The organism is Streptomyces sp. NPDC059080 (genome assembly GCF_042739975.1).
In the GTDB taxonomy this organism is placed as follows: Bacteria; Actinomycetota; Actinomycetes; order Streptomycetales; family Streptomycetaceae; genus Streptomyces; species Streptomyces benahoarensis.
Genome location: NZ_JBHYGX010000006.1, coordinates 212,241 through 268,922 on the forward strand (window position 1 = coordinate 212,241; position 56,682 = coordinate 268,922).

General features: G+C 72.0%; 49 protein-coding genes (1 of these 49 cut by a window edge). 32 read left to right on the plus strand and 17 right to left on the minus strand.

Features of this window, described 5'->3' with window-relative positions; all coding sequences use genetic code 11:
* Nucleotides 1-227: 227 nt before the first annotated feature.
* Nucleotides 228-1,328, plus strand: coding sequence for a hypothetical protein (locus tag ACFWWQ_RS07225; protein WP_384591484.1), 1,101 nt, complete (start codon nucleotides 228-230; stop codon nucleotides 1,326-1,328).
* A gap of 175 nt (nucleotides 1,329-1,503) precedes the next feature.
* Here ACFWWQ_RS07225 and ACFWWQ_RS07230 read toward each other — a convergent pair whose 3' ends face one another.
* A complete protein-coding gene (locus tag ACFWWQ_RS07230; protein ID WP_384591487.1) occupies nucleotides 1,504-2,256 on the minus strand; it encodes a PIG-L deacetylase family protein in 753 nt (250 codons plus the stop codon).
* A 170-nt stretch (nucleotides 2,257-2,426) separates the two neighbouring features.
* On the opposite strand from ACFWWQ_RS07230, the gene ACFWWQ_RS07235 reads away from it, so the two are divergent.
* The 6 genes from ACFWWQ_RS07235 to ACFWWQ_RS07260 all read left to right on the plus strand — a co-directional run bounded on the left by ACFWWQ_RS07235 (nucleotide 2,427) and on the right by ACFWWQ_RS07260 (nucleotide 9,598).
* A complete protein-coding gene (locus ACFWWQ_RS07235; RefSeq protein ID WP_384591490.1) occupies nucleotides 2,427-3,179 on the plus strand; it encodes a GntR family transcriptional regulator in 753 nt (250 codons plus the stop codon).
* Between the two features lie 277 nt (nucleotides 3,180-3,456).
* The gene (locus ACFWWQ_RS07240) at nucleotides 3,457-5,208 is read left to right on the plus strand and encodes an APC family permease (RefSeq protein WP_384591493.1); all 1,752 of its coding nucleotides are present in this window, start codon (nucleotides 3,457-3,459) and stop codon (nucleotides 5,206-5,208) included.
* Nucleotides 5,209-5,452: 244 nt separating this feature from the next.
* A complete protein-coding gene (locus tag ACFWWQ_RS07245; RefSeq protein ID WP_384591496.1) occupies nucleotides 5,453-5,632 on the plus strand; it encodes an SPOR domain-containing protein in 180 nt (59 codons plus the stop codon).
* Between the two features lie 40 nt (nucleotides 5,633-5,672).
* Nucleotides 5,673-6,140, plus strand: coding sequence for a (deoxy)nucleoside triphosphate pyrophosphohydrolase (locus ACFWWQ_RS07250; RefSeq protein WP_384591498.1), 468 nt, complete (start codon nucleotides 5,673-5,675; stop codon nucleotides 6,138-6,140).
* A 174-nt stretch (nucleotides 6,141-6,314) separates the two neighbouring features.
* Nucleotides 6,315-6,776 carry an ATP-binding protein gene (locus tag ACFWWQ_RS07255; protein ID WP_384591501.1) on the plus strand — a complete coding sequence of 154 codons (462 nt, stop codon included), beginning with the start codon at nucleotides 6,315-6,317 and terminating at the stop codon, nucleotides 6,774-6,776.
* A gap of 170 nt (nucleotides 6,777-6,946) precedes the next feature.
* Nucleotides 6,947-9,598, plus strand: coding sequence for a SpoIIE family protein phosphatase (locus ACFWWQ_RS07260; RefSeq protein WP_384591504.1), 2,652 nt, complete (start codon nucleotides 6,947-6,949; stop codon nucleotides 9,596-9,598).
* 128 nt (nucleotides 9,599-9,726) lie between these two features.
* Here the strand turns inward: ACFWWQ_RS07260 and ACFWWQ_RS07265 are convergent, their stop codons facing one another.
* A complete protein-coding gene (locus ACFWWQ_RS07265; RefSeq protein WP_384591507.1) occupies nucleotides 9,727-10,020 on the minus strand; it encodes a hypothetical protein in 294 nt (97 codons plus the stop codon).
* Between the two features lie 373 nt (nucleotides 10,021-10,393).
* On the opposite strand from ACFWWQ_RS07265, the gene ACFWWQ_RS07270 reads away from it, so the two are divergent.
* The 7 genes from ACFWWQ_RS07270 to ACFWWQ_RS07300 all read left to right on the plus strand — a co-directional run bounded on the left by ACFWWQ_RS07270 (nucleotide 10,394) and on the right by ACFWWQ_RS07300 (nucleotide 20,807).
* A complete protein-coding gene (locus tag ACFWWQ_RS07270; RefSeq protein ID WP_384591510.1) occupies nucleotides 10,394-12,433 on the plus strand; it encodes an ABC transporter family substrate-binding protein in 2,040 nt (679 codons plus the stop codon).
* Nucleotides 12,434-12,676: 243 nt separating this feature from the next.
* Nucleotides 12,677-14,581: a translational GTPase TypA gene (gene typA, locus ACFWWQ_RS07275; protein ID WP_384591513.1), complete on the plus strand. Its 1,905-nt coding sequence runs from the start codon at nucleotides 12,677-12,679 to the stop codon at nucleotides 14,579-14,581.
* A gap of 457 nt (nucleotides 14,582-15,038) precedes the next feature.
* Entirely contained in the window at nucleotides 15,039-16,664 is a 1,626-nt protein-coding gene (locus tag ACFWWQ_RS07280) for an ABC transporter substrate-binding protein (RefSeq protein ID WP_384591516.1), read from the plus strand.
* Nucleotides 16,665-16,843: 179 nt separating this feature from the next.
* On the plus strand, nucleotides 16,844-17,767 hold the full coding sequence (locus ACFWWQ_RS07285) for an ABC transporter permease (protein ID WP_384591519.1): 924 nt from the start codon (nucleotides 16,844-16,846) through the stop codon (nucleotides 17,765-17,767).
* Nucleotides 17,760-18,704 (plus strand): ABC transporter permease, encoded by a 945-nt coding sequence (locus ACFWWQ_RS07290; RefSeq protein ID WP_384591521.1) that lies wholly within the window; start codon nucleotides 17,760-17,762, stop codon nucleotides 18,702-18,704. Before ACFWWQ_RS07285 ends, ACFWWQ_RS07290 begins: the two co-directional genes overlap by 8 nt.
* Before the next feature lie 11 nt (nucleotides 18,705-18,715).
* Complete coding sequence (locus tag ACFWWQ_RS07295) at nucleotides 18,716-19,753, plus strand: ABC transporter ATP-binding protein (RefSeq protein WP_384591524.1); 1,038 nt, start codon at nucleotides 18,716-18,718, stop codon at nucleotides 19,751-19,753.
* On the plus strand, nucleotides 19,746-20,807 hold the full coding sequence (locus ACFWWQ_RS07300) for an ABC transporter ATP-binding protein (protein ID WP_384591527.1): 1,062 nt from the start codon (nucleotides 19,746-19,748) through the stop codon (nucleotides 20,805-20,807). Before ACFWWQ_RS07295 ends, ACFWWQ_RS07300 begins: the two co-directional genes overlap by 8 nt.
* 61 nt (nucleotides 20,808-20,868) lie before the next feature.
* Here the strand turns inward: ACFWWQ_RS07300 and ACFWWQ_RS07305 are convergent, their stop codons facing one another.
* Nucleotides 20,869-21,561 carry a class I SAM-dependent methyltransferase gene (locus ACFWWQ_RS07305; protein WP_384591530.1) on the minus strand — a complete coding sequence of 231 codons (693 nt, stop codon included), beginning with the start codon at nucleotides 21,559-21,561 and terminating at the stop codon, nucleotides 20,869-20,871.
* Nucleotides 21,562-21,929: 368 nt separating this feature from the next.
* On the opposite strand from ACFWWQ_RS07305, the gene ACFWWQ_RS07310 reads away from it, so the two are divergent.
* From ACFWWQ_RS07310 to ACFWWQ_RS07330, 5 genes are read left to right on the plus strand one after another with little or no spacing between them, the layout of a single operon-like run.
* Nucleotides 21,930-23,558, plus strand: a complete 1,629-nt coding sequence (locus ACFWWQ_RS07310) for an ABC transporter substrate-binding protein (RefSeq protein WP_384591533.1) — start codon at nucleotides 21,930-21,932, stop codon at nucleotides 23,556-23,558.
* 19 nt (nucleotides 23,559-23,577) lie between these two features.
* Entirely contained in the window at nucleotides 23,578-24,501 is a 924-nt protein-coding gene (locus ACFWWQ_RS07315; RefSeq protein ID WP_384591536.1) for an ABC transporter permease, read from the plus strand.
* On the plus strand, nucleotides 24,494-25,468 hold the full coding sequence (locus ACFWWQ_RS07320; RefSeq protein ID WP_384591539.1) for an ABC transporter permease: 975 nt from the start codon (nucleotides 24,494-24,496) through the stop codon (nucleotides 25,466-25,468). The genes ACFWWQ_RS07315 and ACFWWQ_RS07320 overlap by 8 nt, the downstream gene beginning before the upstream one ends.
* A gap of 11 nt (nucleotides 25,469-25,479) precedes the next feature.
* Nucleotides 25,480-26,520, plus strand: coding sequence for an ABC transporter ATP-binding protein (locus ACFWWQ_RS07325; RefSeq protein WP_384591542.1), 1,041 nt, complete (start codon nucleotides 25,480-25,482; stop codon nucleotides 26,518-26,520).
* Nucleotides 26,507-27,700: an ABC transporter ATP-binding protein gene (locus tag ACFWWQ_RS07330; protein WP_384591545.1), complete on the plus strand. Its 1,194-nt coding sequence runs from the start codon at nucleotides 26,507-26,509 to the stop codon at nucleotides 27,698-27,700. The genes ACFWWQ_RS07325 and ACFWWQ_RS07330 overlap by 14 nt, the downstream gene beginning before the upstream one ends.
* Before the next feature lie 23 nt (nucleotides 27,701-27,723).
* Here ACFWWQ_RS07330 and ACFWWQ_RS07335 read toward each other — a convergent pair whose 3' ends face one another.
* The 7 genes from ACFWWQ_RS07335 to ACFWWQ_RS07365 all read right to left on the minus strand — a co-directional run bounded on the left by ACFWWQ_RS07335 (nucleotide 27,724) and on the right by ACFWWQ_RS07365 (nucleotide 38,085).
* Nucleotides 27,724-29,043, minus strand: coding sequence for an SUKH-4 family immunity protein (locus ACFWWQ_RS07335; RefSeq protein WP_384591548.1), 1,320 nt, complete (start codon nucleotides 29,041-29,043; stop codon nucleotides 27,724-27,726).
* Nucleotides 29,044-29,252: 209 nt separating this feature from the next.
* Complete coding sequence (locus ACFWWQ_RS07340) at nucleotides 29,253-30,410, minus strand: ABC transporter ATP-binding protein (RefSeq protein ID WP_384591551.1); 1,158 nt, start codon at nucleotides 30,408-30,410, stop codon at nucleotides 29,253-29,255.
* 12 nt (nucleotides 30,411-30,422) lie between these two features.
* Complete coding sequence (locus ACFWWQ_RS07345; RefSeq protein WP_384591554.1) at nucleotides 30,423-31,484, minus strand: ABC transporter ATP-binding protein; 1,062 nt, start codon at nucleotides 31,482-31,484, stop codon at nucleotides 30,423-30,425.
* An 11-nt stretch (nucleotides 31,485-31,495) separates the two neighbouring features.
* The gene (locus ACFWWQ_RS07350; RefSeq protein WP_384591558.1) at nucleotides 31,496-32,467 is read right to left on the minus strand and encodes an ABC transporter permease; all 972 of its coding nucleotides are present in this window, start codon (nucleotides 32,465-32,467) and stop codon (nucleotides 31,496-31,498) included.
* 114 nt (nucleotides 32,468-32,581) lie between these two features.
* Nucleotides 32,582-34,381, minus strand: coding sequence for an ABC transporter substrate-binding protein (locus ACFWWQ_RS07355; protein WP_384591561.1), 1,800 nt, complete (start codon nucleotides 34,379-34,381; stop codon nucleotides 32,582-32,584).
* Between the two features lie 101 nt (nucleotides 34,382-34,482).
* A complete protein-coding gene (locus ACFWWQ_RS07360; RefSeq protein WP_384591564.1) occupies nucleotides 34,483-35,517 on the minus strand; it encodes an ABC transporter permease in 1,035 nt (344 codons plus the stop codon).
* A 360-nt stretch (nucleotides 35,518-35,877) separates the two neighbouring features.
* Nucleotides 35,878-38,085, minus strand: coding sequence for a prolyl oligopeptidase family serine peptidase (locus ACFWWQ_RS07365; RefSeq protein ID WP_384591567.1), 2,208 nt, complete (start codon nucleotides 38,083-38,085; stop codon nucleotides 35,878-35,880).
* A gap of 274 nt (nucleotides 38,086-38,359) precedes the next feature.
* Between ACFWWQ_RS07365 and ACFWWQ_RS07370 the strand changes: the two genes are divergently transcribed.
* The 4 genes from ACFWWQ_RS07370 (at nucleotide 38,360) to ACFWWQ_RS07385 (ending at nucleotide 42,705) form a co-directional block, all read left to right on the plus strand.
* Entirely contained in the window at nucleotides 38,360-38,554 is a 195-nt protein-coding gene (locus ACFWWQ_RS07370) for a hypothetical protein (RefSeq protein ID WP_030287173.1), read from the plus strand.
* A 259-nt stretch (nucleotides 38,555-38,813) separates the two neighbouring features.
* The gene (gene mshB / locus ACFWWQ_RS07375) at nucleotides 38,814-39,785 is read left to right on the plus strand and encodes an N-acetyl-1-D-myo-inositol-2-amino-2-deoxy-alpha-D-glucopyranoside deacetylase (protein WP_384591571.1); all 972 of its coding nucleotides are present in this window, start codon (nucleotides 38,814-38,816) and stop codon (nucleotides 39,783-39,785) included.
* Nucleotides 39,782-40,258, plus strand: coding sequence for a DUF6113 family protein (locus ACFWWQ_RS07380; protein ID WP_384591574.1), 477 nt, complete (start codon nucleotides 39,782-39,784; stop codon nucleotides 40,256-40,258). The genes mshB and ACFWWQ_RS07380 overlap by 4 nt, the downstream gene beginning before the upstream one ends.
* Nucleotides 40,259-40,803: 545 nt before the next feature.
* Nucleotides 40,804-42,705 carry a hypothetical protein gene (locus tag ACFWWQ_RS07385; protein ID WP_384591577.1) on the plus strand — a complete coding sequence of 634 codons (1,902 nt, stop codon included), beginning with the start codon at nucleotides 40,804-40,806 and terminating at the stop codon, nucleotides 42,703-42,705.
* A gap of 370 nt (nucleotides 42,706-43,075) precedes the next feature.
* On the opposite strand, the gene ACFWWQ_RS07390 is transcribed toward ACFWWQ_RS07385, so the two are convergent.
* Complete coding sequence (locus ACFWWQ_RS07390) at nucleotides 43,076-43,942, minus strand: tetratricopeptide repeat protein (protein WP_384591656.1); 867 nt, start codon at nucleotides 43,940-43,942, stop codon at nucleotides 43,076-43,078.
* Entirely contained in the window at nucleotides 43,939-44,949 is a 1,011-nt protein-coding gene (locus ACFWWQ_RS07395; RefSeq protein ID WP_384591580.1) for a GNAT family N-acetyltransferase, read from the minus strand. The genes ACFWWQ_RS07390 and ACFWWQ_RS07395 overlap by 4 nt, the downstream gene beginning before the upstream one ends.
* Before the next feature lie 138 nt (nucleotides 44,950-45,087).
* Here ACFWWQ_RS07395 and fdxA point away from each other — a divergent pair, with 138 nt between their 5' ends.
* Entirely contained in the window at nucleotides 45,088-45,408 is a 321-nt protein-coding gene (gene fdxA / locus ACFWWQ_RS07400; RefSeq protein ID WP_004950253.1) for a ferredoxin, read from the plus strand.
* 154 nt (nucleotides 45,409-45,562) lie between these two features.
* Entirely contained in the window at nucleotides 45,563-46,657 is a 1,095-nt protein-coding gene (dapC, locus tag ACFWWQ_RS07405; RefSeq protein ID WP_384591584.1) for a succinyldiaminopimelate transaminase, read from the plus strand.
* Nucleotides 46,658-46,731: 74 nt separating this feature from the next.
* On the opposite strand, the gene ACFWWQ_RS07410 is transcribed toward dapC, so the two are convergent.
* Nucleotides 46,732-47,178, minus strand: a complete 447-nt coding sequence (locus ACFWWQ_RS07410) for an ATP-binding protein (RefSeq protein ID WP_384591588.1) — start codon at nucleotides 47,176-47,178, stop codon at nucleotides 46,732-46,734.
* A gap of 318 nt (nucleotides 47,179-47,496) precedes the next feature.
* Complete coding sequence (locus tag ACFWWQ_RS07415; protein WP_384591591.1) at nucleotides 47,497-48,453, minus strand: heavy metal transporter; 957 nt, start codon at nucleotides 48,451-48,453, stop codon at nucleotides 47,497-47,499.
* Between the two features lie 41 nt (nucleotides 48,454-48,494).
* On the opposite strand from ACFWWQ_RS07415, the gene dapE reads away from it, so the two are divergent.
* Entirely contained in the window at nucleotides 48,495-49,586 is a 1,092-nt protein-coding gene (gene dapE / locus ACFWWQ_RS07420; protein WP_384591594.1) for a succinyl-diaminopimelate desuccinylase, read from the plus strand.
* Nucleotides 49,587-49,692: 106 nt separating this feature from the next.
* Nucleotides 49,693-50,451, plus strand: a complete 759-nt coding sequence (locus ACFWWQ_RS07425; protein WP_384591597.1) for a TIGR00730 family Rossman fold protein — start codon at nucleotides 49,693-49,695, stop codon at nucleotides 50,449-50,451.
* A 130-nt stretch (nucleotides 50,452-50,581) separates the two neighbouring features.
* Here ACFWWQ_RS07425 and folP read toward each other — a convergent pair whose 3' ends face one another.
* Entirely contained in the window at nucleotides 50,582-51,442 is an 861-nt protein-coding gene (gene folP / locus ACFWWQ_RS07430; protein WP_384591600.1) for a dihydropteroate synthase, read from the minus strand.
* A gap of 111 nt (nucleotides 51,443-51,553) precedes the next feature.
* Here folP and ACFWWQ_RS07435 point away from each other — a divergent pair, with 111 nt between their 5' ends.
* A complete protein-coding gene (locus ACFWWQ_RS07435; RefSeq protein WP_384591603.1) occupies nucleotides 51,554-52,069 on the plus strand; it encodes a DivIVA domain-containing protein in 516 nt (171 codons plus the stop codon).
* The gene (locus tag ACFWWQ_RS07440; RefSeq protein WP_384591606.1) at nucleotides 52,066-52,677 is read left to right on the plus strand and encodes a DNA-3-methyladenine glycosylase I; all 612 of its coding nucleotides are present in this window, start codon (nucleotides 52,066-52,068) and stop codon (nucleotides 52,675-52,677) included. The genes ACFWWQ_RS07435 and ACFWWQ_RS07440 overlap by 4 nt, the downstream gene beginning before the upstream one ends.
* Before the next feature lie 44 nt (nucleotides 52,678-52,721).
* On the opposite strand, the gene ACFWWQ_RS07445 is transcribed toward ACFWWQ_RS07440, so the two are convergent.
* Complete coding sequence (locus tag ACFWWQ_RS07445) at nucleotides 52,722-53,522, minus strand: enoyl-CoA hydratase/isomerase family protein (protein ID WP_384591609.1); 801 nt, start codon at nucleotides 53,520-53,522, stop codon at nucleotides 52,722-52,724.
* Between the two features lie 332 nt (nucleotides 53,523-53,854).
* Between ACFWWQ_RS07445 and ACFWWQ_RS07450 the strand changes: the two genes are divergently transcribed.
* Entirely contained in the window at nucleotides 53,855-54,022 is a 168-nt protein-coding gene (locus ACFWWQ_RS07450; protein WP_003985072.1) for a DUF3117 domain-containing protein, read from the plus strand.
* Between the two features lie 181 nt (nucleotides 54,023-54,203).
* Here the strand turns inward: ACFWWQ_RS07450 and ACFWWQ_RS07455 are convergent, their stop codons facing one another.
* Nucleotides 54,204-54,887 (minus strand): O-methyltransferase, encoded by a 684-nt coding sequence (locus ACFWWQ_RS07455; RefSeq protein ID WP_384591659.1) that lies wholly within the window; start codon nucleotides 54,885-54,887, stop codon nucleotides 54,204-54,206.
* 165 nt (nucleotides 54,888-55,052) lie between these two features.
* Here ACFWWQ_RS07455 and sigE point away from each other — a divergent pair, with 165 nt between their 5' ends.
* Both sigE and ACFWWQ_RS07465 read left to right on the plus strand, forming a co-directional pair.
* Nucleotides 55,053-55,820 carry an RNA polymerase sigma factor SigE gene (gene sigE / locus ACFWWQ_RS07460; RefSeq protein WP_384591612.1) on the plus strand — a complete coding sequence of 256 codons (768 nt, stop codon included), beginning with the start codon at nucleotides 55,053-55,055 and terminating at the stop codon, nucleotides 55,818-55,820.
* Nucleotides 55,817-56,682, plus strand: the 5' portion of a protein-coding gene (locus ACFWWQ_RS07465) for a zf-HC2 domain-containing protein (RefSeq protein WP_384591615.1). It continues 22 nt past the right edge of the window; the window shows 866 of its 888 coding nt (coding positions 1-866); it begins with the start codon at nucleotides 55,817-55,819; the stop codon falls past the right edge of the window. Before sigE ends, ACFWWQ_RS07465 begins: the two co-directional genes overlap by 4 nt.

A 56,682-nucleotide genomic window follows, 5' to 3' on the forward strand; every position in this document is an offset into this window, starting at 1 on the left:
CGAGTTGTGGTGGCGTGTGTGTAGTTGTTTGTTCACTCCCCCCCCGCTGCGGCGCGGCGGCGGGGGGGGGGGGCGGGGCCCCCCGCCCCCCCCCGCCCCGGCCCCCCCCCCCCCCCGACGCAGCGTGGACGTCCACGTGGAATGTCACCGCGTCCGGCTGGTCCGGCCAGGACAGCCCCCAGGTCTCCATCGACCGCTCCGGCGATGCGCTGCTCGCCTGGGCGGCCATGGACAACGCGAACAGCTCCTACTTCCGCGTCCAGACCCGGGTGAAGTACGCAAACGGCACCCTGGGCGCGACCCGCACCCTGTCCCCGGACGGCCGCGCCATCAGCTGGGTGCAGGCCGACTCCGACGACACCGGCGACTCGTCCGTGGTGTGGCAGCAGGACAGCACCGTCGTCGGCCGCCGGGTCGCGTCCTCCGGCAGCCTCGTCGGCTCGCTGCAGATGCTCTCCACCCCCGGGTCGCCCGCAACCACGCCCTCGGTCGCCGTGACGCCCGGCGGCAGCTCGATGGTGGCGTGGACGGAGATCCGCGACGGCAGCTGGTACGCGGTGGCCCGTCGGCTGAAGCTCGACGGCACGCTTGGCGCGGTGCACACACTCGGCTCAGGCTCGGCGGAGCCGCCGGCCATCGGCGTGGACCGCAAGGGCCAGTTCGTCGTCGCCTGGGTACGCGGCTCCGAGGTGGTGGCCAAGCGGATGACCGCGACCTCGATCTCCGCGGCGAAGGTGCTCACCACGCCGATCGCGGCGTACGGCGGCTTCGGCATGGTCCGGGTCGGCGTGGACCGGGACGGCGACGCGGTGATCAGCTACCACTCCGGCGGCGGCGACCGCTCGCAGGTCTGGGCCTCGCGCTGGAGCCACACCGGCGCGCTGTCGAACCCGCTGCGTATCTCGACATCCACGGAGAACGTGGACCTCCACCACACCCTCGGGACGGACCTGGACGGCGACTCGATGATCGTGTGGGTACGCAACAACGCCGGCAAGCGCGAGCTGTACGGCCGCAAACTCTCCGCCGGCGGCACCCTCGGCGCCATCACGTCGCTGGGCGCCGGCGACCGCCCCGACCTCGCCCTGGACGACGACGGCGACGGCATGCTGGCGTCGCAGACCACCACGGCCATCTCCACGCCGCCGTACAGCGTCACGAAGGCCACCGCCCGGCTGATCAGCCGTTCCGGCACCTTCGGCAGCGCGAAGACGCTCACGACGGACGGTCGCGTGCCGCAGGTCGCAGCGCGCCCGACGGCCGTGTTCACGACCACGTGGCAGCAGGAGTCGTACCCGTACACGATCAAGGCGATCACTGGTCCTTGATCTGCGGGGTTGCCGCGCCCCGGGCGGCCTTTGAAAGTCCCTAACTCGGCGGTTTCTGCCTGGAGTTGTGGGTCCAGTGGTGGGGTGTGTTCGTTGAAGCGCTGGCGGTAGGTCCAATTTCAGCCACCTCCGGTGCAAGCGGCGACCCATTTGTGCGAGCTGGGACCCCCGGTCCTCACCGGGAGAACACCTCGAAGCGGACGATCCGGGCCGCTCCCTCAGGCGTCGGAGGGAGCGTGCGGTCAAGGAAGTCGCGGGCGTAGGTATGGGGATCGGGCGCGAGGGAGTCAGGGTCGGAGAGCCCTCGTATATAGCTGCGGTGGGCGGCCAGGGAGGCGACGGCGGCATCGAAGCCGGCCCTCACCTCCACCCCGTGCGTAGGTGCGGGGGAACCGGTCACGGCGACCCGGCGGACGCCGTTCCAAGGGGGCAGGCCCTCCTCCGTGACGAGGTCGGGGAAGATCCACCGGTTGCCCGCGTCCGTGGCCGCGTCCAGGGTGGCGCGCCCCACCGTGCGGTGGTCGGGGGTGTTCCAGTGGCCGCCGGGCCAGGTGTCGTGGTGGTTGAGGGTGAGGAGCAGATCGGGGCGGTGGCGGCGGATGGCGGCCGAGAGGTCGCGGCGCAGGGCCGGGGTCGGGGTGAGGGTGCCGTCGGGGTGGTCGAGGAATTCGACGGTGTCGACGCCTACCAGGGCGGCGCCGGTGCGTTCCTCGGCCTCGCGGACCGTGGCGCACTCGCCGGGGGCGAGGCCGTCGATGCCGGCTTCGCCGTGGGTCACCAGGAGATAGGTGACGGTGCGCCCGGAGGCGGTCCATTCGGCGACGGCGGCGGCGGCACCGTACTCCAGGTCGTCGGGGTGGGCGACGACGGCGAGTGCGCGGTGCCAGTCGTCGGGGAGGGCGGGGAGCGGGGTGGCGTTGCCGGTCATGGGTCTCCCTCGGCGTGCGGCCCCCGCGGCGTCCCCGTCACCCATTTCCTTGATCGTTATGCGGGATGAGCTGGGCATCATCACATTGGGCGATTTCCTGGCCCAAGGTTGCGGGTGGCGACGCGCAGTTGCCACGCTGTTACCGACTGCCAAGCTGTTGGGAGGGGCACGTGTCTTTCGGTGAGCAGCCCGCGTACCTCCGTGTCGCAGGCGACCTGCGTCAGAAGATCGTCGACGGCGTGCTGCCGCCGCACACCCGCCTCCCCTCGCAGGCCCGCATCCGTGCCCAGTACGGGGTCTCGGACACCGTCGCGCTGGAGGCGCGCAAGGTGCTGATGGCCGAGGGGCTCGTCGAGGGACGCTCCGGCTCCGGCACGTATGTACGCGAGCGCCCCGCCCACCGCCGTATCGCCCGGGCCGGGCACCACGCCGGACCGTCCTGCACGCCGTTCCGGCAGGAGCAGACGGACGAGCGGGTCACGGGCAGCTGGGAGTCGAGCAGCCGCCAGGAGGAGGCGGCGGGCGCGGTCGCCGGGCGGCTGCGGATCGAGCCGGGCGCGCGGGTCATGCGGACGCGGTACGTCTACCGCGCGGCGGGCGAGCCGGTCATGGTCTCGACGTCCTGGGAGCCGCTGGAGATCACGGGCCGGACGCCGGTGATGCTGCCCGAGGAGGGGCCGCTCGCGGGGCGCGGAGTGGTCGAGCGGATGGCGGCCATCGATGTTGTGGTGGACAACGTCGTGGAGGAGATCGGCGCCCGGCCGGGGCTGGCCGAAGAAGTCATGGTGCTGGGTGGTGTGCCGGGCCATGCTGTGCTCGTCATCTCGCGGACGTACTTCGCCGGGGGGCGGCCCGTGGAGACCGCCGATGTGGTCACCCTCGCCGACCGGCACCGCGTGACGTATCACCTGCCGGTCAGATAGGCCCGGCGCGACGGGGGCGGGAGGAAGCGAAGAGGGTGACGGGGGAGACGGACGTGGGGCCTCGGGATGGGTTCTCATACCGCCCGTAACACCAGTTTCATGCGGGCTCGTTGTCCGCATTCATTGTTATTTGTCGGCTGCACCGTGTCGTGGGAATAGTCACACCTGCTCGCTGGGGCGGGGCTTTTCGCCGGGTGGGGGATTCCGATCATCCGATTCGCCTCTTACGATGGCGAAGTTTGTGCACGGCACGGGGGAAGACCAGGAGACCAAGCACGTGAGCACGACGAAGACCCCGAGCGCGGAGCAGGGCTCGCACTCCAATTACCGCCGGTCCCTAGGGACCATCGCCCTGACCGCCACTGGTCTCGGATCCATCATCGGCTCCGGTTGGCTCTTCGGAGCCGAGCGGGCCGCTGCCATCGCCGGTCCTGCCGCCATCCTCGCCTGGGTGATCGGTGCGGTCGTCGCACTCACCATCGCCCTGACCTACACCGAGCTCGGGTCGATGTTCCCGAAGGCCGGCGGCATGGTCCGCTACGGCCAGTACTCCCACGGCTCGCTCGCCGGTTACCTCGCGGCGTGGGCCAACTGGATCGCGATCGTCTCCGTGATCCCCGGTGAGGCCACCGCCTCCGTCCAGTACATGAGCTCGTGGGACTTCGGCTGGGCCCACGCGCTGTACGACGGCAAGGAGCTGACCGGCACCGGTGTGGCGCTCGCCAGCGTGCTGTTGATCTTCTACTTCTTCCTGAACTGGTTCGCGATCACGCTGTTCGCGAAGACCAACACCGCGATCACGGTCTTCAAGGTCGTCGTTCCGATCCTGACCGCGAGCGCGCTGATGATCGCGCACTTCGACACGGGCAACATCAAGGACGCCGGCGGCTTCACGCCGAACGGCTGGAGCTCGGTCTTCACCGCCGTCGCGGTCTCCGGCATCGTCTGGGCGTACAACGGCTTCCAGTCGCCGCTGAACCTCGCCGGCGAGGCGCGCAACCCGGGCCGCTCGCTGCCGAAGGCCGTCATCGGCTCCATCGTCATCGCCCTGGTGATCTACGTCGCCCTCCAGATCGCGTTCCTGATGGCGGTGCCCGGCGACAAGCTCGCCTCCTCCGGTGGCTGGGCCGGTCTCGGCTACAACTCCCCGCTCGCCGACCTCGCCATCGCCTGGGGCCTGAACTGGCTCGCGATGCTGCTCTACGCCGACGCGTTCATCTCGCCGTCCGGTACGGGCATGATCTACGCCGCCACCACCTCGCGCATGATCCACGGCGTGCAGGAGAACGGCCACCTGCCCGGCATCTTCGGCAAGGTCGACAAGAAGACCGGTGTGCCGCGTCCGGCGCTGGTGCTCAACCTCGTCATCGCCTTCCTGTTCCTCGCGGTCTTCCGCGGCTGGGGCTCGCTCGCCGAGATCGTCTCCGTCGCCACGGTCATCTCGTACATCACCGGCCCCGTCGCCGTGATGTCGCTGCGCCGTCTGTCGCCGGGCCTGAAGCGGCCGGTGCAGCTGAAGGTGATGCCGGTCATCGCCCCGATCGCGATGGTCTTCGGTTCGCTGGTGCTGTACTGGGGCCGCTGGCCGCTCACCGGCAAGGTCATCCTGATCATGGCCGTCGGTCTGCCGGTCTGGGCCTGGTACGAGATCGGCAAGCCGCTCTCCCAGGGCCGCAAGCCGTGGGCCGCGCTGCGCCCGCACCTCAAGGCCGGCGCCTGGATGGTGGCGTACCTGCTGGTGATGGCGTTCGTCTCGTACGCGGGCGGCAAGGAGTTCGGCGGCAAGGGCTATCTGCCGGAGGGCCTGGACCTCGTCGTGGTCGTCCTCATCGGCCTCGCGTTCTACTTCTGGGGCGTGCGCAGCTCGTGGCGGAACCCCTCGCTGATCGCGGTCGAGGAGGAGATGCGCGCGGCGGAGCAGGCCGAGGAGTCCTCCGGTGTGGTCACCGTTGGTGCCCAGCGCTCCGGTGACGGCGACGGTCCCGACGACGACCGCCCTTCGGACGGCAAGGTCCGCAGCGACGCCTGACCCGCGCCGCCCCGGGGCCCGGCCCCGGTCCGATGCACCACCGAGCCGTACGGCTCCACCGGCCACTCGCAGGCCCTCCCGGTTCGCCGGGGGCCCGCGGGTGGCCGGTTCCGTCTCTCTTTGTGCCATTCCGTATCCGCTGCGTGAAGGTCGGGCGTAGGCTCGGGCATATGCAGGATGCGGTTTCGGTATCGGCCCGGGAGGGGCACGGAATGGCGCGCGGTACTGCGGATGGAGCGGTGTGATGGGTGACGGTGGGACGCGGCTGCCCTGGCTCGTCATTCGTCAGGACGAAGGCGGCCACCGCTATCGGGTGGGCCGGTACGCCACCCGCGCGGAGGCCGAGCGGGTCGCCGGGCGCCTCGACGGCGACGGTGACCAGCAGCTCTACGTGGTGGAGAAGATGGATGTGACGACGGGCTGAGCGGGTTGCGGGGCGTGGTGTGCGCCGTAGGCTGCCGCGTATGACGACGGTGCGTGTGGTGGTGGGCGGCGCGGTGCTCGACCGAGGGCGGCTGCTGGCCGCCCGGCGCAGCGCGCCGCCCGCGCTGGCCGGTCGCTGGGAGCTGCCCGGCGGCAAGGTGGAGGACGGCGAGAGCCCCGAGCAGGCGCTCGTGCGCGAGCTGCGCGAGGAGCTGGGCGTCGAGGCGGAGCCGCTGGAGCCGATCGCCGGTGAGTGGGCGCTTCGCCCCGGGTTCGTGCTGCGGGTGTGGGCCGCCAAGCTGGTCTCCGGCGAGCCGCGGCCGCTCCAGGATCACGACGAGCTGCGCTGGCTGGAGCCGGACGAGGAGTTGTCGGTGGACTGGCTGGACCAGGACCGTCCGGCCGTCGCCGAGGCGATGCGGCGGCTGCGGGAGGGCGAGGTGCCGGGCGGCGCCGCGCCGCGTCCGCCGTCGCGGGGCACCGTGCCCGGTGGGCGTACCCCGCTCTGAGCGTGACGGGCCGCCGGTGGCTGGTCGGGCCCGCGGTGACGGAACCCGGCCGGGGGAGGGGTTCGTCCGGGTGGCGCGAGTGGCCGCGCGCAGGCGGTACGGGCGGGCAATTATCGGGTATGTCCTGATTGAACCTTTTGTAGGCGGGTGTGGTGGGCAATCGCACCATGGGAAGTGATCGGCGTGAGCGACAGCGCAGCGGCAGGGGCCTCCGAATCGGCACACGCCGCAGTCCGCCGTCGTGACACGGTCTCCGGGGCGTTCCCCGTCGCCGAATGGAGCTTCCCCGCCGAGCCCGGTGCCGTCCGCACCGCGCGGGCCACGGTCCGCACGACCCTCGCCGACTGGGGCCTGGAGTCCGTCGCGGACATCGCCGTCCTGCTCGTCAGCGAACTGGTCACCAACTCCCTGACGTATGCCAGCGGTCCGATCGGCGTCCGGCTGGAACGGCTCGGCGGCGGACTCCTCGTCGAGGTCTCCGATCCGCTGCCCGATCCGCCGCTGGAGCGCGCCGCCGACCCCGATGACGAGGGCGGACGCGGACTGCAACTCGTCGCCCGCGCCTCGCGGCGCTGGGGCTCGCGGCGCGGGAAGAGCGGCAAGACCGTGTGGTTCGAGCTGTCGGTGGCTGGTTAGGAGACAGGTGGATCCGGTCGCCGCGCGTCGTTGCGCATTCGTCGACAAACCGTGCCGGGGCCGCGATCGAGACTGTGCTGTGATCGTGAAGACCGTGTTCCGGAGTGCCGAGGTGCTGATTTACTCGGCAGGTCCGGTCCGGGCACGATGAGCTGGAGGGGACGGGGCTCGTGAGCGAGTTGTCATCCGGCGGGACGGTTCCCGCGCAGACCGCAGGTCATGGCGGGAAGGCCGACCCGGTCCTCGTCCCGCCTGCGCGCGTGGCGCAGGAACCGCCGGTGTGGCAGTCCAGCCGGCCCGGGTCGATCTACGACTACATCCGGCTCGCGTCCTTCTCCCTCGGGCCCGACGGCCGCATCGACGGCTGGAGCGAACGGGCCGCCGACATGCTCGGCATCTCCGCGGCGCAGGCCGTCGGCAAGGACCCCGTCGAGGCGTTCGTCCCCCGCGAGCTGCGCGAGACCGGGCACCGCGCGGTCTCCCGGATCCTCGACGGCCGGGAGTGGACGGGCCTGGTGCCCTACCGCCGCGCGGACGGCGGCGAGGCCGACGGGCTCGCGGAGATCTACGTCATGCCGTCCGCGAAGGAGACCGGAGAGCGGGCCGCGCTCTGTCTCGTCGTCGACGTCCGGGCGCTGCGCGGCATCGAGACCGACCTCGCCGCCGCGCAGGCGGTATTCGGTCAATCCCCGATGGGCTTCACCCTCTTCGACACCCGGCTGCGGCTGCTCCGCGTCAACGAGCGGTTCGCCACGGTCTTCGGCGGCCCGGCGAGCAAGTACCGCGGTGGCACCCCGTACGACTTCCTGCCGCGGGCCGAGGCCGAGCGGATGACGGTGGCGCTGCGCCGGGTGCTGGACACCGGCGAGGCGGTGACCGAGATGCAACTGGTCGGCGTGGTGCCCGGCGCGGAGGACCGGCGCCGCTGGTCGCTCTCGCTCTACCGCCTGCACGGCGCCAGCGGCCGCCCCATCGGCGTCGCCGCGCTCGCCTCCGATGTCACCGGGCGCCGCCGCGCCGAACGCGAGGCCGCCAACGCCCGCCGCAACCTCGCGCTGCTCAACGAGGCGGGCGCCCGCATAGGCAACTCCCTCGACCTGGAGACCACCGCCCGCACCCTCCTCGACGTCGCCGTCCCGCAGTTCTGCGATCTGGCCTCCGTCGACCTCTACCAGGGGCTGCTGGCGGGCGACGAGGCGCCGCCCGGGATGAGCGACGGCAGCGCGGAGCTGCGCCGCGTCGCGTTCGCCAGCGCCGTCTCCGACGCGCCGCTCGCCACCATGCCCGCTGCGCCCGAGGGCGGGCCGGTCGCGGTCGGCGCGGTGCACCGCTACCCCTTCAACTCCCCGTGCGCGGGCGCGCTGCGCACCGCCCAGGCGCAGATCGTCCCCGGCCGGGAGGGCGAGGAGGGCCGCGAGCTGGGTGCCGTGGTGCACTCCACCCTCGCCGTGCCGATGGTCGCCCAGGACACCGTCGTCGGGCTGGTGCAGTTCTCCCGGACGAAGGGCAGCGAGCCGTTCGGGGAGCGGGACACCGCCCTCGCCGTGGAGCTGGCGGCCCGCGCCGCGGTCTGTATCGACAACGCCCGGCTCTACCGCCGCGAGCACGAGCGGGCGCTGATGCTCCAGCGCAGCCTGCTGCCGCCCGGCGACCCGGAGGCCGCGGGCCTCGACATCGCCTGCCGCTATCTGCCGGGCACCACCGCCACCGAGGTCGGCGGCGACTGGTTCGACGTCATCGAGCTGCCCGGCCACCGCACGGCGCTGGTCGTCGGCGACGTCATGGGCCGCGGGCTGCGCGCCGCCGTCGCCATGGGCGAACTGCGCACCGCCGTCCGCACGCTGGCCCTCCTCGACCTGGAACCGGCCGAGGTGCTGGCCGCGCTGGACGAGGTCGCCCGCGGGCTGGGCGGCGGTGAGGGCCGCGGCGGCAAGCGCTCCGCGGCGGGCCGCTCCACCGCCCCCGGCGTCCCGCATGCCGCCGGGACCGCCGACCTCTCCGAGGTCTACCTCGCCACCTGCGTCTACGCCGTCTACGACCCCATCGCCCGCCGCTGTACGTTCGCCAACGCCGGGCATCTGCCGCCGGTGCTGGTCGAGGAGGGCGCGGACGCGGTGCTGCTGGACGTACCGCCGGGCATGCCGCTGGGCGTGGGCGGCGAACCGTTCGAGGAGACCGAGGTGGAGCTGGCGGACGGCGCGCTGCTCGCCCTCTACACCGACGGCCTGGTGGAGTCCCGCGACCATCCGCTGGACGAGGGCCTGGAGGCGTTCCGCAGCGCGCTGTCGGACGCCGGCCGGCCGCTGGAGGACGCCTGCGACCACGTCCTGTCCACCCTGGACACCTCGCACGGCGAGGACGACATCGCGCTGCTGATGGCCCGGGTGCACGGGCTGCCCAAGGACGCGGTGGGGGACTGGAGCCTGGCGCCGGAGGCCCGGTCGGTGGCGCGGGCGCGGGAGCTGGCCCGCGACCAGCTCACCGACTGGGGCCTGGAGGAGCTGGTGGACACCACCGAGCTGCTCGTCAGCGAGCTGGTCACCAACGCGCTGCGGCACGGCCACGGCGAGATCCGGCTGCGGCTGCTGCGCGACCGGTCGCTGGTGTGCGAGGTGTGGGACGCCGACCTCGCCCAGCCGCGCCGCCGCCGTGCCCGCGACACCGACGAGGGCGGCCGCGGCCTTCAGCTGGTCGGCCTGCTCAGCACGGGCTGGGGCAGCAGACGCACCCCGCGCGGCAAGACCGTGTGGTTCGAACTCGCCCTGCCCGACGGCGACCATCCGGCGCCGGATCCGACCGAGGCGTTGTTGAGCCTGTTCTAGCGGCGGGGCGCCCCGTAGGACGGGGTGTTCCGCGTACGTGGTGCTCAGCCGGCCCGGGGCGCGCCGCGTCCCGCCGGCCGGCCGGCCCGGCCGCGCCTCCCGCGGCCCGGCCCCGGCCCCCGCCCGGCTCAGGGCGCGTGCCGGTCCTTCGCCCCCAGGCCCTCGTCCTCCGCGTCGGACCACAGGGCGCTGTCGTACGGGGTGTCGGGGACGGGGACGACGCGGTCGCCGTCGGGTGCGGTGGTGCGGGCGGTGCCGGCCCCGGCGCGGAGCAGGCGCAGGCTCTCGCCCAGGTGGTCGGTGTCGGTGCGTACCCGGCGGATGTCGAGCCCGTCGCCGAGCCGTCGCTCCAGCCGTTCCACGGCGCGTACCAGCTCGTCCAGGGTGCGTTCGGCCGCCGTCAGCTCGTCGTGAAGGGACATGGTCCGCCCTCTCTGCCGAAAACGTCGTCCGGAAGGTCGACGGGCCCCGGGGCGAGGTCTCCGGAGCGCGGGGACGACCTCCTACGTCCCGAGTGTCGCGCGTCGCGGCGGGGCGGGAAAGGCGGGCGGGCCGCTCGGACGCCGGGGCCGCCGTTCCGGGCCGCAGGCGCCCGCTCCCGTGCCGTTCCGGAGGCCCGCCCCCCGCTTCTTGCGCCGGGCGGGTGGCCTTGCCCCGGGGCGCCGCCGTGTCGGGCGGCCGGGCCGTCCCGGGTCGCCTTCAGTGGGGGGTGCCATAGATGTGATGAGCCGCTAAGTGGGCCGGATGTGTCACGGCGGCTCGGCGCGGCGTCGGCGAGCCCCGGAGGTAACAGCCATGACCGACCACGTCAGCCCAGGCCGCGCCGTGCGCCGCAGGCGCCGCGCCGTTCTCCTCGCGGCGGGGGTGCTGCTGCCGCTGCCGGTCCTGGCCGGGTGCGCGGACGACGACGGCGGCGGCGCCTCGGGCCTCGCCCAGGACATCGCGGCGGCGCCGCGCGGCCGGGTCGCGAACGGCGGCACGGTCCGCTGGGCGGTCGACGCGCTGCCCGGCACCCTCAACGCCTTCCACACCGACGCCGACGCGGCCACCGACCGGGTCACCGGCGCCGTCCTGCCGTCGCTCTTCACCCTCGACCGCAGCGGCACCCCGCAGCGCAACGCCGACTACCTCACCGCCGCCGACGTCACCACGCGCGAGCCCCGGCAGGTCGTCGTCTACAAGCTCAACCCCAAGGCCCGCTGGAGCGACGGCCGCCCGATCGGCGCCGTCGACTTCGTCGCCCAGTGGAAGGCGCTGCGCGGCACGGACCACGCGTACTGGACCGCCCGCAACACCGGCTACGACCGCATCGCCAAGGTCGAACAGGGCGCCGGGCCGCACGAGGTCAAGGTCACCTTCGCCAGGCCCTATGCGGACTGGCGGGCGCTTTTCACCCCGCTCTACCCGCAGTCCGTCATGGCCGGCGCCGACGCCTTCAACGACGGCGCTCGCGACCGGCTCCCGGTGACCGCCGGGCCGTTCGCCGTCGGCGACCGGAACTCCGACGACGGCACCCTCACCCTGGAGCGCGACCGCCACTGGTGGGGCGCGCCCGCCAAGCTCGACCGGCTGGAGCTGCGCGCCGTACCGCGCGGGGAGCGGGCCGACGCGCTCAGCTCCGGCGACGTCGATGTCGCGGAGGTCGACGCGGCCGTCGCGAAGGAGATCGACGACGCGGGCGGCGCCGCCCCCGCCGGTGTCCCCAAGAGCGTCCACGCGGGCAACGCGGGCGCCCGGGCCGAGGCGGGGCAGGACGCCGCGGACCAGGAGCCCGCCCCGCGCGGCGCGGTCGCCGCCGACGCCGTGCGCGCCCAGGCCGCCGCCCGTGGCTCCGAGGCGGCCCGCGCCGAGGCCCGGGCCGCGGCCGCCGCCCGAACGCTGCGCGGCTACGCCGTCCGCCGCGCGTTGCGGCCCGCGTACACCCAGCTCGCGCTGAACGGCGGCAGCGGGCCGCTCAGCGACGACCGGGTGCGGCGCGCGGTGGCCCGCGCCATCGACCGGCAGGCCCTCGCCGACACCGTCCTCAAACCGCTGCGGCTGCCCGCCACGCCGCTCGGCAGCCATCTGCTGCTGTCCGGGCAGGAGGGGTACGCCGACCACAGCGACGCCGTCGGCGGTACGGACACCGACGCCGCGAAGACGCTGCTCGCGGACGCGGGCTGGCGTACGGGCCGGTCCGGGCGGGGGTCGCCGCAGCCCGCGCACGGCGACGCCCAGGCCGGTCACGGCGGCGCCCCCGGCGACACCGCCGCGGGCGGCGCGGAGAAGGCGGGCGAGCAGCGGATCGCGGCGCAGACGCCCGCGGTGAAGAAGGACGGCAAACCGCTCACCCTGCACTTCGTCGTACCGGACGGCCCCGCCTCCGCGGAGCTGCGGACCGTCAGCCACCGGATCGCCACGATGCTCTCCCGGATCGGTATCGCCACCGCCGTCCAGAAGGTCGCCGACGACAGCTACCTCCAGGACCACATCGAGGCCGGCGACTACGACCTCGCGCTGTACTCCTGGCCGGGCACCGCCTACCCGTCGACCGACGCCCGGGCGGTCTACGCCAAGCCGCAGCCCGCCCCCGACGGTTCGCTGAGCGTCGGGCAGAACTACACCCGCGTCGGCAGCGACCGCGTCGACCAGCTCTTCGACCAGGCGGCCTCCGACCTCGATCCCAAGGCCGCGCGCGAGGCGCTGAACAAGGCCGACGCCCGGATCTGGGCGGCGGCCGGTTCGATCCCGCTGTACCAGCGGCCCGAGCTGGTCGCCACGAAGAAGTCCCTCGTCAACATCGGCTCCTTCGGCTTCGCCGCCCCGCGCTTCCAGGACATCGGCTACGCGAAGTGAGCCCCGCCCCCCGCCGCCGCGCCGACCCGGCTGACGGCGCGGCGGCGCCCGGGCGGAACCGGGTCGCGCGAGCCCGGACAATCGGTGAGAACGCCCAGGTCAGGCCGGGTGCGAGCGGGCTGGGGCGGCCGATACCGCGGCAGCCACGTACCATGGGGTGAGGCCGTGGCTTTCTCATGCCCGGCAGGCGCGCGTGCCGGACCGTACGCGCCGCCCACCACGATTCCGGGAGAAGCGCCGCAAGTGCCCACGCGCCACGACATCCGTAACGTCGCCATCGTCGCCCACGTCGACCACGGCAAGACGACCATCGTCGACGCCATGCTCAAGCAGGCGGGGGCCTTCGCCGCTCACCAGCTCGACTCCGTCGACGACCGGGTCATGGACTCCAACGACCTGGAGCGCGAGAAGGGCATCACCATTCTCGCGAAGAACACCGCGGTCAAGTACCACCCCAAGACCGGTGGCGACCCGATCACGATCAACATCATCGACACCCCCGGCCACGCCGACTTCGGTGGCGAGGTCGAGCGTGGTCTGTCGATGGTCGACGCGGTCGTGCTGCTGGTCGACGCCTCCGAGGGCCCGCTGCCGCAGACCCGCTTCGTGCTCCGCAAGGCCCTCCAGCAGCGCCTGCCGGTCATCCTGTGCATCAACAAGACCGACCGCCCCGACTCCCGTATCGACGAGGTCGTCAACGAGACGTACGACCTCTTCCTCGACCTGGACGCGGACGAGGAGCAGATCGAGTTCCCGATCGTCTACGCCTGCGGCCGTGACGGCATCGCGTCGCTGACCAAGCCGGAGGACGGCACCGTCCCGCCCGACTCCACCAACCTGGAGCCGTTCTTCACCACGCTGCTCCAGCACGTCCCGGCGCCGGAGTACGACGAGACCGTCCCGCTCCAGGCCCACGTCACCAACCTCGACGCAGACAACTTCCTCGGCCGTATCGCGCTGCTCCGCGTCGAGCAGGGCGAGCTGCGCAAGGGCCAGACCGTGGCCTGGATGAAGCGCGACGGTTCGGTGCAGAACGTCCGCATCACCGAGCTGATGATGACGGAGGCGCTGACCCGCAAGCCCGCCGAGGTCGCCGGCCCCGGTGACATCTGCGCGGTCGCCGGTATCCCCGAGATCATGATCGGCGAGACGCTGGCCGACCCGGAGAACCCGGTCGCACTGCCGCTGATCACGGTCGACGAGCCCGCCATCTCGATGACCATCGGCACCAACACCTCGCCGCTGGTCGGCCGCGGCGGCACCGGTAAGGGCGCGGAGGCCAAGGCCGCGGTCAAGGACCGCAAGGTCACCGCCCGCCAGGTCAAGGACCGCCTCGACCGCGAGCTGATCGGTAACGTCTCGCTGCGTGTCCTGGACACCGAGCGCCCCGACGCCTGGGAGGTGCAGGGCCGTGGTGAGCTGGCGCTGGCCATCCTGGTCGAGCAGATGCGCCGCGAGGGCTTCGAGATGACCATCGGCAAGCCGCAGGTGGTCACCAAGCAGGTCGACGGCAAGACCCACGAGCCCGTCGAGCGGATGACGGTCGACGTGCCCGAGGAGCACATGGGCGCGGTCACGCAGCTCATGGGCACCCGTAAGGGCCGGATGGACAACATGTCGAACCACGGCTCCGGCTGGGTGCGCATGGAGTTCGTCGTCCCCTCCCGCGGTCTGATCGGCTTCCGCACGGAGTTCCTGACCAACACCCGCGGTACGGGCATCGCCCACTCCATCCACGAGGGCCACGAGCCGTGGTTCGGCGAGCTGAAGACCCGTAACAACGGTTCGCTGGTCGCCGACCGCTCCGGTGCGGTCACCGCGTTCGCGATGACCAACCTGCAGGAGCGCGGTGTGCTCTTCACCGAGCCCGGCACCGAGGTGTACGAGGGCATGATCGTCGGCGAGAACTCCCGCGCCGACGACATGGACGTCAACATCACCAAGGAGAAGAAGCTCACCAACATGCGCTCCGCCTCGGCCGACTCCTTCGAGGCGATCGTGCCGCCGCGGAAGCTCTCCCTGGAGCAGTCGCTGGAGTTCTGCCGCGACGACGAGTGCGTCGAGGTCACCCCGGAGTCGGTCCGTATCCGCAAGGTCGTCCTCGACCAGAAGGAGCGCGGCCGCACCGCGTCGCGCGCCAAGCGCTGACGCCCCCGGCACCGCTGACACGACGAAGCGCCCCGCAGGACTCCGGTCCGGCGGGGCGCTTCGTCGTATGCGGGCACGGGTGCGCGGCGGCTTTTACCGAGACGAATTGATCTTGTCAACGGTGGCTTGGTCTCGACCAGTCGGCGTGGCGTCCGTATTCCGGAGCAATACGCGAGTGACGTTGCCCACCTCGTCCCTTTCCTGCACGTGTGGATAGTTTGCTTTGTCCGAATTTCGAACTCTCTCAACGGAAGATGTGATCTGATCGAGACCCTTTACGCGTGGTTTATGGCCGGAACGTGACTGAGACTGGGCGGTATTGAGCTCGGGTCAATGGGTCACGCGCCGTAAGAAGCGCCGACTCACGAGCATCGGGGGCTGGTTGTGGACTGTCAGGGGTGTCAGTCGCGCCGGCTCCTTTCCATATCGAGAAATGGACTCATGAGGAGGCAATCCCATGCGCGGTGCCAAAAGCGCCACCTGGGTCGCAGGAGCGATAGTCGTGGCCCTGGGGGCCACGGCCTGTGGCGGCGGCAGCAGTGCGAGCGCCGAAACCGGCGTCGTCCGGGCCAACTGGGGTGACCCGCAGAACCCGTTGGAGCCCGCCAACACCAACGAGGTGCTCGGCGGCAAGGTCCTCGACATGATCTTCAGCAACCTGAAGAGCTACGACCCGAAGACCGGCGAGGCCAAGAACGACGTCGCGCAGTCCATCGACACCAAGGACCAGCAGACCTTCACCATCAAGGTGAAGAAGGGTGAGAAGTTCTCCAACGGCGAGCCTGTGACGGCCCGTTCGTTCGTCGACGCCTGGAACTACGGCGCGCTGAGCACCAACGCCCAGAAGAACTCGTACTTCTTCGCCGACATCCAGGGCTACGACAAGGTCGCGCCCGCCGAGGGCAAGCCGACCGCGAAGACCCTCTCCGGCCTCAAGGCCGTCGACGAGCACACCTTCACCGTCACGCTGAACGAGAAGATGTCGACCTGGCCGCTGCGCCTGGGCTACAAGGCGTTCGCGCCGCTGCCCAAGACGTTCTTCAGCGACCACGACGGCTACCTCGCCAAGCCCGTCGGCAACGGCCCGTACGCCGTGGACGCGTACGACAAGGGCAAGCAGATGAAGCTCGTCCCCAACACGCACTACACCGGGGCCGACAAGCCGCAGAACAAGGGCGTGCTGCTCAAGGTCTACACCGACTCCAACGCCGCCTACGCGGACCTGCAGTCCGGCAACCTCGACGTCGACGACGACGTGCCCGCCGAGCAGATCCGCAACGCCAAGTCGGACCTGAAGGGCAATTACCTTTCGCAGCCGGCCGGGATGAACCAGGTCATCACCTTCCCGCTGTACAAGGACGACTGGAACAAGCCGGGCATGGAGAAGGTCCGCAAGGGCCTGTCCATGGCGATCGACCGCAAGGCGATCACCGACAAGGTCTACAACGGCACCCGCACCCCCGCCACCGACCTGACCTCGCCCGTCCTCGGCGTCGCCAACGGCTACAGCAAGGACGTCTGCGGCGACACCTGCACGTACGACCCCGCCCAGGCGAAGAAGCTGATCAAGGAGGGCGGCGGCCTTCCCGGCGGGAAGATGACCATCAGCTACAACGCCGACAAGGACTCCCACAAGCAGTGGGTGGACGCCGTCTGCAACAGCATCAACTCCGTGCTGGGCGACGACAAGGCGTGCGTCGGCAACCCCGTCGGCACCTTCGGTGACTTCCGCAACCAGATCACCAAGCAGGAGATGACCCAGCCGTTCCGCGCCGGCTGGCAGATGGACTACCCGCAGATCGAGAACTTCCTGACCCCGCTGTACGCGACCGGCGGCGCCTCCAACGACGCCAAGTTCAGCGACCCGAAGTTCGACGCGCTGCTGAAGAAGGCCGGCGCCGAAGGGGACGTCAAGAAGGCCACCGACCTCTACAAGCAGGCCGAGAAGATCGTCCTCGACCAGGTCGTCAGCATCCCGCTCTGGTACCAGAACGGCACCGCCGGCTGGTCCGAGCACGTCTCCGGCGTCCAGCTGAACGCCTTCAGCCTCCCGGTCTTCACCCAGATCAAGGTCAAGGGCTGACCCGACGCGGCCGCCTCTGAGGAGGCCGGCGGGCACCCGCCCGCCGGCCCCTCGGGGCATGGCCCCGCGCGCGAGAACACACCCGCTCACGGCGGCAGGAGCAGCCGGACACGCCCGCGACCACCCGGTCCCGGACGCGGTCCCGGCCGCCCCCGCGTCGGCGCTTTACTGGAGGACACATGGGGCGCTACGTCATCCGACGCCTGCTCCAGATGGTGCCCGTCTTCATCGGCACCACTTTCTTGATCTTCGTCATGGTCTACGCACTCGGCGACCCCGTCGCCGCGATGTTCGGAGACCGGACGCCCGATCCGGCCACCGCCGCCCAGATCCGGGAATCCCTGCACCTGAACGACCCGCTCTGGAGCCAGTACCTCCAGTACATGGCCGGCATCTTCCGCGGCGACTTCGGCACCGCCTTCAACGGCACGCCCGTCGCCGAACTGATGGGCTCGGCCTTCCCCAACACCATCAAGCTGACGCTGATGGCCTTCGCCATCGAGGTCGTCGTCGGCGTCGGTCTCGGCATCGTCGCCGGGATGCGCCGCGGCCGCCTCGCCGACACCGGCGTGCTGGTCTTCACCCTGCTGGTGATCTCCATCCCGACGTTCGTCACCGGCTATCTGCTCCAGTACTTCATCGGCGTGAAGCTCGCCTGGGCCGCCCCCGCGGTCTCCAACGACGTGGCCTTCGGTGAACTGCTGCTGCCCGGCATCGTGCTGGCCGGCGTCTCCCTCGCGTACGTCGCCCGGCTCACCCGTACGTCGATCGCCGAGAACATCCGCTCCGACTACATCCGCACCGCCACTGCCAAGGGCCTGCCCCGGCGCCGCGTCGTCGGCGTACACCTGCTGCGCAACTCGCTGATCCCCGTGATCACCTTCCTCGGCACCGACATCGGCGCCCTGATGGGCGGCGCGATCGTCACCGAGCGGATCTTCAACATCCAGGGCGTCGGCTACCAGCTCTACCAGGGCATCCTGCGGCAGAACGCGCCCACCGTCGTCGGCTTCGTGACCATCCTCGTGGTCGTCTTCCTCGCCGCCAACCTGATCGTCGACCTGCTCTACGCGGTCCTGGACCCGAGGATCCGTTATGCCTGAGATCACCGAACAGGCCCCCGCGACCGCCGACGGAACGGCCCCCGCGACCGCCGACGGAACGGCTCCCGCGGCAGCCCCCGAGGCGGCGGCCGCGCCGCGTAGCCTGTGGGGCGACGCCTGGCGGGACCTGCGCCGCAACCCGGTCTTCTACCTCTCCGCCGTTCTCATCCTCTTCCTGGTCGTCCTCTCGATCTGGCCGAGCCTGCTGACCGGCACCAGCCCCTACGCCTGCGACCTCGGCCGCTCCCAGCAGGGCCCGGCCCCGGGCCACCCCTTCGGCTTCACCACCCAGGGCTGCGATGTGTACGCCCGCACGGTGTACGGGGCCCGCGCCTCCGTCGTCGTCGGCATCTGCACCACCCTCCTCGCCGCCGTCCTCGGCTGCGTCTTCGGCGGGCTCGCCGGGTTCTTCGGCGGCTGGTGGGACGCGGTGCTCTCGCGGATCGGCGACATCTTCTTCGGCATCCCCGTCCTGCTCGGCGGCATCGTCTTCCTCTCCGTCATCAAGGGCGGCTCGATCTTCACCGTCGTGCTGCTGATGGCGATCCTGGGCTGGCCGCAGATCGCCCGCATCGCGCGCTCCGCGGTCATCTCTGCCAAGCAGCAGGACTATGTGCAGGCGGCCCGCGCCCTCGGCGCGAGCACCCCGCGGATGCTGCTGCGGCACATCGCCCCCAACGCCCTCGCGCCGGTGATCGTCGTGGCCACCATCGCGCTCGGTACGTACATCTCGCTGGAGGCGACGCTGTCGTTCCTCGGCGTCGGCCTCAAGCCGCCGACGGTCTCCTGGGGCATCGACATCTCGTCCGCCGCCACCCAGATCCGCAACGCGCCGCACATGCTGCTGTGGCCGGCCGGGGCGCTGAGCATCACGGTGCTGGCGTTCATCATGCTCGGCGACGCGGTCCGCGACGCCCTCGACCCCAAGCTGCGCTGAGGGAGGCGTACATGACCACCACCGAGAAGAAGCAGGCCGTCCCCGCGCCGCGCGCCGGGCAGCAGGCGGACACCCCGCTGCTCCAGGTCCGCGATCTGCACGTCGAATTCCACACCCGCGACGGTGTCGTCAAGGCCGTCAACGGCGTCAACTACAGCGTGTCGGCGGGCGAGACGCTGGCCGTGCTCGGCGAGTCCGGGTCCGGCAAGTCCGTCACCGCCCAGGCCATCATGGGCATCCTCGACATGCCCCCGGCGAAGATCCCGCGCGGCGAGATCCGCTTCCGCGGCGAGGACATGCTCACGATGTCCGCCGACGCCCGCCGCCGGCTGCGCGGCGCCAAGATCGCCATGATCTTCCAGGACGCGCTCTCCTCGCTGAACCCGGTGCTGACCGTCGGCTACCAGCTCGCCGAGATGTTCCGCGTCCACCAGGGTCTGTCCAAAAAGGCGGCGCTGGCCAAGGCCGTCGAGCTGATGGACCGCGTCAAGATCCCCGCCGCGAAGAGCCGGGCGGGCGACTTCCCGCACCAGTTCTCCGGCGGGATGCGCCAGCGCATCATGATCGCGATGGCGCTGGCCCTGGAGCCGGACCTGATCATCGCGGACGAGCCGACCACAGCCCTCGACGTCACCGTCCAGGCCCAGGTCATGGACCTCCTTGCGGAGTTGCAGGCCGAGTACCACATGGGTCTCATCCTCATCACCCACGACCTGGGCGTCGTCGCGGACGTCGCCGACAAGATCGCGGTGATGTACGCGGGCCGCATCGTCGAGACCGCCCCCGTCCACGAGCTGTACAAGAACCCGGCGCACCCGTACACCCGCGGTCTGCTGGACTCCATCCCGCGCCTGGACCACAAGGGCCAGGAGCTGTACGCGATCAAGGGCCTGCCGCCCAACCTCCTGAACGTCCCGCAGGGCTGTGCCTTCCACCCGCGCTGCCCCAAGGCGCAGGACCTCTGCCGTACGGACACCCCGACGCTGCACACCCTCGGCGAAGGCCGCCGCAGCGCCTGCCACTTCTGGAAGGAGACGGTCAATGGCTGAGCCGGACAAGGCGGTTGCCGCGGACGGCCGCGAGCCGATCCTCCAGGTCCGCGGACTCGTCAAGCACTTCCCGCTCACCCGGGGCGTGCTGGTGAAGAAGCAGGTCGGCGCGGTCAAGGCCGTCGACGGCGTCTCCTTCGACCTCTACCGGGGCGAAACCCTCGGTATTGTGGGGGAGTCGGGCTGCGGCAAATCGACCGTCGCCAAGCTGCTGATGAACCTGGAACGGGCCACCGCCGGTGAGGTCTTCTACCGCGGCGAGGACATCACCAAGCTGTCGGGGCGCGCGCTGAAGGCGGTGCGCCGCAACATCCAGATGGTGTTCCAGGACCCGTACACCTCGCTGAACCCGCGGATGACCGTCGGCGACATCATCGGCGAGCCCTTCGAGATCCACCCCGAGGTGGCGCCCAAGGGCGACCGACGGCGCAAGGTGCAGGAACTCCTCGACGTCGTCGGGCTCAACCCGGAGTACCTCAACCGCTATCCGCACCAGTTCTCCGGCGGCCAGCGCCAGCGCATCGGCATCGCCCGCGGCCTCGCGCTCAACCCGGAGATCATCATCTGCGACGAGCCGGTCTCCGCGCTCGACGTCTCCGTCCAGGCGCAGGTCGTCAACCTGATGGCCCGGCTCCAGCAGGAGTACGACCTCAGCTACCTCTTCATCGCCCACGACCTGTCGATCGTCCGGCACATCTCCGACCGGGTCGGCGTGATGTACCTGGGGCGGATGGCCGAGATCGGCACCGACGAGCAGATCTACGACCACCCCACGCACCCCTACACCCAGGCGCTGCTGTCGGCGGTGCCGGTGCCCGACCCCGAGGCGCGCGAGGGCCGCGACCGGATCATCCTCACCGGCGATGTGCCGTCCCCGGCCGACCCGCCCTCCGGCTGCCGCTTCCGCACTCGCTGCTGGAAGGCCGAGGAGCGCTGCGCGACCGAGACGCCGGAGCTGGCGGTACCGGCCCGCTTCCGCGACGAGGCGTCCCCGGCGGCCCACCCGTCCGCCTGCCACTTCGCGGAGGTCCGGGACGTGGTGGGCGCGGCGTAGGCCCGTCGCGTACGGCTTCGGGCCGGGGTCCGCGAACGCGCGGGGCCCGGCCCGTTCCCGTTCAGTCGTCGTGCGGGACGGCCCGGACCCAGGTGCGGTCGGCGGTGAGGTAGCAGTCGACCGCGAGTCCGGCGCGCTCCAGGGCCGCGTCGAACGCCTCGTCGGTCAGCGGGCAGGACAGGAACGTCTGCGTCCAGCGGGCGTCGGCGAAGTCGTACTCGACGTGCACCGAGCGCACGCCCGGGCGCACCGGCTCGGAGGAGACCACCCGGATCAGCCCGCCGTCGACGCGGCGCTCGGACGGGACGCGGTCGTGCCGGTCGGGCGCCTCACGCTGGATGAGCACGCAGCCGTCGTCCTTCACATGGCGGCGGCAGGTCGCCAGCATCCCCTCGCGCACGCCCGGACCCGCGGCGTGGACGAGGAACGAGGCGAGCAGGACGACGTCGAACCGGGCGTCCAGGGACAGTTCCTCGATGGCGCTGCGGACCGTTCCGGCGCCGCTGATACGTTCCAGCATCTGCGGGGACTCGTCCACAGCGGTGACGGCGAAGCCGCGGTGGACCAGCGGATGCGTCATCCGCCCGGCCCCCGAGCCCAGTTCGAGAATGCTGGACGCCGGGCGCACCGCGCCCTCGATGATGTCCGGCTCCTCGCCCGCGGGCAGCCGTTCGTACAGCTCGACCGCACAGCCGTCCGGGGTGATCGCCCCCGGCCCACTGCCCTCGTATCCCTCGCGCACCCTGTGTTCCATGGCCACATGCCAACACAGCGCCACCGGAGGCGAAAGGGGCCTTTCCGGACAGGGCGGGCTGCGCTCCGGAGTGCGCGGGGGCGTAGGCGGACGCGCGCGGACGGTGCCGGGAGCGGCGGGCCCGGGGCGGCCGGTTCGCCCGCCCGGCCCACGGGGCCAGGGGCCGGGCGGGTGCCGGGGGAGGCGGATCCGGAGGCGCGGGGTGCGCCCGGCCGGCGTCCGTACACCCGATCGGCCCGCCGCCCGGCCGCCGTGCACAGGGGCGGATTCCGCGCCCCATGGAGCAATGCGTCCCGCCGCCGGAGTGCAGCGCACCCCGCTTTGGGCTCTTATGTCGTTTACGTGGCCTGAGAGCTGAGGAGGCGCCCATGCGTGGAGCCGAACGCGCGAAGTGGGTCGTATGCGCGGTGTCCGTCGCCCTGGCGGCGACCGCCTGCGGGGGCGGGGTCGACACCCGCGGCTCGGGCGCCTCCGGAATCGTCAGCTCCTCCTGGGGGGACCCGCAGAACCCCCTCGAACCGGCCAACACCAACGAGGTCCAGGGCGGCAAGGTCCTGGAGATGATCTTCCGGGGGCTCAAGCGGTACAACCCGAAGACCGGCGCGGCGGAGAACGTGCTCGCCGCATCGATCGACACGACCGACTCCCGGCATTTCACCGTCACCCTGAAGCCCGGCTGGACCTTCAGCAACGGCGAAAAGGTCACCGCGAAATCGTTCGTGGACGCCTGGAACTATGGTGCACTGCTCGACAACAGGCAGAAGAACGCGCCGTTCTTCGAGTACATCGAGGGGTTCGACGCCGTCCACCCGGAGAGCGGAAAAGCGACGGCGAAAACCCTCTCCGGCCTCAAGGTCGTCAGCCCCACGAAATTCACCGTCGCGCTGAACCAGAAATTCTCCAGCTGGCCCGACACTCTCGGTTACAACGCCTTCATGCCGCTGCCGCAGACGTTCTTCACCCATCACGACGCCTGGGTGAAGAAACCCATCGGCAACGGCCCGTACGTCGTGGACTCCTACGTCAAGGGCTCCGCGATGAAACTGCGGAAGTGGGAGAAGTACCCAGGCGCCGACAAGGCCCACAACGGCGGAATCGACCTTCAGGTCTACACCGACAACAACACCGCCTACACCGATCTCCAGGCGGGCAACCTCGACCTCGTCGACGACATTCCCGTCACCCAGCTCAAGAACGTCCACGCCGACCTCGGCGGCCGCTACATCAACCAGCCCGCGGGCATCATCCAGACCCTCGCCTTCCCGATATACGACAAGAGCTGGAACAAAAAAGGAGGCGACAAGCTCCGCCGCGGTATTTCGATGGCCATCGACCGCGCCTCGATCACCAAGGAAATCTTCCAGAACACCCGCACCCCCGCCACCGACTGGACCTCACCCGTCCTCGGCGCCAAGGGCGGATTCCAGGAGGGGGTCTGCGGCGAAGCCTGCGAATTCAACGCCGCCAAGGCGAAAGCGATGGTCAAGGAGGGCGGCGGGCTCCCCGGCGGCCATATGACCATCGCCTACAACGCCGACACCGGCTCCCACAAGGACTGGGTCGATGCGATCTGCAACAGCATCAACAACGCCCTCGACAACGACAAGGCATGCGTCGGCTCCCCCGTCGGCACCTTCGCCGACTTCCGCAACCGCATCACCTCCGCCAAGATGACGGGCCCTTTCCGCGCCGGCTGGCAGATGGACTACCCGCTCATCCAGAACTTCCTCCAGCCGATGTACTACTCCAAGGCGTCCTCCAACGACGGCAAATACAGCAACCCGAAGTTCGACAAACTCATCAACGAGGCGAACGCCGCCACCGACCGCAAGGCGGCCATTGCCACATTCCAGGACGCCGAGCGGATCCTCGCCAAGGACATGCCGTCCATTCCGCTCTGGTACCAGAACGGCAGCGGCGGCTACTCCGACCGGATCGCCCATGTGGCGCTGAACCCCCTCAGCGTCCCCGTCTACAACGAGATCACGGTCCACTGACCCAGAACCCGGAGCCCTCATGGGACGCTATGTGATCCGGCGACTGCTCCAGATGATCCCGGTGTTCATCGGCAGCACGCTCCTGATCTTCCTCATGGTGTACGCGCTGGGCGACCCGGTGGCCGCACTCTTCGGCGACCGGGCACCCGACCCGGCCACCGCCGCCCAGATCCGCGCCGACCTCTACCTCGACCAGCCGCTGTGGAAGCAGTATCTGCACTACATGACGCAGATCTTCCAGGGGAATTTCGGCATCGCTTTCAACGGCCAGCCCGTCACCGAACTCATGGCCGCCGCCTTTCCCGTCACCCTGCGGCTCACCCTCGTCGCCATCGTCATCGAAATGGTCGTCGGCATCGTCCTCGGCGTCTTCAGCGGACTGCGGCGCGGCCGCACCGTCGACACCACCGTGCTGATCTTCACCCTCGTCGTGGTCTCCATCCCCACCTTCGTCAGCGGCTACGTCCTGCAATTCCTGCTCGGCGTGAAAGGGAACTGGGTCAAACCCGCCGTCTCCACCGGGGCCCCGCTCGGCGAACTCCTGCTCCCCGGACTCGTCCTGGCGCTGGTCTCCCTCGCCTACGTCACCCGGCTCACCCGCACCTCCCTCGCGGAGAACGCCCGCGCCGACTACGTCCGCACCGCCGTCGCCAAGGGGCTGCCGCGCCACCGCGTCATCACCCGCCACTTGCTGCGCAACTCGCTGATCCCGGTGGTCACCTTCATCGGCACCGACATCGGCGCGCTCATGGGCGGCGCCATCGTCACCGAGCGCATCTTCAACATCCACGGCGTCGGATTCCAGCTCTACCAGGGCATCCTGCGCCAGAACTCGCCCACCGTCGTCGGCTTCGTGACCATCCTCGTGCTGGTCTTCCTCGTCGCCAACCTCCTCGTCGACCTGCTCTACGCCGTCCTCGACCCGAGGATCCGCTATGCCTGACCCCTACGCGCCCAAAGAGGCCATTACCCACGGCGGCGGCGGGCCCGCCGCGCTCGCCATCGGCGAGGCCGAATCGCTGGAGCGGCCCCCCGGCGCCGGACCCGGCGGGGCCCCCACCGGCAAACCCCGCAGTCTGTGGAGCGACGCCTGGCACGACCTGCGCCGCAACCCGGTCTTCCTGATCTCCGCGCTGACCATCCTGTTCCTGCTGGTCATCGCGGTCTGGCCGCAGCTGATCGCGGACGGCAACCCGTACCGCGCCGACCTCGCCAAGGCCCAGGCGGGACCGGAGCCCGGCCACCCCTTCGGTTACGACACCCAGGGCCGCGACGTCTACACCCGCGTCGTCTACGGTGCCCGCGCCTCCATCACCGTCGGCGTCTGCGCCACCGCCGGGGCAGCCCTTCTCGGCAGCCTCCTCGGCGGGCTCGCCGGGTTCTTCGGCGGCTGGTGGGACGCGCTGCTCTCCCGGATCGCCGACATCTTCTTCGGCATCCCCGTCATCCTCGGCGGCCTGGTCTTCCTCTCCGTCGTCACCAGCTCCACCGTCTGGCCGGTCGTCGGCTTCATCGTGCTGCTCGGCTGGCCGCAGATCGCCCGCATCGCCCGCGGCGCCGTCGTCACCGCCAAACAGAACGACTACGTCCAGGCGGCCCGCGCCCTCGGCGCCGGGAACGGCCGCACCCTGCTGCGGCATATCGCCCCCAACGCCGTCGCCCCGGTCATCGTCGTCGCGACCATCGCCCTGGGCACCTACATCTCGCTGGAGGCGACGCTGTCGTTCCTCGGCGCCGGGCTGAAGCCGCCCACCGTCTCCTGGGGCATCGACATCTCCGCCGCCTCCCCCTCCATCCGCAACGCGCCGCACATGCTGCTGTGGCCGGCGGGGGCGCTGAGCATCACGGTGCTGGCGTTCATCATGCTCGGCGACGCGGTCCGCGACGCCCTCGACCCCAAACTGCGCTGAGGAGCGGGCAGATGACCAGCAACGACAGAGTCACCGCGCCCCGCCCCGAGACCACCGGCACGGACGGGCCGCCGCTCCTCGACGTCCGCGACCTGAAGGTGGAGTTCCGCACCCGCGACGGCTTCGCCCAGGCCGTCAACGGCGTCAGCTACCGCGTCGTCGCCGGGCAGACCCTCGCCGTCCTCGGCGAATCCGGGTCCGGCAAGTCCGTCACCGCCCAGGCGATCATGGGCATCCTCGACTCGCCACCCGGCTTCGTCACCGGCGGAGAGATCCGCTTCCAGGGCCGTGACCTGCTCACTCTCGGCCGGGAGGAACGCCGCCGGGTCCGCGGTACCGGCATGGCGATGATCTTCCAGGACGCGCTCTCCGCGCTGAACCCGGTGATGTCCGTCGGCGCCCAGCTCGGCGAGATGTTCCAGGTCCACCGCGGTATGTCCCGCAAGGCGGCCCGCGCCGAGGCCGTCGAGCTGATGGACCGCGTCAAGATCCCCGCCGCGAAGAGCCGGGCCGGTGACTATCCGCACCAGTTCTCCGGCGGGATGCGCCAGCGCATCATGATCGCGATGGCGCTGGCCCTGGAGCCGGACCTGATCATCGCGGACGAGCCGACGACGGCCCTCGACGTCACCGTCCAGGCCCAGGTCATGGACCTCCTCGCGGAACTCCAGCGCGAGTACCACATGGGCCTCATCCTCATCACCCACGACCTGGGTGTCGTCGCGGACGTCGCCGACACCATCGCCGTCATGTACGCCGGACGCATCGTCGAGAACGCCCCCGTCCACCACCTCTACCGGGCCCCCGCCCACCCCTACACCCGCGGCCTGCTGGACTCCATCCCGCGCCTGGACCACAAGGGCCAGGAGCTGTACGCGATCAAGGGCCTGCCGCCCAACCTGACCGCCATCCCGCCCGGCTGCCCCTTCCACCCCCGCTGCCCGCTCGCCCAGGACATCTGCCGCACCGACCGGCCCCCGCTGTACGACGTGGCCCCGGGCCGCACCAGCGCCTGCCACTTCTGGAAGGAGACGCTCGATGGAGCCCGATGACCGCCGGACCCCCGACGCCACCAGCCCGCCGGGAGGCCCCGCCCGGAGCGTCGTGGGCGGGGGAGTGGCGGGAGCGGCGGCGGCCCGCCCGGCGGCCGCGGTTCCGGCGGTGGACGGCGGGGCCGGCGGGGCCGGCGGGCGGGCCGCCCGCGGCGAGCCGGTGCTGGAGATCCGGGGGCTCGTCAAGCACTTCCCGCTCACCCGGGGCGTGCTGGTGAAGAAGCAGGTCGGCGCGGTCAAGGCCGTCGACGGTGTCTCCTTCGACCTCCGGCGCGGCGAAACCCTCGGCATCGTGGGGGAGTCGGGGTGCGGCAAGTCGACAGTCGCCAAGCTGCTGGTCGGCCTGGAACGCCCCACCGCCGGGGAGATCCGCTACCGCGGCGAGGACATCACCAAGCTCTCCGGCCGCGCCCTGAAGGCCGTCCGCCGCAACATCCAGATGGTGTTCCAGGACCCGTACACCTCGCTGAACCCCCGGATGACGGTCGGCGACATCATCGGCGAGCCGTACGACATCCACCCGGAGGTCGCGCCGAAGGGCGACCGGCGGCGCCGGGTGCAGGAACTGCTGGACGTCGTCGGGCTCAACCCGGAGTACCTCAACCGCTATCCGCACCAGTTCTCCGGCGGGCAGCGCCAGCGCATCGGCATCGCCCGCGGGCTCGCGCTGCGCCCCGAGATCATCGTCGCCGACGAACCCGTCTCCGCCCTCGACGTCTCCGTCCAGGCGCAGGTCGTCAACCTCCTGGCGAAGCTCCAGAACACCTTCGGCCTCAGCTATGTCTTCATCGCCCACGACCTCTCCGTGGTCCGGCACATCTCCGACCGCGTCGCCGTGATGTACCTCGGCAGGATCGTCGAATCCGGCACCGACGAGCAGATCTACGACCACCCCACGCACCCCTACACCCAGGCGCTGCTGTCGGCGGTGCCGGTGCCCGACCCCGAGGCGCGCGAGAGCCGGACCCGGATCCTGCTCGCCGGGGATGTGCCGTCCCCGGTGGACCCGCCCTCCGGCTGCCCTTTCCGCACCCGCTGCTGGAAGGCCCAGGAGCTGTGCGCGGAGAAGGTCCCGCCGCTCGACGTCCCACCGCGCTTCGCCACCCCGGACGCGGGCCCGGCGGCCCACCCGTCGGCCTGCCACTTCGCGGAGGAACGGCAGGTCGTGCCCGGCGACTGAGCCCCGGCCGGCCGACGGCCCCGTCAGTAGCCGTACACCCCCAACTCCGTGATCGTGGCGAAGAGATGGGACCAGACGGCGTGCGACGGCGCCTCCTCGTCCAGGGCCCGCGGGTCCAGCTCCGCCATCCGGAACGCGTAGTCGTACTCCGCGCCCGTCTCCTCCGGGTACGGGTCCCAACTCGCGCCCATGTAGCGGCGCATGGACTCCAGGAACAGCGCGAACGTCTCGGCGTCCCGGGAGAGGAAGAACGGCGGGTGGACGGTATCGCCGTCGGTGTGGCGCAGGCGTATCCCGCCGGTGGCGCGGTGCACGCAGACCGTGCCCGTCTCGTCGTACCGCAGCTCGAACGTGCCCAGGACCAGCAGCTCGGGGTCCTCCGGCAGCGGCCGCAGCGCATCGGCGGCGGCGAAGGAGGCGACACCTCCGGCCCACCAGGCGGGCAGACCCACGTCCCGCAGGAACGCCCGGGTGGGGCCGTGCTCCAGGGCGGCGGGCAGCTCGGCCTCCGGCATGCGCCGCACGCCGTCGGGGCCGAAGGCGTCGTCCATCCGCGCGGCGGTGAGCGGGCCGTCGTCGTCCGGGGTGTCCAGCCCGCCCGGGCTGCCGTCCTCGGCGGAGGCGTACGACGCGCCGCCGGCCGGCCAGCCCCTCAGCACGGCGGCGTCGGCCCGCAGCACGGCGACGCCCCGCGCCTCCTGGAGGAGATACCGGCCCCGGGTGTCCAGCGGCTCGGGCTCCGCCCAGGTGGGCGGCACCGCCAGTGCGGGATCCTCGTCGTCCGTGCCGAAGAGGTGGGGAAGCTCGTCGTCGGCGACGCGCAGCCGCTCCGCCGCGCCCGCGGGCGGCGCCGCCACCGGCGCACCGGAGGCGAGGTCGAACCAGCGGCCCGGGCACCACATGCCGGACACCTCCAGCAGCTCCCGGCCCTCGTGGACGCATGCCGCCGCACTGCTGTCGCCGCTGAGATTGGGGTGCGCCGTGTAGTGGCCCACCGGGCGCCACCAGGCCCACTCCGTGCGCCACGGCATTCCGGGCTCGGCGGCCGCGACCTGCTCGGCGTACGCGGTGTGCCCCAGCACCGTGGCGGCGAAGTGCAGCCAGGACGCGAACTCGGCGCGCGCCACCGCCGCCCCGCCGAATATGGCCTCGGCCTGGCGGAACACGGTCCGGCCGTCCTCCGCGGCGGCGCTGCCGCGCGGCAGCGACGACAGCTGCTCGCGGACCTCCGCGCGATCGGCGCGGAGCAGCTGGGCGGGGTCGGCGAGAACGGCGTCGAGCGTGGCGTCCGGGAGCGGCGTCCCGGATGACTTCTCGGCCGCGTGCGGCGTATCGGTCGGCATGCGGAAATACTCGCACCCACCACTGACAATCCGGCCGTGAGCGGACGACGGACCCGCCCGGCTGCCCACACCCACCGCCCTTACCCCGTAAGGGACTTCACCCCGAACCCGCAAGGGACCCCGGCCCCGAAAAGGCCGAAGCCCGCCTCCCGTGGATCTGGGGTGTGGGAAGCGGGCTCCGGCTCCGAGCGGAGGCTGTTGAGACCGGGTCAAAGGGTCTTGCCGGAGGAACCGGCGTCGTCCGCCGGGCCCTCCTGCGATGCCTCCTCGATCGCGGCCAGTGCGGGGTCGAGGATGATGTCCTCACCCCGCGCCGCGATCGTCGGCTCCTCGGGGAAGTGGCAGGCCGTCAGGTGGCCCGCGTCGTTCCCGGTGATCTGGAGCAGCGGCGGCTCCTCCGTCGCGCACTTGTCCTGCGCCTTCCAGCACCGCGTACGGAACCGGCAGCCGGACGGCGGGTTGACCGGCGAGGGCACGTCACCGGCGAGCCGGATCCGCTGCTTCTCCTCCTCGGCCGCCTCGGTGAACTTCGCCTCCGGCACCGCCGACAGCAGCGCATGGGTGTACGGGTGGCGCGGCCGGGTGTAGATCTCGTCGCGGGTGCCGACCTCGACGATCTTGCCGAGGTACATCACCGCGACCCGCTGGCTGAAGTGCCGGACCACCGCCAGGTCGTGGGCGATGAACAGGAACGCGATGCCCAGCTCCCGCTGGAGGTCCTGGAGGAGGTTGACGACCTGCGCCTGGATGGAGACGTCCAGCGCCGAGACCGGTTCGTCGGCGACGATCAGCTTCGGCTCCAGGGCGAGCGCCCGCGCCACGCCGATGCGCTGGCGCTGGCCGCCGGAGAACTCGTGCGGGAAGCGGTTGTAGTGCTCCGGGTTGAGGCCGACGGTCTCCAGCAGCTCCCGGATCCGCTTCTCGCGGCCGCCGGGCGGGTTGATCCCGTTGATCTCCATCGGGCCGCCGATGATGGTGCCGACGGTCTGCCGCGGGTTCAGCGACGCGTACGGGTCCTGGAAGATCATCTGGATCTCGGAGCGGACCGGCGCCAGCTCCTTGCGTTTGGCGCGGGTGATGTCCTGCCCGGCGTAGGTGATCTTGCCGGAGGTCGGCTCCATCAGGCGGGTCAGCAGCCGGCCGGTGGTCGACTTGCCGCAGCCCGACTCGCCGACCAGGCCGAAGCTCTCGCCCGCGTGCACGGTCAGATCGACGCCGTCGACCGCCTGGACCGCGCCGACCTTCCGCTTGAACGGGAAGCCGCCGTAGATCGGGAAGTGCTTGGTGATGCCCTCGGCGACGAGCAGCGGTTCGCCCGTCGCGGGCGCGGCGTCCCGGGGCGAGGGGAGGGTGACGTTGTCTGTCATGGTGATGGCTCCCTAGCCCAGCCGGGGCTTGATCTGCTCGGTGAAGAAGGTCTGGCGCTGCTCCGCGCCGAGGTGGCAGGCGGCGGCCCGCCCGTCCGGCAGCGCCGGGCGCTTCTCGGTGCACAGCCCCCCGGCGACCTCGGTGGTGAAGGTGCAGCGCGGGTGGAACGCGCAGCCCGACGGCGGGTTCAGCAGGCTCGGCGGCGACCCGGGGATCGGGTGCAGCGCCTCGTTGACGTCCGAGGACAGCCGCGGCATGGAGCTGAGCAGGCCCCAGGTGTACGGGTGCTGCGGCCGCGTCAGGATCTCCTTGACGGAGCCGCGCTCCACGGCCCGGCCCGCGTACATCACCAGCAGGTCGTCGGCGGTGTCGGCGACCACACCGAGGTCGTGGGTGATCAGGATGATCGCGGAGCCGAACTCCTGCTGGAGGTCCTTGAGGAGGTCGAGGATCTGCGCCTGGACGGTGACGTCCAGCGCGGTCGTCGGCTCGTCCGCGATCAGCAGTTCGGGGTTGCAGACCAGCGCCATCGCGATCATCGCGCGCTGGCGCATACCGCCGGAGAACTGGTGCGGGTAGTCGTCCACCCGCAGGTTCGGCTGCGGGATGCCGACCTTGGTCAGCATCTCGATGGCGCGCTGGCGGCCCTCGCGCTTGGAGGCGCCGGTGTGCTTGATGTACGGCTCGGCGATCTGCCGCCCGACCGTGTAGTACGGCGACAGCGCGGTCAGCGCGTCCTGGAAGATCATCGCCATCTTGTTGCCGCGGAGCTTCTCCAGGGTTTTCTCCCGGGCTCCGGTCAGCTGCTGGCCTTCCAGGTGGATCTCGCCGCTGATCTCCGTCGACTTGGGGTTGTGCAGCCCCAGGACGGCGAGGTTGGTGACGGACTTGCCGGAGCCCGACTCGCCGACGATGCCGAGGGTCTGGCCGCGTTCCAGGTCGAAGGAGAGGCCGTCGACCGCCTTGACGATGCCGTCCTCCGTGGAGAACCGCACGTGCAGGTCGCGCACGGAGAGGAAGGGGTCAGAACCGGTCGGGGCCGGTGTGCCTTCGGTCGTGGGGAGTGTGGTCACTTCAGGCTCTCCTAGGACAGGCGCACGCGCGGGTCGATGAAGGCGTAGGCCGCGTCCACGATGATGTTGAACATCAGGATCAGGGCGGCGCTGAAGAGCATCACGCCCAGCACCATGGGCAGATCGAGGGTGATGACCGAGTCGATCGCCAGCCGGCCGATACCGGCGAGCGAGAAGGTGAACTCGGTGATCATGGCACCGCCGAACAGCGAGCTGAGGTCCATGCCGAGGATGGTGACGATGGGGATCAGCGAACCGCGCCAGGCGTAGCGGAGGAAGACGTAACGCGCCGGCATGCCCTTCGCCTTGGCGGTGCGGACGTGCTCCTCCTGGAGCTGCTCGATCATCGTCGAGCGGGACATACGGGTGTACTGCGCGGTGAAGATCGTCGACATCACCAGCCACGGCAGCAGCAGGCCCATGAACCAGCCGGCCGGGTTGCTGGTCAGGTCCACGTACTTCGGGGAGTCCATCACGCCGCTGTAGACGAAGATGCCCAGGACGATGGGGCCGAGGATGTAGATCTGCACCGAGCTGAGGATCATCGAGACGCTGGTGACGGCCTTGTCCAGGAAGGTACCGCGCTTCCACGCGGCGAGCAGACCGGCACCGATGCCGATGACGAGGAACGCGACGGCACCGCCGAAGGCCAGCGAGGCGGTGGTGGGCAGCCGGTCCACCATCGTCGCCCAGACGTCCTGCTTGGTGGCGAACGAGTAGCCGAAGCAGGGGGCGCTGCAGTGCCCGAGGCTGTAGTCACGGCCGACGAAGATGCCGGACAGGAAGTCCCAGTACTGCGTCGGCAGGGGCTTGTCGAGGCCCAGGTTCTGGTGGATCAGGGCGATGTTGTCGGCGGTGCAGTTCTTGCCGCAGGACATCAGGGCCGGGTCGCCGACCGCGAAGAACACGAAGAAGGTGACGGCGCTCAGCAGGATGAGGGTGACGATCGCGCCGAACGTCCGGCGAAATAGAAAGGGAAGCATGACAGTTCGCTGCTCTCAGGACGGCGGCGGCTGTGGGCGATGAGGGTGGCGGAGAAGGCCCCGGAGAGCGCGCGCTCCGCCGTGCGCGCGCCCTCCGGAGTGCCTTCCGGTCGCTTACTTCTTGAGGAAGAGCGTGTTCGGGTCGATGTAGCTGACGTCGCTGTTGTAGCGGGCGCCGCCGATGTTCGAGCCGTAGAGCTGGAGCATCTTCGTGTAGAAGACCGGGGCTGCCGGGTTGATCTTCTCCACGATGTACTGGTGCAGCTTCTGCCACTCCTCGGTCGCCTTCTTCGCGTCAGCGATCTTGCTGATGCGGGCGATCTCGGCGTTCACGTGCTTGTCGTTGATGTGCGAGTAGACCGACGAGCCGTCCTGGATGAGGGTGCCGTCGTACGACGGCGGGATCACCGTGGAGGCGTCCGGCCAGTCCTGGCCCCAGCCGGTCATGTAGATGTCGAAGCCGTTGTCGACCTTGCTCATCTGCTGGTACCAGGAGGCCGCGTCGACCTCCTTCTTCTGCACATCGAACCCGGCGTTCTTCAGCGCGTCCTCGATGAGGACGGCCTCCTTCTGGCGCGTCTCGGTGTTGGAGTAGGCGTAGACGAGCTTCATGCCCTTCTTGCCCGCCTCCTTCAGCAGCTTCGCGGCCTTCTCCGGCTCACCGTTGGGGTGCGACAGCTTGCCGTAGGGGTCGTAGCCCTTCTTGTAGCCCGCGACGGTGGGGGCGAGCAGACCGCCCGCGACCTCGCCGCCGTAGCTGCCGCCGTTGACCCGGACGATCTGGGAGCTGGGCAGCGCGTAGGTGATGGCGTCACGGATCCGCTTGTCCTTGATGCGGTCCATGTTGAAGTTCATCTGCCACACGTAGGGCTGGTAGCCCTGCACCAGGCGCTTGCTGGCGCTGGGGTTGTCCAGCACCTGCTTGGTCGTCGTCGGCTCGACCGGGTTGGTGAAGCTGATGGCGCTCTTGGCCTCACCCTGGTCGGCCATCAGCCGCTTGGTGGAGTCCGACGGCTGGTGGTTGAAGGTGATGTTGTACCCGTCCGGGTACTGGTGCCGCATCGCGTCGGTCTTGGGGTCCCAGTTGGTGTTGCGCACCAGCTGCATGGACTTGCCGGCCTTGAACGACGCGATCTTGTACGGGCCGGAGGTGACCGGCTTGACGTCGTAGTTGTCCTTGGTGTCCTTGGCGCCGTCCGGGACCGCGCTGTAGCCCGGCATGGTCAGCGCGTACGGCAGCTGCGACTGGGGCTGCTTGAAGTGGAAGACGATGGTCTTCTCGTCCGGGGTGTCCAGGACGGTCTTCGGCAGGTGGTCGCCCTTGTACGGGCCGTCCGGCAGCGCCTTGCGGTACGTGGTGCCGCTGCCCGACAGCCACTGCTGGATGTAGGTGGGGCCCTCGGCGATGAACTTCGCGTAGGTGCGCTCGATGGTGTGGCGGATGTCCTTCGAGGTGATCGGCGTGCCGTCCTCGAACTTGACGCCGTCCTTGAGCGTGTACTTCCAGGTCCTGCCGCCGTCGGACATCTGCCCGGCGTCGGTGGCGAGGTCGCCGACGACCTTCTGCTTGCCGCTGTCGTCCTGCTGGAAGCTGGTGAGCCCGCGGAAGATCAGCTGCGACAGCGCCTTCATGTCGCTGACGTACATCTGCGCCGGGTCCAGGTGGTTGAAGCTGTCACGCTGGTAGACGCGGATGGTGCCGCCGGACCTGGCGCCCTTGACCTCCTTGGCCGGGCCGGTCGAGTCGGCCGCGGTGCCGAGGGGGACGGCGTCCGCCTGCGACGCCGCGTCGGCGTCGGTCTGGGACTTGTCCTTGCCGTTGCCGCTGCCGGCGCTGCATCCGGTGAGCGCGAGCGAACCGGCTGCCAGCGCCACTATGGCCGCGCGTGCTCTGCGCGTGGAGAGTGCGTTCATGAGGTCAAGCACCTGCCTGTCAGTTGGTGTCCCGATGTGCTGTCGGACGCATCCGGTGGGAACCGGGGCGGGGGCGACAGCGGCCCCCCTCAAGAGGACGATCAGCGCCCGGATTTGGGGTCGAAGGCGTCCCGGACCGAGTCCCCGAGCAGGTTGAAACAGAGGACGAAGATGACCATCGCGGCGCCCGGGAAGAGCAGGAAGGTCGGGTCGCTCTCGTAGATGTTGCCCGCGGTGCGGAAGAGGCGGCCCCAGTCCGGGGTCGGCTCCATGATGCCGACGCCGAGGTAGGACAGGCCCGCCTCCGCCGTCACGAACAGCGGGAGCATGTAGGTGCTCTGGACCAGGATCGGAGTGACCACGTTCGGCAGCAGTTCCTTGCGGATGATCCGCCAGGGCGAGGCGCCGGTGATCTTCGCCGCCTCCACGAACTCGCGCTCACGGAGCGAGAGGACCTGGCCGCGCAGGAGTCGCGCCAGGCCCATCCAGCCCAGCGCCCACTGGACGAGGATCAGCGCCACCACACGGATGTACGTGGGGGTCTCGTCGCCCGGCGGCACGAAGAGGGCCACGACGACGGGCATGAACGCCACGAACGTCAGCTGGCTGGGGAAGGCGAGCAGGAAGTCGATGAGCCGGCCGAGCCAGTAATCGGTGCGCCCGCCGAGGTATCCGGCGGTGACGCCCAGGATGGTGCCGGTGATGACCACCAGAATCGTTACGGCGACCGAGATGCCCAGCGAGGTCCGCATGCCGTACAGCAGCTGGGTGAACAGGTCGCGGCCCAGCTGGGGCTCGACGCCGAACCAGAAGTCGGCGGAGACACCGCCGTTCGGACCCGACGGGAAGCCGAACTCGTCGAGGAGGTTCGGGTCGCTGTTGGAGTAGAACGTGTAAGGGTCCTTGCCGTACAGCGACGCGATGACGGGGGCCAGCGCCGAGACGACGAAGAACGCCAGGACGATGACGGCGCAGATCACGCCGGTGCGGTCCCGCTTGAACCGCGCCCACATCAGTTGGCCGGGGGAACGGCCGACGAGCTCACCGCCCTTGCGGTCCTTCTCCTTCTTCAGACCCTCCGGCTCCAGCCCTGAGGTATCGGACTGTGCAGCCGCGGTCTGGGATGGACTAGTCATCGCGAAGTGCCCCCGCGCCGAGTTCTCTTGGAACATGAAGCGGCACCGGTCGCACCGCTGGATGAGCGGACTTTCGCAAGTGATTTATGGCGGAGTCAAGGGGATCGGGTGCGCTGATGCGCAGGTCGTCCGCTTCTTGAGCGAAGATTGCGCAGATCGACGCCAGGGCGTGCTTGACACCCTCCGGAGATGTACGGAATAACGGACATAAGGCGTTCAATTGCCGTAATGCGATGGCGACTTGGCCGTCACATCACCGATATACGGACGTGCCTTGCTGAACTGCGTACGGCCGTGTGGATGCCACGGACCGGCCGGGGGCGAACAGCCACCCCGGCCGGAGCCCGTATGCCGTGCCCGTCAGTCCGCGTCGCGGAGGCCCAGCGACCGCTTCAGGAAGTCCACCTGGAGCAGGAGCAGGTTCTCCGCCACCTGCTCCTGCGGCGTCATGTGCGTCACCCCGGACAGCGGCAGCACCTCGTGCGGACGGCCCGCCGCCAGCAGCGCGGAGGAGAGCCGCAGGGAGTGCGCCACCACGACGTTGTCGTCCGCCAGCCCGTGGATGATCATCATCGGCCGGTGCGGCTCCCGCGCCCCGGACAGCCCCTCGTCCGTGAGCAGCGAGTTCGCCGCGTACACCGACGGTTCCTCGTCCGGGTGGCCGAGATACCGCTCCTGGTAGTGGGTGTCGTACAGCCGTAGATCGGTGACCGGGGCGCCGACCACCGCCGCGTGGAAGACGTCCGGGCGGCGCAGCGCGGCCAGCCCCGCGAGGTAGCCGCCGAACGACCAGCCGCGGATCGCGACCCGGGTCAGGTCCAGTGGGAAGCGCTCGGCGAGCGCCTGGAGGGCGTCCACCTGGTCCTGGAGCGCCACCTCCGCGACCTGCCGGGATACCGCCTTCTCCCAGGCGGGGGAGCGTCCCGGGGTCCCCCTGCCGTCCGCGACGATCACCGCGAAGCCCTGGTTCGCAAACCACTGCGACGTCAGATGGGCGTGGTGCGCCGCGACCACCCGCTGGCCGTGCGGCCCGCCGTACGGGTCCAGCAGCACCGGCAGCGGACCGTCGCCCTCCGTGTGGCCGTCCGGCAGCAGCACCGCGCACGGAATCTCCCGCTCCCCGGCGAGAACCAGCCGCGGCCGCGCCGTCAGCACCGGCTCCTGCGCGTACGAGCCGATCGCCGCGACGGTCTCCTCGGCGCCGTCCGCGCCCAGCCGCACCACCTCGACCCGGGCTCCGGGCCGCTCCAGGCACGCCTGCGACAGCACCACCACGTCGCCGCCGCGCACCGCCGACGTCACCGTCGGGTACGGCCGGGCGCCGACCCGCTCCGGGACCGCCGGGCCGTCGCCGCGGTGGCGTACACGGTGGACGCCGATGTCGTGCATCTCCGGGCCGCTCGCCGCGAACAGGATGTCGTTCTCGCCGATGTCCAGCACCGCGCGGACATGCAGCGGCGCCGCCGTCAGCGCCCGGTCCCCGGCGAACAGCCGCCGCGCGCCGGGCTCCGCACCGTCTGCGCTCTCCGGGGTATCCGTGATCCGCACGAGCCGCCCGTCCGGCGTCCACGCCGGGACGCCCGGGAACAGCTCGTTCCACACCGGGTCCGTCTCCTCGTGCACCGTGCGCGTCGCGCCGGTCTCCGGATCGACCGCCAGATAACGCTGGGTGCGCTGGTCGCGGCTCTGGACGAGCAGCAGCGGCGGGCCCGCCGCCGACCAGTGCACCCGCGCGACATAGGGGAACCGCTCGCGGTCCCATGCCACGTCCGTCCGGGAGCCGTCGAGACCCACGAAGGCCAGCGTCACCCCGGCGTTGGGGGTGCCCGCCGCCGGGTACGCGACCTCGGCGGGCTTGCGGTCCGGGTGCGCCGGGTCGGCGATCCACCAGCGGCGCACCGGAGCGGTGTCGACCCGCGCCACCAGCAGCCGGTCGCTCTCCGGTGACCACCAGAAGCCGCGGTGGCGGCCCATCTCCTCCGCGGCGATGAACTCCGCGAGCCCCCAGGTCACCTCGGGTCCGTCCGGAGTGGCCAACGCCCGGTCACCGCCACCGACGCCGCCGTCCGCGCCCTCGCCGCCGTCGGCCGGCACCACCCGCAGCGCGCCGTCCGCGACGTACGCCACGTACCGGCCGTCGGGGGAGGGGCGCGGGTCCACCACCGTGCCCGTGGCGGGGAGTTCGCGTGCGGTCCCGGCCCGCAGCTCGGCGACGAACAGGCGGCCCGACAGCGCGAACGCCGCCACCTCGACCGCCGCGTCCACGGCGTAGCCGACGATGCCCGCCGAGCCGTCCCGGGTGCGCTCCCGGCGGGCCCGTTCGGTCGCCGACAGCTCCTCCTCGGCACCGGACAGCAGGGCGAGCGGATCGGCGGCGGTGAACTCCCGGCCCTCGGCGACGTCGAGGACCCAAAGTCGCTGGGTCCGGTCGGTGCCGGAGCCGGAGCGGAGGAAGACGACGCGGTCGCCGTCCGGGGAGACGGTGTAGCCGCGCGGCGCGCCCAGCGTGAAGCGTTGCGTACGGGCGTGCTGGCGCGGAAAGGGCACAGAGGCAGGCTGTCCGGTCATGGGCCCGAGCCTATGGCGTACGCCCGGCCCGTGGACGGAACTTGGGATACCGCCCGGCCGGCGGCCGGAAAGCCAGCCGTCGCACCAGCGAATCCGGCGTGCGCCCCTCGTCTGCTCCCGTGCACCGACATGTGCGCGCGTCCGGAAAGTTATGATCCCTTGCGCGTAGTGAGTGCGGGGTAAAGAGCCCTTTGCATTCCCGGGAGTTGAGCCGCGACGGCGGTTTCGCCCCCTCATATCTGTCCGGTCCGTGCGTACTTGGAGGTGAACCGCCGTGGCACTCTCGATTTCGGCGGTGGTGCTGCTGGCGATCATCGTCTTCTTGCTGGTCAAGAAGGCCGGGCTGAAGGGCGGGCATGCGTTTGTGTGCATGCTGCTGGGCTTCTATCTCGCCAGCTCGTCCGTGGCCCCGACGATCAAGCAGCTGACGACGAACGTCGCCGGGATGCTCGGGGGTATCAAATTCTGACGTACAGCGCGTAGGGCCTGCGACACCACGCCCGCGCCGCCCGCCCGGCCCCCGGACCACGCCCCGGGGACCGGGCGGCGGCATGTCCGCCCCCGGGTGGGTGCCGCGGCGCGGGCGTACGAGGTGCGCCCGGGCGCGGTCGGGCGTGGCCGGTGCCGTGCCACCGGTTACGTGGCCGGTGCCGTGGCCGCCGGTTACGGGCGCCGTGGCCGCCGGGCGCGTGTGCCGGGCGTGGGCCCCGGCCTCGTAGGCTGTTCCCATGACGGAGCCCGCCCCCACCCCGCCCGCGCGCCCCGGCGCCGACCGGCCCCGCCGTCTGCTGCTGGTGCACGCGCACCCGGACGACGAGTCCATCAACAACGGCGTCACGATGGCCAGGTATGCCGCCGAGGGCGCCCACGTCACGCTCGTGACCTGCACCCGCGGCGAGGAGGGCGAGGTCATCCCGCCCGGGCTGGCGCATCTGGCGCCCGACCGGGACGACGCGCTCGGCCCGTACCGCGTCGGGGAGCTGGCCGACGCGATGGCCGCGCTCGGCGTCGCCGACCACCGCTTCCTGGGCGGTGCGGGACGCTACCGCGACTCCGGGATGAGGGGCGCCCCGCAGAACGACCGCCCCGGCGCCTTCTGGGCGGCGCCGCTCGACGAGGCGGCCGCCCCTCTCGTCGCCGTCGTCCGCGAGGTCCGCCCGCAGGTCCTGGTCACCTACGACCCGGACGGCGGCTACGGCCACCCCGACCACATCCAGGCGCACCGCGTCGCGATGCGCGCGGCGGAGCTGGCCGCCGACGGCGCGTTCCGGCCGGACCTCGGCGCACCGTGTGCGATCGAAAAGATCTACTGGAACTGCAGCCCCCGCTCGGAGGTCGAGAAGGGCTTCGCGGCCCTGCGCGCCGCGGGCCGCCCCTTCCCCGGCATCGCCGCCGTCGACGACGTCCCCGGCGTCGTGGCGGACGGTGAGGTCACCGCGGAGATCGCGGGCGAGGCGGCGCACCGCGCGGCGAAGACCGCCGCGATGCGGGCGCACGCCACCCAGATCGCGGTCGACGGCCCGTTCTTCGCCCTCTCCAACGACCTCGGGCAGCCGCTCTTCGGCACCGAGTACTACCGGCTCGTCCAGGGCACGGCCGCCCCGGCGGCGGACGGCCGCGAGCACGACCTCTTCGCGGGCCTCTCCGACGGCCCCACGGGCGCGCATCTCACCGACGGCCACCAGGAGGCGGGCGCATGAGCGCGGAGAAGAAGAACGGCACTCCCCGGACACGGGCGGGTGGTTCCGGCGCGCGCCCCGCGGGCGGCGGCGGGGGCGGCGCCGCGGCGGCGATGGCCCGGCCGGTGACGCCGGGCCGGATCGCGCTGTACGTCCTGCTGCTGGTCGGCGGGGTGCTGGTCGCGCCCGCCGGGGCGCTGCTCCAGGCCGCGTGGTTCCCCGGCGGACTGCTGCTGTCGCTGGCCGGTCTCACCGGTCTGCTGTACGGCGGCGGCCGGGCCACCGAGACCGTCTCCGGGGTGCTGGTGCCGGGCGCCGCCTGGCTGGTCACCGTCTTCCTGCTGCTGGGCACCGCCCGTCCGGAGGGTGACTTCCTCTTCGGCGCCGGGCTCGGCTCGTACCTCTTCCTGCTGGGCGGGGTCCTGGTGGCTGTGATCTGTACCACCGTGGCGCAGCGGCGGGCGCTGGGCGCACCGCCCGGCCGGGCCGCCTGATGACGGGCCCCATACCCGCGCATAAGCCGTAGCGCACGGGGCGAATCGGCCACGCGCCGGGGGTTCGCCCGTCGTCGTGGTCTTCCCGTGCTCTTCGGGTACCCCTGTGCGGCGGCCAGTATGGTGGTGCGCGCCGCCGCGCCGCCCTCGGGGCGCCTCCCCGGTCCTAGGGCCTGTTGTCAAACTCCCGTCTGCCGCGCGACGCCTGGCACGCCCTCCGGGCGGACGACGGGAGTATGACGCCGGACCCTGGGCCCGGGATCAACTCTGACGAGCGGCGGAGCCAACCGGGAGAACCTGCTTTGAGTCGTGAATCTGACAGTTCGTCCTCCGGCCACCAGGGCCGGGGTAACGCCGTCTACCCCTCAGGAACGCCGCCATACGGCACCCCCAGGGGAGAAGGCGAGGCGGCGACCGGTGCCGCCGCGCAGCCGGAGGAGCAGAAGACCGAGACCACGCTGACGACGCGGATCAAAATCAACATTCCGGGCTCGCGGCCCATCCCGCCCGTCGTTGTGCGCAAGCCCGTGGGGGAGGAGTCCGGCATGAGCGCAGCGAACGGGTCGACCGGAGCGAACGGCACGTCGGGCGAGGGCACCGCGCCCGGCCCCGACGCGGCGGACCCGGCGGGCACCCAGTCCCGGCTCCCGCTCCGCTCGCCCGCCGCCCAGCGCCCCGGCGGCGCGGTGGCCCGGCCCGGCGCCCCGACCGGCTCCGGCGAGACCACCAGCTCCTGGTTCGCCCCCCGCAAGGGCCAGAGCGCGTCCTCGACGACCGGCTCGCACCGGGCGCCCGGCGCCTCGTCCACGACGGGCTCGCACCCGGCGCCCGGCGCCTCGTCCACCACCGGCTCCCACCCGGTGCCCGGTGCGCCGGACGTGGGCGGCGCCGCGCCGTCGCGCCCCGGCATGCCGTACTTCTCGGACACCCCGGCCGACGGCGCCGAGCCGTCCGGCGGTGACCCGCTCGGCCTTTCGCCGTTCGACGGTGGTGGCCGCGCGGCCCGCGAGACCTCGCCGTTCGACGCCCCGGCACCCGGCGCCGCCTCGCCGTTCGACGCGCCCGCCGGTGACCTCAGCCCGTTCGGCACCTCCGCGGCCGCGGCGCCCAGCGGTCCCACCACCGGGCCCGCCCGGGGCAGGAGCGCGGTCACCCTGCCGCCCGGCTTCAGCGACCCGGGGGCGCGCGGCGACGCCGCCGCGCCGGTCGCCGGGTCCGGCACCGGTGCCCCGTCCGGCATCACGGGCGGTCTCACCGCGGGCCCGGCGGGCGGCCCCGCCGGCGGCCCGAAGCCGCCGTCGCCCAAGGGGTCCAAGAGCCCCGGGTCCCGCTCGGGCGCCCGCGCCCGCGTCTCCGGCGACACCCTCGTCGGCGGCATCCCGAGGGTTCCCGCAACGGACGGTCCGTCGGGAGCTTCCGGCAAGGACGGTGAGGCCGCGGCCCCGGCGTCGCTCCCCAAGATCCCGGAGCCGATCAAACCGCCGAAGAAGAAGGGCCGCAACAAGCTGGTCCTGGTGGGCGCCGGAGTCGTCGTCCTCGCCGCGGTCGCCTACGGCGCCGGGCTGCTCCTCGACCACGCCGACGTGCCCAACAACACCACGGCGCTCGGTGTGGACATCGGCGGGCAGGCCAAGGAGGAGGCCGTCAAGAAGCTGGAGGCCGCGCTCAAGGACCGCAGCGACCGGCCGTTGAAGCTCACCGTCGCCGGCGCCGAGCAGAGCCTCGACCCGGTCAAGGCGGGCCTCGGCATCGATGTGCAGGCCACCGTCCGCAACGCCTCCGGCCGGGACTACAACCCGGTGTCCGTCATCGGCTCGCTGTTCGGCGTCGCCCGTACCGCGCAGCCCGCGATGACCACCGACGACGAGAAGCTGGAGATCGCGCTGCGCCAGGTCGCGGGCGGCTCCGGCGGCGCGGAGCCGGGCGAGGGCGGCATCACCTTCGCCGGTGGCCGGGCCGTCCCGCACTACGGCAAGCCGCACAACGCCGTCGACGTCGCCGCGTCCAAGACGAAGGTCGCCGACGCCTACCGCGAGCGCGTCACCACCGGCACCCAGCCGACGCTGACGCTGGCCGCCTCCACGCAGCGGCCCCGGGTCTCCAAGGAGGCCGTCGACAAGGCGCTCAAGCAGTTCGCCGAGCCCGCGATGTCCGGCCTGATCACCGTCCGCACGGACGCCGCGCACACCGTGTCGTTCAGCCCGGAGAAGTCCATCCCGAAGTTCCTCTCCTTCCGGCCGGTCGCCGACGGCAGCCTCGTCCCGTACTACGACAGGGCCGCCCTCCAGGCGCTCTACGGCGACACCTTCAACGGCGTCCTGCTCACCAAGGGCGACGGCAGCAAGAAGCCGGTCACGCCCGCCGAGGTGGCCAGCGCCGTGCAGCAGGCGCTCCAGGGCACCACGCCCGCCGACCGGGTACAGACCATCGGCGCGGACGCCGGCTGACCGGCCCCCGCCCCGGCGACAGGCCCCCGCGACCGCTCCCACGAGCGGCCGTGGGGGCCTGTCGCATGACATAGGCGAACGGCTGGCCCTGACCGGCGGACAGGTGGAGACGGGCCGGCCGAGGACCGGGGCTTTTTGCTCGCGGCGGTCGTGCCACTGCCGGGGGAGGCCGGGGCGGACGAGGCCGGGGACGGCCCGGCGGACGAGGCTCCCGCGGCGCCGCCTGCCTCCGGACCGGCGCGGCCCGGCACCGAGGCGGGCCGCCACGCCCGGTCCCGTACCGAGGCGAGCGCCGCCCCTCGGCCCCGTACCGAGGCGAGCCGCCGCCCCCGCAACGAAGCGCCCCGCCCCGACACCCGTCCGCAGGGCCTCAGTTGAGCAGCGCCCGGACCTCCGCCGCCCGCCCCCTCACCGTCTCCGCCGTCGCCGGGTCCACCGCCTCGACCACCCGGGCGTACTCCTCCAGCTCGGCGGCGCCCTCCAGGAAGCGGCCGCAGTTCACCAGCAGTTGGGCGCGGTCGTGGCGGAGCCGGGCCGGGTGGCTGGGGAGCAGCAGGGCCAGTTCGACCGCCCACAGGCCCACCGGGCCGTGCTCGGGGCGGGCCTGCGCCCAGGCCCGGATGTTGTTCAGGATGCGCGCCACGATCTCCAGCGGATCGGCGGGGAGCAGCATCGGCGCCGTCAGCGCAGCCCCGGCCCCCGCCACCAGCTCCGCCGCGTCCGCGTCGGACAGCAACCGGCCCCCGGCGAACGGATCGGCCAGCACATGCGCCCCGTGCGGATCGCCGAACCCGACGACGAAATGGCCCGGCAGCGCCACCCCGTACACCGGCGCCCCGGCCCGCCGGGCGACCTCCGTCCACACCACCGACAGCAGGATCGGCAGCCCGCGCCGCCGCCGTACCACCTCGTGCAGCAGCGACGACTCCAGCCGCCGGTAGTCGGCGGGCGTCCCGCCGAAGCCGAGGCGGCGGCCCAGCAGTTCGCCGACGTTACGGGCCCACGCCGCCGGGCCGCCCTCCGGGGCGAACGGCAGCTGACCGGCCAGTTCGTCCAGTGCGATCTGCACGGCGTCCCTGCCCGCCTCGTCTAGCGCCGGATCGCCCTCCGCCGCGATCAGCAGGCACAGCAGAACGAGATCGGGCCGCTCGGCGCGCGCCTCCTCGGCGAACCGCCGGCGCTGTGCCCGGCGCGCCCCGTCCGCCTCCTCGGGCCCGCCGGGCCCGGTCCCGCTCAGGGCGCCACCGCGGTCGGCGCGGTCCGGTAGTGGTAGCCGTGGTGATCGGTGAACCCGAGCCCGTCGTACAGCCCGAGCGCCGCCGCGTTGTCCGCCTCGACCTGGAGATACGCGGCCGACGCCCCCTCGTCCAGGGCGCGGGCGGCGAGCGCCGCCATCACCAGGCGGGCCAGCCCCCGGCGCCGCGCCCCGGGCGCCACCTCGACCGCCGCGAACCCGGCCCACCGGCCGTCCACCACACAGCGCCCGATCGCCTCCGCGCCGCCGTCCGCACCCTCAACCGTCGCGAACCACACCGACGGACCGCCGGTCAGCACCGCCCGCGCCTCGGGCGCAGGCCCCGCCGCCCGGTGGTAGCGCGCCAGCCACGCCGCGTCCGGCGCCCGGTCCAGGCGCACCCGCGTCAGGTCCGCGCCGGTGTCGGCCAGCGGCGCCAGCGCGGCGGTCCGCACCCGGGTGTGGCCGGACGCCGTCCAGCCGCGCCGCTCAAGACCGGCGGCCAGCTCCTCGGTGGCGTCCGGGCGGCCGGTGGTGACGGCGACGACCGGCGGCAGGGACCGCGCGGTGTACCACCGGACGGTGTGCGCCAGCGCCTCGTCCAGCGGGACGCCGGGGTCGCCGAGCGGCAGCACCGAGTTGGCCCGCCGGGTGAAGCCGCCGGACGCCCGCAGCGTCCATCCACCGAGACGTGCGGTCTCGACCGCCGGCCAGCCGCGGGCGGCGACCTCCGTCAGTTCCCGGACATCGGCCGCCGGCCCCCGCCGCCGGGCCGGGGCCGCGGGCACCACCTTGGCCGCGACCAGCAGTTCTTCCCCGATCCGGACCTGCTCGCCATTCCTGCGTGTGATGATGAGCACACCGTCGGTCCAGGATGTGAGCACGCCGACCGCGTCCGTGAACGCCCACTGACCTGCACTGTCGTCCGTACGGCGCCGGACAGATACCCTTTTGCCCACGTCAGCATGGGTGATGCGAACTTCAGCACGACCGTCGGTCATGAATTCCACCGCTCTTCCCGCCCCTCTTGTTCGTCTCGTGCCCGGGAACGGAGATACTAGGTGCGGGCATCGACGACGCCGCGCTCCCGCGCGCCCTGCGGCGGCCTGCCAATCGGTCCGCCGGCCCTACCGAGGAGGAACGACAGCGTGACCTACGTCATCGCGCAGCCTTGTGTCGACGTCAAGGACAAGGCATGCATCGAGGAGTGCCCCGTCGACTGCATCTACGAGGGCTCCCGGTCCTTGTACATCCACCCGGACGAATGCGTCGACTGCGGGGCCTGCGAGCCGGTCTGCCCGGTCGAGGCGATCTTCTACGAGGACGACACCCCTGACGAGTGGAAGGACTACTACAAGGCGAATGTGGAGTTCTTCGACGAGCTGGGCTCGCCCGGCGGTGCCAGCAAGCTCGGCCTGATCGAGCGCGACCACCCCTTCATCGCTGCGCTGCCGCCGCAGAACCAGTAAGCGGTACACCGCGGCGCCCCGAAGGTCTCGTACGGCACCGACCGCCGTGCGGGACCTTCGCGCATTCCGGGGCCCGGCGCGCACCCGCGCCGCCGGACCCGGCCCCCGCGCCGACGTCCCCGACGACGTCACCCCGCACCAGAAAGAGAGCATCGTGGGCGCAGTCTCCTCCCTCCTCCCGGTCTTCCCGTGGGACCGCCTGGAGCCCTACAAGGCCACGGCCGCCGCACACCCCGACGGCATCGTCGACCTCTCCGTCGGCACCCCCGTCGACCCCGTGCCCGAGCTGATCCGCGCGGCGCTGACCGACGCGGCCGACAGTCACGGCTATCCCACGGTCTGGGGCACCCCCGCGCTCCGCGACGCCCTCACCGCCTGGGCCACCGACCGCCTCGGCGCCCGCGGCCTGAGCCATGCGAACGTCCTTCCGGTCGTCGGCTCCAAGGAGCTGGTCGCCTGGCTGCCCACCCAGCTCGGCCTCGGCCCCGGCGACAAGGTCGCCCACCCGCGCCTGGCCTACCCGACGTACGAGGTCGGCGCCCGCCTCGCCCGCGCCGAACCGGTGGCGTACGACGACCCGACCGACCTGGACCCGGCCGGGATCAAGCTGCTCTGGCTCAACTCGCCGTCCAACCCCACCGGCCGGGTCCTCGGCATCGACGAGCTGCGCCGCATCGTCGCCTGGGCCCGGGAGCACTCCATCCTCGTCGTCAGCGATGAGTGCTACCTCGAACTGGGCTGGGAGGCCGACCCGGTCTCCGTGCTGCACCCGGACGTCTGCGGCGGTTCGCATGACGGCCTGGTCGCCGTGCACTCGCTCTCCAAGCGCTCCAACCTCGCCGGTTACCGCGCCGCATTCCTCGTCGGCGACGCCGCCGTCCTCGGTGAGCTGCTGCAGATCCGCAAGCACGGCGGCATGATGGTCGCCGCGCCCGTCCAGGCGGCCACCGTCGCCGCCCTCGGCGACACCGCGCACGTCACCGAGCAGCGGGAGCGCTACGCCCGCCGCCGTACCGCGCTGCGCACCGCGTTCGAGGCGGCCGGGTTCCGCATCGAGCACAGCGAGGCGTCGCTCTACCTCTGGGCGACCCGCGACGAGCCCTGCTGGGACACCGTCGGCCACCTCGCCGAGCGCGGCATCCTCGTCGCCCCCGGTGACTTCTACGGCCCGGCCGGTGACCGGTTCGTCCGGATCGCCTTCACCGCGACCGACGAGCGCGTCGAGGCGGCCGTCCGCCGCCTCGCGTAGCCGCACGCGAAGGGGCCCGGGGAGCGTGAACTCCCCGGGCCCCTTCGTGTTGCGTGGCGCCGACGCGCCTGCCGTCAGCCGCCGAGGGGGAGGCCGCCGAGCAGGCCCTTCCCCTGCGTCGGGAGGCTGCCGGCCACGCCCTTCACCGCGTTGGTGGGCAGCGTGTCGGTCGACAGGCCGTCCTTGCCGGTCTTGCTGAGGACGTTCCCGACGGTGTCGGCGGCGTGCTGCGTGGTCGGCGCGGCCCTCTGGACGAGCGGGCCCGCGGTCTCCACCAGCGCCGGGGCGAGCTTCCCCGCCGCCGCGCCACCGGCCTCGTTCACCAGGCCGACGCCTTCGTGCGCGACCTGGTCGACAGTCTCGCTGGTGTGCGGCGAGTCCAGGGTGGTCAGTCCGCCCAGGTCGGTCGCGCTCGGCAGGGGCGCGGCGGTCGCGGAACCGGCCGCGGCGACCACGGGTGCCGCGCTCGCCGCGACCAGCAGGGCGGCTCGGGCGATCCGGCGCGTAACGGGGAGGGACATGGTGCTCCTTTGACGGAGAGGGGGCGCGTACTTCTGACAGATGGGCACGGAGGTGCCGAGTCCGCCGGGCGGACGGACGCCCTGACTACCGCGTCAGCCCTCCGAAGGTTGCGGTGAAGTCCGGTAAAGAATTGATAACGCGTCACATAATCCGCCGTGGCGAAAGGCGGGCAATATGCGCATCCGCCCGCCTCTCGCGGCGCTGCCGCATCCCTTGTCCCGTAAGGGAATCGACCTTGTCCGGTCGCCCGCGACGGGCCAACGCTCCCGACCGTTCCGGGAAGGGGCGGGCGTGCCCCGATGGAGGGAAGCGCCGGACTACTGCCCGGTGGTGATCCGTACGGCGGACGCCGCCCCGGGGCCGCCGGGGTCCGCGCTGCGCCGCCAGCCCTGTTCGGCGTCGGCCGCCCGCCAGGTCCGCCCGGCGTAAGAGATCTGTTCGACGCCCAGTTCGGCGGAGTGGGCCACCGACCACAGCGCCACCTCCCAGCCGCGCCGCGCCCCGCCGTCGCCCCCGGAGCGCGCCACCGGCACGGTCAGCGTCCGCCCGCCGCCCCCGCCCTTGGCGTCCTCGGTGCCCGGCCCGGACAGCACCCCGGCGCCGAACTCCCGCACCAGCCGCTCCCGCACCCGCGCGGCGCCCGCCGCCTCCGTGCCGGTACCGCCGCCCGTATCCGCGCCCTTCGCCGGGCGGGGCACCACGCAGGACAGCGCCGCGCCCCGGCGGCCGGTCAGCGCGTCCGCCAGCAGCGCCGCGTCCGTCTCGTACTTCGCGTACGCCAGCGGATAGCCGCTGCGCTGCACCCGCTGCGCCGCCTCGGTCAGCGGCAGCTGCTCGTATCCGGGCACCTGCACCAGATGCGCGTAGAACTCCCCGGCGGCGTAGACCGGATCCATGATCTGCCGGGACGTGCCCCAGTCCTGCGAGGGACGCTGCTGGAAGAGGCCGAGGGAGTCCTTGTCGCCGTGGCCGAGGTTGCGCAGCCCGGACTCCTGCATCGCCGTCGCCAGCGCGATCGTCACCGCCCGAGGCCGCAGCCCCCGCGCGGACGCCACCGCCGAGATCGTCGCCGCGTTCGCCGCCCGCTCCGGACTCAGCTCGTACGCCGCCCCGCCGTCCGCCGCCGCCACCGTGCACCGCGGCTCCCCGGGCCCGCCGGTCAGCTGCTGCACCGCGAGATACGCCCCCGCGCCCAGCAGCGCGGCGACCGCCACGGCGGTACGCCACGGACGCCGCCGACGGGCGGGAGAGGAGGAAGGCGAGACGGCTTGCACGCGGCCCACCGTAGCGAAGCCCGGCGGATAGGGTTGACCGTATGGACCGCTCCACAGACCACCCCGCCCTCGACCTGTCGCTCGACGCCGCGGAGCTCACCGCGCGGCTCGTCGACTTCCCCTCCGAGAGCGGCAACGAGAAGGACCTCGCCGACGCCGTCGAGCACGCCCTGCGCGCGCTGGACCACCTCACCGTCGACCGCTACGGCAACAACATCGTCGCCCGCACCCACCTGGGCCGCGCCGAGCGGGTGGTGCTCGCCGGTCACCTCGACACCGTCCCGATCGCCGACAACGTCCCCTCCCGCCTCGACGACGAGGGCTACCTGTGGGGCTGCGGCTCCTGCGACATGAAGTCCGGTGTCGCCGTCCAGCTCCGGGTCGCCGCCACCGTCCCCGAGCCCAACCGCGACCTCACCTTCGTCTTCTACGACCAGGAAGAGGTCGCCGCCCACCTCAACGGCCTCGGGCACGTCGCCGCCGCCCACCCGGACTGGCTCGTGGGCGACTTCGCCGTCCTCCTGGAGTCCTCCGACGGCGAGGTCGAGGGCGGCTGCCAGGGCACCCTGCGCGTCCTGCTGCGCACGAAAGGTGAGCGCGCCCACTCCGCCCGCGGCTGGATGGGGTCGAACGCGCTCCACACCGCCGCCCCGATCCTGACGAAGCTCGCCGCGTACCAGCCGCGCCGCGCCATGATCGACGGACTGGAGTACCGCGAGGGCCTCAACGCTGTCCGCGTCGAGGGCGGCGTCGCCAACAACGTCATCCCGGACGCCTGCACCGTCACCGTCAACTTCCGCTACGCCCCGGACCGCACCCCCGAAGAGGCGCTGGCGCACGTCCGGGAGGTCTTCGCCGACTGCCCGGTGGACGAGTTCGTCGTCGATGACCACTCCCCGGGCGCACTGCCGGGCCTCTCCCACCCGGCCGCCAAGGCGTTCATGGACGCCGTCGGCGGCACCGCGCGCCCCAAGTTCGGCTGGACCGACGTCTCCCGCTTCAGCGCCCTCGGCGTCCCCGCCGTGAACTACGGCCCCGGCAATCCACTGCTCGCCCACAAGCGGGACGAGCGCGTCCTCGCCGAGCGCATCGGCCACTGCGAGGAGCGGCTGCGCGCCTGGCTGACCAGCTGACGCGGTCCTCGGCGGTGCGCCCGCCCCGGCGGACGCACCGGTCCGCGCCGCCCGCCGCGGGATCTACGCTGAAGCGGCAACGATCTGTCAGCGGAGGGAGCACGACATGGCCAGTTCCGAAGGAGCAGCGGCCCCCGAGGAGCAGCGGCTGGGTCCCGTACTGCGCCGTCACGACCAGGTGCAGCACAGCACCACGGACCAGCGGCTGCTGGACTCCGAAGGCTCCTCCGAGTGGGTGCACACCGATCCGTGGCGGGTGATGCGCATCCAGTCGGAGTTCGTCGAGGGCTTCGGCGCGCTCGCCGAACTCGGCCCCGCCGTCAGCGTCTTCGGCTCCGCCCGCACGCTCCGCGACTCCGCCGAGTACGCGACCGGCGTGAAGCTCGGCCGGGCGCTGGTGGAGGCCGGTTTCTCGGTGATCACGGGCGGTGGCCCCGGCGCCATGGAGGCGGCCAACCGGGGCGCCCACGAGGCCGGCGGCACCTCCGTGGGCCTCGGCATCGAGCTGCCCTTCGAGCAGGGCATGAACGCGTACGTGAACCTCGGGGTCGATTTCCGGTACTTCTTCGTCCGGAAGACCTGCTTCGTGAAGTACGCCCGCGGCTTCGTCGTGCTGCCCGGCGGGCTGGGCACCCTGGACGAGCTTTTCGAGGCGCTGACCCTCGTCCAGACCCGGAAGGTGACCCGCTTCCCGATCGTCCTCTTCGGCACCGCCTACTGGAGCGGCCTGGTCGACTGGCTGCGCGAGACGCTGATCGCCGAGGGCAAGGCGGCCCCGCGTGACCTGGAGCTCTTCCACCTCAGTGACGACGTGGAGGAGGCGGTCGCCCTGGTGACGAAGGAGGTCGGGCCGGGGGTGCGGTAGGGCGTGTCTTCCCGCGGGGGGGCGCCCCCCCCCCCGCCGGGGGGGGCGCGGGGGGGGCGCCCGGGGGGGGGCGCGCCCGCCCCCGCGCGGGGGGCCGCGCGGCGCCCCCCCCGCCCCCTCTCCGGGCCGGTCAGGCCAGCCCGCGCCGGGCGACCGCCGGTGCCCGGTGACCGGCGATGGACGCGACCATGTCCAGCACCTGCCGGGTCTCGGCGACCTCGTGGACGCGGTAGACCTGCGCACCCAGCCAGGCCGAGACGGCGGTGGTCGCGAGGGTGCCGAGGACACGCTCCTTGACCGGCTTGTCCAGGGTCTCGCCGACGAAGTCCTTGTTGGAGAGCGAGACCAGCACCGGCCAGCCCGTGTCGGTCATCTCGCCGAGCCGCCGGGTCGCCTCCAGGCTGTGCCGGGTGTTCTTCCCGAAGTCGTGCCCCGGATCGATCATGATCCCGTCGCGCCGGACGCCCAGCTCCACGGCGCGCTCCGCGAGCCCCAGCGTGACGCGCAGGATGTCGGCCATCACGTCGTCGTATGCCACCCGGTGCGGACGGGTACGCGGTTCGGCGCCCCCGGCGTGGGTGCAGACCAGGCCCGCGCCGTGCCGGGCGGCGACCTCCGCGAGCTTCGGATCGACGCCGCCCCAGGCGTCGTTGAGGACATCGGCGCCCGCCGCGCAGACCGCCTCGCCGACGTCGTGCCGCCAGGTGTCGACGCTGATGACCACGGACGGGTGGCGCCGCCGGACCTCCGCGACGAAGCCGACGGTGCGCCGCGCTTCCTCCTCGGCGGTGACCTCCTCACCGGGACCGGCCTTGACACCGCCGATGTCGATGATCGCGGCCCCCTCGGCGACGGCCTGCTCGACGCGGGTGAGCGCCGCCTCGTCCTGGAACGTCGCCCCCTGGTCGTAGAAGGAGTCCGGGGTCCGGTTCACGATGGCCATGATCACCGGTTCGTGCGCGTCGAACTCGCGTTTCCCCAGCCGCAGCATTCTCACTCCTTCTCAGTGGTCCGCCAGTGACCTTACGGCCTCGCCCGCGGCCGTTAACTGTCACACCCGCATGGCACGATCAGGGCAGGTGCATCTTCCGGGGAGTTGGTCGTGTTCTGGTTTCTGCTGATCGCCATGGTCGTGGTGGTCGCCGCGGTCACCCTCGTCGTCGTGGGCGGCGAGGGTGGCGGGCTGCGCGACACCGAGCCGGAGCAGCTCTACGACCCGCTGCCCCAGGAACGCCCGCTGACCCGCGCCGACATCGACGCCGTACGCTTCGCGGTCACCGTCCGCGGCTACCGCATGAACGACGTCGACGACGCCCTCGACCGCATCGGCGCCGAGCTGGCCGAGCGGGACGCCCGGATCGCGGAGCTGGAGGCCGCGCTGGCGGGCGTTCACGCCGCATCCATGGGCGGCCCGGGCCTGATCCGGGACGACGGGTCAGCGGACGACGCACCGACCGGGGCGGCGGCACCGCCCGAGGGACAGGGCCCCGGCCCTGCGGAGGGGAACGACGGAAGCGGGGAGACGATGCGGACGACGGAGCGGGTCCAGCAGGCCGGCGAGGAGCCGGAGACGAGTGGCGGGTCCACCGCGGCGCCGGAGTCGGAGGGCCGGTCATGACGGGTGTGGTGAGCGCCCCGGACGGCGTTCCGCGCTGCCCCTGGGGCATGGAGTCCGAGAAGATGGCCGATTACCGCGCGTACCACGACACGGAGTGGGGGCGCCCGGTCCACGGCGACGACGCGCTCTTCGAGCGGATGTGCCTGGAGGCGTTCCAGTCGGGCCTGTCCTGGATCACGATCCTGCGCCGCCGGGAGGCGTTCCGCGCCGCGTTCGCCGGGTTCCGCATCGCCGAGGTCGCGCGGTTCACCGATGCGGACGCCGAGCGACTCCTCGCCGACCCCGGCATCATCCGCAATCGCGCCAAGATCGCCGCAACGCTCGGCAACGCCCGGCTCGCCGCCGCGCTGGCCCCCGGCGAGCTGGACGCCCTGATCTGGTCGTACGCGCCCGAGCGGGCGGGCCGCCCGGTGCCGTGCACCTTCGCCGACGTCCGGCCGGTGACCCCGGAGTCCACCGCGCTCGCCAAGGACCTCAAGAAACGCGGCTTCCGCTTCGTCGGCCCGACCACCGCGTACGCGCTGATGCAGGCGTGCGGCCTGGTCAACGACCATCTCGCCGGATGTCACGCCCGGGAGGCGACGGAGCGGGCGGCGGCCGCGGGCTGAGCACCGGGCCGCCCCGCCGTTCCGGTCCCGGCGGTGCGCCCGGGTCAGCGCCCGAGGTAGACCGGCTTCTCCTTCTTCACGAACGCCTCGACGGCGATGCGGTGATCCTCGGAGGCACCGGCCCGCGCCTGGAGCTCCTCCTCCTTGGCGAGGGTGTCGGCCAGGGTGTGCCCGGCGCCGAAGGCCAGTGACTCCTTGAGCGCGGCGTACGCGAGGGTCGGGCCCGCGGCGAGGCGCCGGGCGACGGCCGTCGCCCGGTCGGCCAGCTCCGCGGCGGGCACGACCTCGCTCGCGATGCCCAGCGCGTACGCCTCCTGCGCGTCGATGCTGCGCGGGAAGAGCAGCAGGTCGGCGGCGCGGCCCGGTCCGACGACGCGCGGCAGCGTCCAGGACACCCCGGAGTCGGCGGTGAGCGCGACCCCGGCGAACGAGGTGTTGAAGGACGCCGAGTCGGCGACGACGCGGTGGTCGGCGGCGAGGGCGAAGCCGAACCCGGCGCCCGCCGCGACGCCGTTGACGCCCGCCACCACCGGCTTGGGCATCCCGGCGAGCGCCGTGACGATGGGGTTGTAGTGCTCCCGCACGGTGCTCATGGTGGCGCCGTCGCCGCTCTCCCGGTCCGCGGCGAGCAGCCCGATGTGCTCCTTGAGGTCCTGGCCGACGCAGAACGCGCGGCCGGTGGCGGTCAGCAGGACGGCGCGGACGGCGGGATCGGCCGCCGCGTCCCGCAGTCGGTCCCGGAGCGTCACCTTCGCGTCGATGTTCAGGGCATTCATGGCGTCGGGGCGGTTGAGGGTGATCGTGGCGAGTCCGTCGGTCACGTCGTAGAGCACGGTGTCGGCCATGAGTGAGGATCCCTCCGTCGCGGGTGGCGCCGCCCGTCTGGGGCGGTCAGCGCTCAGGATGCCGGAGATCATCCGGCCCCGGCATGTGACGTACGTCAAAGAATGAGGGTGGTCCGGGGTGTGCAGGGTGGCGCAGTATCGCAGGCCACTCACCGAATTGAGGGGGTTTGGGGGAGCGCGTTGCCGAAGGGAAGCTGTCCGATGTTGGTCATCGGGTCGTTCGATGCGGGATAATGGCCTGGAAGCAATGTGTTCGATGCCGGTGACGCATGCGGAGATGCGGCTGTCGGCTGTCGGCTGAGGTTGAGCTGGTTTCAGGAAGGGGAACGAGCATGGCGGCCATGAAGCCGCGGACGGGTGACGGCCCGCTCGAGGTGACCAAGGAGGGGCGGGGCATCGTCATGCGCGTTCCGCTCGAAGGCGGCGGGCGACTCGTCGTCGAGCTGACACCCGACGAAGCCAAGGCCCTGGGTGAGGCCCTGGAGAAGGTCACCGTCTGAGAGGGCGGCCCGAACTGCTGCGGTTCCCCGGGGCGCTGACCCCTGGTACCCCCAGCCGATGATCACGGCCCCGGCAGGCGCGCCTCGTGCGCTCCCGCCGGGGCCGTTCGTCGTGACGGGCGGCTCGCCGTCGCGGTGGTGCGCTCCGGGGCCGGTGGCCGTGCGGCCCCGGCGGACGGCGTCAGCCGCGTTTGACCGCACACAGCAGACCGTCGCCGACCGGCAGCAGCGACGGTACGAGCGTGGAGCTGTCCCGGACGGCGCGCAGCAACTCGCGCAGGCGCAGCACCTCGTCCGGCTGCGCGCCGGAATCGACGGTGCGGCCGTCGGCGAAGACCCCCGCGAAGCAGACCAGGCCGCCGGGGCGCAGCAGCCGCAGCGCCTCGGCGAGATAGTCGGTGCACTCGCCCAGATCGCCGTCGCAGAACACCAGGTCGTAGCCGCCGTCGGCGAGCCGCGGCAGGACGTCCAGCGCCCGGCCGGGGATGAACCGCGCGCGGTTCCCGGCGAAGCCCGCCTCGCGGAACGCCTGCTTGGCGAAGGTCTGCCGCTGCGGTTCGAGATCGACGGTGGTGAGCACGCCGTCCGGCCGCATGCCGTGCAGGAGGTAGATGCCCGACACGCCCGTGCCGGTGCCGATCTCGGCGATGGCCTTGGCCCCGGCGGCGGCGGCGAGCATGCGCAGGGCGGCTCCGGTGGCGGTCGACACCGTACGGATCCCGGCGTCGCGGGCGCAGCTGCGGGACCAGCGCAGGGCGATGTCGGTCGCGTCGTCGATGGTCCCGGCGCCGTACGCCTCGGCGAATGCCAGGCCCGTCTGCCGGTTGCCGGTAATGGCCCTCTCCTGTCCCCGTAGTTGACGCAACGGTGACTGTATCCGCTGCATGCGGGAACCCGCAGATGGGACCGGGCGTTAACGGGGAACAGGGGGGATGCCCGGGTGAAGACCGACGGAGACGTGAAGCAAGCACAGAAGCAGGACCAAATGCAGGTCAAAACTGCTTATCCGGAGCTAACGGGCGAGGTGGATATGGTAGGGGCTCTACTGGACACCACCAGAGCCACCAGGGGAGGTGCGGCTGCGACGAGTGACCGCCGAGGGCGCAGACGCCTGCGACGACCGCTCGCCGAGCCGAAATCCGTGACCAACACCGCTGACCGTCTCCGCACCCACCACTCCGCTCCTACCGCGACCTTCGCCTCAGACGCGGATGCGCAGGCGTGGACTCCCCCCAGCTGGGAGGAGATCGTCAGCACCCACAGCGCCCGGGTCTACCGCCTCGCCTACCGCCTCACCGGCAATCAGCACGACGCCGAGGACCTCACCCAGGAAGTCTTCGTCCGCGTCTTCCGTTCGCTGTCGACGTACACACCGGGGACGTTCGAGGGCTGGCTGCACCGCATCACGACCAACCTCTTCCTGGACATGGTCCGCCGCCGCCAGCGCATCCGCTTCGACGCGCTGGGCGACGACGCCGCCGAGCGGCTGCCCAGCCGGGAGCCGTCGCCGCAGCAGCACTTCAACGACACCCACTTCGACGCGGACGTACAGCAGGCGCTGGACACCCTGGCGCCGGAATTCCGCGCCGCCGTCGTCCTGTGCGACATCGAGGGCCTGTCGTACGAGGAGATCGCCGCGACGCTCGGCGTGAAGCTCGGCACGGTCCGCAGCCGGATCCACCGTGGCCGCTCGCATCTGCGCAAGGCGCTCAAGCACCGCTCCCCGCAGGTGCGGGCCGAGGAGCGCGAGCAGCGGTCGCTGGCCGCGGTGTCCACCGGGGAGGTCGGAATCGCGTGAGCCCCATTGGCGGTGCTTCCCCCGCCGAGCAGCATCTCGGTGACCGCCTCGCAGCCCTGGTCGACGGCGAGTTGGGACATGACGCGCGGGAGCGGGTGCTCGCGCACCTGGCGACCTGCGGACGGTGCAAGGCGGAGGCCGACGCCCAGCGTCGGCTCAAGAGCGTCTTCGCGCAGGCCGCGCCACCCGGCCCCTCCGAGGGATTGTTGGCGCGGTTGCAGGGGCTGCCCGGGGGAGATCCGGACGGCCCCGGCGGCGGACTGGGCGCCTTCGGACGCGCCGAATTCGACCGGGACGGCGGCGGCTTCGCCTATCCGCCCTCCTCCGGCGCGCATGCGAGCGACGCCCGAGCGCCCCGGCAGCGGGGCTTCCGTATCCATGAGAGCGAGCGTCCGACGGCGCCGCGCCGCCGCTTCGCGTTCGCCGCGGCCGGGGCCGTCTCGCTGGCCGCCCTCGCCCTGGGCGGCACGCTGCCGCTGGAGGCCGCGATCTACCCGCCTGGCCGCCAGGACGGCACCGGCACCGCCGTCGTCCCGCTCAGCGCCACCCCGGTCGCCGGGAGCGATCCGCTCCGCGACGCCGGGCTGCTGACCTCCGGGGGCTTCGCCGGTCCGGTCGTGTCCGCGGTGCCCGGCGCGACGGGCCTCTACGGCCCCTCCGCGCCGACCGCCTCGCCCCCGGTACGGATACCGTCCGGTGGCCGCTTCGGCCCGTTGATAGCCCCGCCCGGTCAGGACGGCGACCGGCACCCCGCACCCCTCACCGTCGGTACCGCCCGCGCCCCGGGGCTGTACACCCCCGCCGCCGGGCCTCTCCGCCCGCTCGTCGGCTCCGCGGCATCCTCCACCCCCGCCCCCCACCC

Excerpts from the sequence above, each read along its gene's own strand:
- ACFWWQ_RS07225 (WP_384591484.1), top strand. The coding sequence starts at position 228 with ATGGACAACGCGAACAGCTCCTACTTCCGCGTCCAGACCCGGGTGAAG.
- ACFWWQ_RS07230 (WP_384591487.1), bottom strand. The coding sequence starts at position 2,256 with ATGACCGGCAACGCCACCCCGCTCCCCGCCCTCCCCGACGACTGGCAC.
- ACFWWQ_RS07245 (WP_384591496.1), top strand. The coding sequence starts at position 5,453 with ATGGGTGACGGTGGGACGCGGCTGCCCTGGCTCGTCATTCGTCAGGAC.
- ACFWWQ_RS07250 (WP_384591498.1), top strand. The coding sequence starts at position 5,673 with ATGACGACGGTGCGTGTGGTGGTGGGCGGCGCGGTGCTCGACCGAGGG.
- ACFWWQ_RS07265 (WP_384591507.1), bottom strand. The coding sequence starts at position 10,020 with ATGTCCCTTCACGACGAGCTGACGGCGGCCGAACGCACCCTGGACGAG.
- ACFWWQ_RS07270 (WP_384591510.1), top strand. The coding sequence starts at position 10,394 with ATGACCGACCACGTCAGCCCAGGCCGCGCCGTGCGCCGCAGGCGCCGC.
- ACFWWQ_RS07280 (WP_384591516.1), top strand. The coding sequence starts at position 15,039 with ATGCGCGGTGCCAAAAGCGCCACCTGGGTCGCAGGAGCGATAGTCGTG.
- ACFWWQ_RS07285 (WP_384591519.1), top strand. The coding sequence starts at position 16,844 with ATGGGGCGCTACGTCATCCGACGCCTGCTCCAGATGGTGCCCGTCTTC.
- ACFWWQ_RS07290 (WP_384591521.1), top strand. The coding sequence starts at position 17,760 with ATGCCTGAGATCACCGAACAGGCCCCCGCGACCGCCGACGGAACGGCC.
- ACFWWQ_RS07295 (WP_384591524.1), top strand. The coding sequence starts at position 18,716 with ATGACCACCACCGAGAAGAAGCAGGCCGTCCCCGCGCCGCGCGCCGGG.
- ACFWWQ_RS07300 (WP_384591527.1), top strand. The coding sequence starts at position 19,746 with ATGGCTGAGCCGGACAAGGCGGTTGCCGCGGACGGCCGCGAGCCGATC.
- ACFWWQ_RS07305 (WP_384591530.1), bottom strand. The coding sequence starts at position 21,561 with ATGGAACACAGGGTGCGCGAGGGATACGAGGGCAGTGGGCCGGGGGCG.
- ACFWWQ_RS07310 (WP_384591533.1), top strand. The coding sequence starts at position 21,930 with ATGCGTGGAGCCGAACGCGCGAAGTGGGTCGTATGCGCGGTGTCCGTC.
- ACFWWQ_RS07315 (WP_384591536.1), top strand. The coding sequence starts at position 23,578 with ATGGGACGCTATGTGATCCGGCGACTGCTCCAGATGATCCCGGTGTTC.
- ACFWWQ_RS07320 (WP_384591539.1), top strand. The coding sequence starts at position 24,494 with ATGCCTGACCCCTACGCGCCCAAAGAGGCCATTACCCACGGCGGCGGC.
- ACFWWQ_RS07325 (WP_384591542.1), top strand. The coding sequence starts at position 25,480 with ATGACCAGCAACGACAGAGTCACCGCGCCCCGCCCCGAGACCACCGGC.
- ACFWWQ_RS07330 (WP_384591545.1), top strand. The coding sequence starts at position 26,507 with ATGGAGCCCGATGACCGCCGGACCCCCGACGCCACCAGCCCGCCGGGA.
- ACFWWQ_RS07335 (WP_384591548.1), bottom strand. The coding sequence starts at position 29,043 with ATGCCGACCGATACGCCGCACGCGGCCGAGAAGTCATCCGGGACGCCG.
- ACFWWQ_RS07340 (WP_384591551.1), bottom strand. The coding sequence starts at position 30,410 with ATGACAGACAACGTCACCCTCCCCTCGCCCCGGGACGCCGCGCCCGCG.
- ACFWWQ_RS07350 (WP_384591558.1), bottom strand. The coding sequence starts at position 32,467 with ATGCTTCCCTTTCTATTTCGCCGGACGTTCGGCGCGATCGTCACCCTC.
- ACFWWQ_RS07355 (WP_384591561.1), bottom strand. The coding sequence starts at position 34,381 with ATGAACGCACTCTCCACGCGCAGAGCACGCGCGGCCATAGTGGCGCTG.
- ACFWWQ_RS07360 (WP_384591564.1), bottom strand. The coding sequence starts at position 35,517 with ATGACTAGTCCATCCCAGACCGCGGCTGCACAGTCCGATACCTCAGGG.
- ACFWWQ_RS07365 (WP_384591567.1), bottom strand. The coding sequence starts at position 38,085 with ATGACCGGACAGCCTGCCTCTGTGCCCTTTCCGCGCCAGCACGCCCGT.
- mshB (WP_384591571.1), top strand. The coding sequence starts at position 38,814 with ATGACGGAGCCCGCCCCCACCCCGCCCGCGCGCCCCGGCGCCGACCGG.
- ACFWWQ_RS07380 (WP_384591574.1), top strand. The coding sequence starts at position 39,782 with ATGAGCGCGGAGAAGAAGAACGGCACTCCCCGGACACGGGCGGGTGGT.
- ACFWWQ_RS07385 (WP_384591577.1), top strand. The coding sequence starts at position 40,804 with ATGAGCGCAGCGAACGGGTCGACCGGAGCGAACGGCACGTCGGGCGAG.
- ACFWWQ_RS07410 (WP_384591588.1), bottom strand. The coding sequence starts at position 47,178 with ATGTCCCTCCCCGTTACGCGCCGGATCGCCCGAGCCGCCCTGCTGGTC.
- dapE (WP_384591594.1), top strand. The coding sequence starts at position 48,495 with ATGGACCGCTCCACAGACCACCCCGCCCTCGACCTGTCGCTCGACGCC.
- ACFWWQ_RS07425 (WP_384591597.1), top strand. The coding sequence starts at position 49,693 with ATGGCCAGTTCCGAAGGAGCAGCGGCCCCCGAGGAGCAGCGGCTGGGT.
- folP (WP_384591600.1), bottom strand. The coding sequence starts at position 51,442 with ATGCTGCGGCTGGGGAAACGCGAGTTCGACGCGCACGAACCGGTGATC.
- ACFWWQ_RS07440 (WP_384591606.1), top strand. The coding sequence starts at position 52,066 with ATGACGGGTGTGGTGAGCGCCCCGGACGGCGTTCCGCGCTGCCCCTGG.
- ACFWWQ_RS07445 (WP_384591609.1), bottom strand. The coding sequence starts at position 53,522 with ATGGCCGACACCGTGCTCTACGACGTGACCGACGGACTCGCCACGATC.
- ACFWWQ_RS07450 (WP_003985072.1), top strand. The coding sequence starts at position 53,855 with ATGGCGGCCATGAAGCCGCGGACGGGTGACGGCCCGCTCGAGGTGACC.
- sigE (WP_384591612.1), top strand. The coding sequence starts at position 55,053 with ATGGTAGGGGCTCTACTGGACACCACCAGAGCCACCAGGGGAGGTGCG.